The sequence below is a fragment of the Photorhabdus sp. RM322S genome, from assembly GCF_042879395.1.
Lineage (GTDB): Bacteria > Pseudomonadota > Gammaproteobacteria > Enterobacterales > Enterobacteriaceae > Photorhabdus > Photorhabdus khanii.
The window spans coordinates 1-50906 of sequence record NZ_JBHFKW010000036.1 but is presented as its reverse complement, the minus strand read 5'-3'; the positions used below and the strand labels follow the sequence as shown (position 1 = coordinate 50906).

The window sequence follows — 50906 nt, the reverse complement described above, 5'->3', positions numbered from 1 at the left end:
GAGGAGGGGCGGATTGTCGGTGCGTTGAGTTATGCCACCGCCCTGTTTGATCACTCGACGATAGAGCGGCAGGTGGGATATCTGCACGCGGTGTTGCAAGAGATGGTCGCTCATGCTCAACAGCGGATCGGGGAAATTGATATCCTGGCGCTGGCGGAGCGCAGGTTGTTATTGGAAACCTGGAACGCGACAGAAACAGTTTACCCTGACCAGTTATGCATCCATCAGTTGTTTGAACAACAGGTGGAGAAGACCCCAGAGGCGACAGCACTAATGACAGGAGATAAAACCCTGAGCTATACGGAATTGAATGCTCGTGCTAACGGGTTGGCTCGTCAGCTGATCGGACAAGGGATTGGTCTTGGTGATCATGTTGTGATCTTGTTCGAGCGATCGATAGAGCTGGTGGTGGCCCAATTGGCGATTCTCAAAGCGGGTGCCGTTTACGTGCCGATTGATCCCAGTGTGCCGGATGAGCGGAAAAACTGGCTGATAAGTGATTGTTCCGCCAGGTTGTTGCTCACCGATACACAGGCTGATATTCCGGCTGACCTGGCTGTTCCGCTGCTTCGTTTCTCTGATGAGGAGAATACGAGTAGAGAGGAAGAGTGTTTCAACCTTGACTTACCGCGTTTTAGTACCGAATCAGCGTATATCATGTATACCTCCGGCTCGACTGGAATGCCAAAAGGGGCGGTAGTGTCTCATCGTGCGGTGGTCCGGCTGGTCATCAATAATGGCTATGCTGAAATTGGACCGGATGATCAGGTTGCCTTTACGGCTAACCCGGCTTTCGATGCCAGCACGTTTGAAGTTTGGGCACCATTGCTCAATGGCGGTGCGCTAGTGGTTATCGACCGCGCTACGTTATTGACACCGCCGGAGTTAATACGGGTTTTACAGGCTCACCGCATCACGGTTCTGTGGCTGACTATCGGGTTGTTTAACCGGCTGGCGGTAGAGTTATCCCCAATTCTTCCGCAGATTAAGATCCTGATTTTCGGGGGAGATATTCCCGATTTACATGTGATTGCCCAAGTTCTGGATAATCGCCCGCCACAACAATTATTGCAGGCTTATGGTCCGAGTGAGGGAACCACCTTTACCACGATATATCCTATCAAGGCGTTAGCGCAGGGAGCGATCCGGGTTCCCATTGGCCGGCCAATCGCTAATACCCGTGTTTATCTGCTGGATGCGTATGGTCAGCCAGTACCGTTGGGGGTGGTCGGAGAAATTTATGTCGGGGGGGATGGGGTAGCCCTAGGTTATTTCAATCGTTCTGAGTTAACTGCTGAACGTTTCCTGGTGGATCCGTTTAGTGATAATCCGGATGCACGCATGTACCGTACCGGGGATTTGGCGCGTTATCTGCCGGACGGCAATCTGGAGTTTCTGGGCCGCAACGATCAACAGGTCAAAATCCGGGGCTTCCGCATTGAACCGGGGGAAATTGAGACGCATCTGGTAGATCACCCCGTGGTGCGTGAAGCGGCTGTGTTGGCGTTAGGTGATGGGGCGGATAAACGACTGGTAGCCTATGTGGTGGCACCTGAGGATGACGGGCTGGTGAATAGTTTACGTGTTCATCTGAGTAAAATTTTGCCTGATTATATGGTGCCGTCAGCCTTTGTGCGGCTGGAGGAGTTTCCATTGACCCCGAACGGTAAGCTGGATCGTCGTGCACTACCGGCCCCGGACAATGAAAACGTGGTCCGTCAGGTTTACCAGGTACCACAAGGAACAATGGAAATGACCTTGGCGGCGATTTGGCGTGAATTATTGGGGATTGAACAGGTCAGCCGGTATGATAATTTCTTTGCCCTGGGCGGCCATTCACTGCTCGCGGTGAGCATGATTGAACGCCTGCGTCACCAGGGGTTGACCCTGACAGCGCGTGATCTGTTCCAGTCTCCAATGCTGTCAGATTTAGCCCAAACATTGGGACAGCACCAGGCCGTGATAGTGCCGCCTAACGTCATTACATTAGCGACGACGACACTCACCCCAGAGATGTTGCCGCTGATCGATCTGACTCAGGCTGACATTGACCGCATCGTCAGACAGGTACCGGGCGGGGTGACCAATATTCAGGATATCTATGCCTTGTCACCATTGCAGGACGGTATTTTGTTCCACCACTTACTGGCAAACGAAGGGGATCCGTATCTGGTGGTCAGCCAGATGGCCTTTACTGAACGGACTCTGCTGGACCGTTATCTGGCGGCAGTGCAACAGGTGGTTGATCGTCACGATATTTTGCGTACCGCTTTTATCTGGCAAGAATTGTCTGTGCCGACTCAGGTCGTCTGGCGTCAGGCGCCTTTATCGGTCATTGAATTGACTCTGGACCCGGCTGATGGGCCGATTTGTGAACAACTGGCTCAACGTTTTAATCCTAGTTATTATCGTCTTGACCTGAATCAGGCACCATTGCTGCGGTTTGTGGTGGCGCAAGAAGCCGATGGCCGCTGGATTGTCCTGCAATTGCTGCATCACCTGATTGGTGACCATACTACGCTGGACGTGATGAACCGTGAGGTTCAGGCGTATCTTACCGAACAGGAGGACAGCCTGCCTTCCCCAGTTTCTTTCCGTAATTTGGTGGCTGAGGCCCGGTTGGGGGTCAGTCAGGAAGAACACACCCGCTTCTTTACCGATATGCTGGCGGCGGTGGATGAACCTACGCTGCCGTTCGGATTGACGGAGGTGCATAGTGATGGTTCACAGGTGATGGAATCCCACCGGATGTTGGTGCCTGAGCTGAATGATCGTCTGCGTGGTCAGGCCCGGCGTTTGGGGATCAGTTTGGCAGCGTTGTGTCATCTGGCCTGGGCCCAAGTATTGTCGCATACCAGCGATCAGGAGAAAGTGGTGTTTGGCACTGTGCTGTTTGGACGCATGGCGGCGGGAGAAGGGGCTGATAGTGGCATGGGGCTGTTTATCAATACCTTGCCGCTGCGGCTGGATATCAATGATACCCCGGTACGGGACAGCGTGCAGGCTGCCCATACCCGACTCGCCGGTCTATTGGAACATGAACATGCTTCACTGGCGCTGGCCCAGCGTTGCAGTAATGTGCAGGGGGAGATCCCCCTCTTTAGCAGCTTGTTGAATTATCGACATAATGCATTGTCAACAATGCTGGATGAACTGATCAGCGGGATTGAATTCCTTGATGCGCAGGAGAGAACCAATTATCCGTTAGTGTTGTCGGTGGAGGATTGTGGTGAATCCCTGGGATTAACCGCTCAAGTTGTCCAGCCGTTTGATGCGGATCGGATATGCGGTTATATGCAACAGGCGCTGGAGAGTTTGGTGGAGGCGCTTGAACAAGCGCCTGAAACGCCGGTACGGCAGTTGGAAACTCTGCCAGAATCGGAGCGTACATTGTTGTTAAAAACCTGGAACGCGACGGAAACCGCGTATCCTGATGCGTTATGTATCCATCAGTTGTTTGAACAACAAGTGGAGAAAACCCCGAATGCCACAGCATTAGTGCATGAAGATCAAATCCTCAGTTATGCGGAATTAAATACTCGTGCTAACCGGTTGGCCCATCAGCTAATTGCGCTGGGCGTAGAGCCGGATCAGCGAGTGGCGATTTGTGTGTCACGTTCACCCGCAATGGTGGTGGGGGTATTGGCAATACTAAAAGCCGGTGGAGCCTATGTGCCGTTGGATCCGGTCTATACCGGGGAGCGTCTGGCACATATTCTGACGGATGCCGCTCCGGTTATTTTGCTGGCGGATAAAGCCGGATGTGCTGCGTTGGGTGAGAAGGCACTGGCAGAATTCACCGTACTTGACCCAAATGCATTGCTCAACCAGCGGGACTACAACCCGCAAATACCTGAACTAACTTCACGACATCTGGCGTATGTCATTTATACCTCGGGTTCGACAGGGACACCGAAAGGCGTGATGCTGGAACATCGTGGTGTCTGCAACTACCTGCTATGGGCGCGGAGTGATTACTTAACTGAAAGACAATTCAATAGTATCGTTTCGTCATCGATAGCCTTTGATGCCACGGTCACCAGTCTTTACCTGCCTTTACTGTGTGGTGGCAAGATCCATTTGCTCCGTGACGGGCAGGAGCTGGTTGAATTGCTTCCCGCATTGTTGTCAATGGAATCGGGTGCTTTGGTTAAAATTACTCCCGGTCATCTTTCGGCAATGGGGCAGAAATTGAAAACCGTGGGACAAAAATGCCCCGCTCACTGCTTTATCGTGGGTGGAGAGACACTGCCCAGTTCCACTATTGCACTTTGGCAGACATTATCGCCTGGATCACGCATCATCAACGAGTACGGCCCAACTGAAACCGTCGTGGGTTGTACCGTGTTTGATATCAACTACCCGAGCTGTTTTGCCGATAACGTACCGATTGGTCGCCCAATATCCAATACCCAAATTTATATTCTCAATACCCACGGGGAACCTGTCCCAATGGGTGTCACGGGTGAACTTTACATTGGGGGAGTCGCTGTCGCTCGTGGTTACTTGAATCGGCCAGAATTGACCGCTGAACGTTTCCTGATGGATCCGTTTAGTGATCAACCGGGTGCTCGTATGTACCGTACCGGGGATTTAGCTCGCTACCTGCCGGATGGCAACTTGGAATTCCTGGGCCGCAACGACCAGCAGGTTAAAGTCCGCGGTTTCCGCATTGAACCGGGGGAAATTGAAGCCCGGCTGATAGAACACCCGGCGGTACGTGAATCGGTGGTGTTGGCGTTGGGAGAAGCGCAGGATAAGCGTCTGGTCGCTTATGTTGTGGTGCAAGCGGATGAGGGGCTGGCGAATAGCCTGCGTATCCATCTGAGTGCAACTTTACCTGACTATATGGTACCAACGGCCTTTGTGCGGCTGGATGCACTTCCGTTGACCCCGAACGGTAAGTTGGATCGTCGAATGCTGCCGGCGCTGGATAATGAAGCGTTTGCCCGTCAGGTTTATGAAGCGCCACAAGGGGAAACGGAAATTGCACTGGCAACTATTTGGCGTGAATTGCTGGGGGTTGAGCAGGTCAGCCGGCATGACAACTTCTTCGCGCTGGGGGGCCACTCACTGCTCGCCATGCGAATGACCAATCTTGCCGTAGGCCGGGGTTTGATTTGCCCATTGAATGACTTGTTCCAATTTCCGGTGCTGGCCGAATTGGCGGCGAAAATCACCTCAGATTTGCTGTCTCAGCCGCAATGTGCTGCCATATCAGTGCGACCTGCCGGAACAGGTCTGCCACTGTTCTTTGTTCCCAGTGGGATGGGGGATTACTCCTATGTCTTCGGGCTGGCTCAACATATCCGGTCAGGTTATCCGATTTATGCGCTGCCCTGGCCGTCCATCAGTGAAGAACCGATGTCGACGGTGGAAGAGCAGGCGGTCAGAATGATCAGCTTGATGAAAGCGGTTCAACCGACAGGCCCGTACCGGATAAGTGGTTACTCTTCCGGCGGTATATTGGCTTATGCTGTTGCCCGGCAGCTTTTGCATGCCGGTGAGACGGTGAACTTCCTGGGGCTGATTGATACGCCGGCTCCTCATTATTTCGGGGAGCAATCCGCACAACCTAAACATCAGTTCCTGGCTGAGCTGGCACGACAGTCAGGGGAGGAGTGCACAGAAGAGGTTGCGGAGTTGTACCGGCGAATTGATGAATTGAATTTGGTGCAGTTTATTGCAGCGGCACAGGAATTGGCGTTATACCCTGCCAGTCTGCGGCCTGATTTAATCGCAAAACGTTGGGAGCAGATAGAGCGTTATACGCAAATCGTCAGAGAGTATGAACCGCAAGCATTAGCGGTAACACTGCATCAGTTTTATGCGAGAGAGCCTTATTCTTCTGTGTCTTTTGTCACGGATGAAAAGCCAGAGTCGTTAGATATAGAACCGTCATTAGGCTGGGCGCAGGTCATGCCTGACTCTTCACTTCAGTTGATGGCTATTTCAGGTAATCATTTTAGTTTGTTGGAGGATAAGGAGCATAGAATGGCTTTAGCTCATGCTCTGAATAAGGCATTGGCAATACATTGTGATGGGGAGATGTTGTAATATTAATCATTATAGAATAATTTAATAGTGGTATGATAATCCGGTATATATTGTTTATACCGGATTTTTTGTATTAAAAATAAGGGAGTGGATAATGTTCATATAATTTATTTGCTCTTGGATTCGCATAGTAAGTGCAACATCATTACTCTGGAAATAAACGGTCGCGGTAGGAATAGCCGTTACCGGCTACCCCTACCGCGACCGTATCTCCGCCCAGTTCAGCCGCTTAACCAGTTGCGCTAAGGCCAGCGCTTCAATGTGGGTTAGCTGAATATCCTGTAAATGTTCAATCGCCATCGTCATCTCGTGCTCTCCCGTTAACCCACAAAACCGGTTATCAACGCCCGCCTATCTAAGCCACTGCCTTTTTGCCATTCGGATGTGGGTTAAAAGAATTTCAAATGCACAATGGCAGTAATATCTTAATCTTCATGAGTTATGATGAGGCTTATATCCACAATATCCATGTAACTGATTGATTTGTTTTAGATGAAAATCGCCTGCTTTGTCATATCGTTTTTCACGCTGAAACACTTTTAAGTTATTGAAATTTTGCCTATTTTGTTTTCTCCTTTTATACTTTATAATCCGGCTAAATTTTTTATTTAGAACAGTACTGGATAGAAATGAAAACGATAGAAGTTGATGAAGACCTTTACCGCTATATTGCCAGCCACACACAACATATCGGTGAAAGTGCATCTGATATTTTACGCCGGATGTTGAAATTTAACGCCGAGCAGCCAGTACAGAACGTCCAGCCTCTTAGCGCTGTGGAGAAAACATCAGTATCCCGTCCGCGTGATTCTGTTCGTGTAATACGTGAATTGTTACTTTCAGATGACTATTCTGAGAAGAAAAAATCAGTTGATCGCTTTATGTTGATCTTATCCACATTATACAGCTTGAACAGTGAAAGTTTTTCTCAGACAACCGATGCTATGCATGGTCGTACCCGTGTTTATTTTGCCGGCGATCAACAGACGTTGCTTGCCAATGGCAAACAAACCAAACCTCGTCATATTCCGGGCACACCTTTTTGGGTCATTACTAACACTAATACTGACCGTAAGCGCAATATGGTTGAGCAAATTATGCAGGATATGCAATTCTCGGCCAATCTTATTGAAAAGGTGTGTGGCACGATTTAAATGACTAAAGCTGCGCTGCAACAGTCGAGGCGGTGCAGCCATCCAGGAGAGATAAAGTGGCAAATCATCCGCGCGCGGGGCAGCTTGCCCGCCAAAGTGATCTGATAAATGTAGCGCAACTGACTTCACAGTATTACACCTTACATCCTCAGCCGGAAAACCCGGTGCATAAGGTTAAATTCGGTACATCCGGCCATCGTGGCAGCTCTCAGCGCAGTAGTTTTAATGAAGCGCATATTCTGGCAATTGCTCAGGCAGTTGTGGAAGCCCGTAAGCAGCGGGGAATAAATGGCCCTTGTTATGTGGGTAAAGATACTCATGCGTTGTCAGAAGCTGCTTTTATTTCTGTGTTGGAAGTGTTGACCGCCAATAATGTGCATGTGATTGTGCAGGAAAATAATGGATTTACGCCAACACCGGCGATTTCTCATGCCATCCTCTGTTATAACCGTCAGGGGAAGGCGCTGGCGGATGGGATCGTGATTACACCATCCCATAATCCGCCGGAAGATGGCGGCATTAAATATAATCCACCTGATGGCGGCCCCGCCGATACGGATCTGACCACGATTATCGAACGTCGTGCTAACGAGTTGCTTGAAGAAGGCCTGAAAAGCGTTAAGTGTCTGCCATTTGCTCAGGCATTGAGCAGTGAATATCTGCACCAGCAAGATTTAGTCGAGCCATATGTCGCTGCGCTGGGTGATGTGGTTGATATGGCTGCTATCCAGAAGGCAGGTTTGAAAATCGGTATTGATCCGTTGGGTGGCTCCGGCATTGCGTTTTGGCAGCGTATCGGTGAGTACTACAACCTGAATCTGACGTTAGTTAATGATCAGGTCGATCAGACGTTCCGTTTTATGCATCTGGATCATGATGGTGTCATTCGCATGGATTGCTCATCTCCTTGGGCAATGGCAGGTTTGCTGGCAATGCGAGATAAGTTTGATCTGGCTTTTGCCAACGATCCTGATTATGACCGCCACGGTATTGTCACACCAGCCGGTTTGATGAATCCAAACCACTATCTGGCAACCGCGATAGATTATTTGTTCCGTCATCGTCCACAATGGTCGGAAAGCGTTGCGGTAGGTAAAACGCTGGTTTCCAGTGCTATGATTGATCGGGTCGTTGCCGATCTTGGCCGTGAATTGGTGGAAGTGCCGGTCGGTTTTAAGTGGTTTGTTGATGGTTTGCATCAGGGCAAATTGGGCTTTGGCGGAGAGGAGAGTGCAGGGGCTTCTTTCCTGCGTTTCGATGGTATGCCGTGGTCCACGGATAAAGATGGGATTATCCTCTGTTTGCTGGCAGCAGAAATAACCGCCGTGACAGGGGAAAATCCACAGCAGCGTTACGATAAGTTAGCCGCCCGTTTTGGTACACCGAGTTACAGCCGCATTCAGGCACCCGCAAGCCATCAGCAGAAGGCGTTGTTAGCCAAGTTGTCACCAGAAATGGTGACAGCAGATAAGCTTGCCGGTGATCCCATCACTGCCCGGTTGACGAAAGCCGCCGGTAACGGCGCATCCATCGGCGGCCTGAAAGTGATGACAGAAAATGGTTGGTTTGCCGCCCGTCCATCAGGAACAGAGGAAGCCTATAAGATTTACTGTGAAAGTTTCCTTGGCCCTGAACATCGGGAGAAGATTGAACGGGAAGCACAGGATATTGTTAACCAGGTTTTTGCCGCCGTTTGATATTTGGTTCGATTGAATAATCCGCAATAGCTGTCACAGGTTATTGCGGATTTTTGTTTTTAATCGCTATAAAATAAAAATGAGTTTGGATGATAAGACAATTCTCTCTGTCTGAATATATCATTACTCTCATTAAGGAAACTAAAGAATAAACTCATTACTAATCTCAGTTTTAGTGAGTGAATATTTTGGGGCTGTGGAATGGTTTCCAGTTTTATCTCAGATGGCCTCATATAAATCTATAAATAATAATTATCCCCACCAGAGTTTAGCTATTAAACTAAAATGCAATTTTATTTATCTATTTCACGTTGAATATAATATTACAGATTATTTTTTGGTTAGATTAAGCTAAGTTTTCTCGTTAATTGATCAATATTTGAATAGATAAAGATTGAACTAAAAGGTTTTTATCTGAGATTAAAGACCCTTTTTATCCGTGTTTTCGCCTGTTAAAGTGCAAAGTACTTATGTCATTATGTTGCTCATTAACATCACAAGCATTTGCTCTGTGTTTAACGTGTAACAAAAGTGTCATATTTTGTTTGCAATTAACATCTGTTTTGATAATATATTAAAGATAAATTATACATCGTTGAATTTGCTTTATCGTGCAGATCATCCTAACTCTTGCTTCTACATTTGATTTTTGTAGCGGCAAGTGGGTTTTATGGACTTTCATAAATATTTTAAATACCTGGTTTAAAAGATATCAATATAAATAATATAAGAACATAACAATGAAAAATTTTTCTCTTAAGAGTTATACATCCATACCGGCATGTATATGGGGTCTGTTTCTGGGGACTTTTGTAACAAGATCAACATCAATGATGGTATGGCCTTTTATATCTATCATCTTGTATACCAAGTTCCATTTTACTGCATCGATGATTGGATTAGTTCTTTCTTTATCCATTGCGATTTCATCAATATTAAGTTTTTATGCAGGTTACTTCTCTGATAAAGTTGGCCGAGCCAGGATAATTATCATTGGATGTCTTATATCTTCATTGGCGTATTTGATATTATGGTTATCTGAGCATCAGTCTGGTTTTATTATCGGTACGTTATTAGCGAATATCTCCTGGGCGCTGGTTAATAACCCAATAAAAGCAGTTATCGGTGATATTATCGAAGAAAAGCAGGTAAGAGAGAATGCCATGTATTTAAGGTATTTATTTCTGAATGCGGGTGCTGTAGTCGGGCCTTATTTAGGGGTAAAGTTAAGCCTGGATATTAATTCTATCTCATTTTTGATTGTTTCGGTATCCTATGTGATTTTTATGATCCCGGTCTATTTATTTGGTAAGAAAATAAAAATAAACTTAACTAATGATGATGATTTTAAAGGCACGATAAAGATTTTATTGAATGATCGGGTGTTTTTAATGTTGGTCATCAATAATATTCTCATGATGTTTATTTTTGGTCATTTTGATTCAACTCTGCCGCAGTTGATTACTTCATTAGGGTTTAATGGATATGCTGAGTTTATCGCTTCGCTTATTATGCTGCATGCGCTAACTATTGTAGTTATGCAGTTACCGTTTTCCATGTTAACGCAACAAATGGAATTAGAAACGAAAATAAAAATAGGCACTGTATTACTCATTTTAGCTGAATTAATGTTCTTTATTTCATTTAAGTATTATGATGTTTATTTATTGTGGTATCTGGCTGCTTTTACCATGAGTATCAGTCAAACTATTTTGTTTCCATGTGTGAATGTTTTTATCGATCGTTTAGCGCCAAATGATTTACGTGGTGCATATTTTGGCGCAGCATCACTTTATAGTATCGGTTTTTGTATCTCTCCATTAGTGGGTGGTACTGTTATTCAGTTCTTTAATGGTGGCGTGTTATTTCAATTATTAGCGATATTAAGTGTGTTGGTGTTGGTAATTTTTTGCCGTATGTTTAAACTAAGGGATAAACATGAAATTAATATTAGAAGAAGTCTCGAATCTTAGACCAACTGAATTACATTGTCCTGCTCGTGTTGAGCAGTTAATAGAGAAAGTTAAACTTGAAGGTTTTTGGACTCAACCTATCTGGATTGATGAAGCAACGAATGTGGTGATTGATGGTCATCATAGACTCGAATTAGCCAAAACACTCAAGCTAAGTTGTATTCCTTGTCTGGCATTTGATTATCAGAAAGAGTTGTTGGTTTATTCACGTAATGAGAATAAAACAATTAGTCATGTTGATGTTATTAATGCGGGTCTGGATGGGAAACCATTGGGTTATAAACAGACTCGTCATGAGTTTGCCGGGAATGTTATTGAAACGCAAATTGCGTTAAAAATGTTAGGGTTTGTCAATGAATAAGCAGTTTTATGATGTTGTGATGTGTGGTGCAGGTCCTGCAAATATCTCTTTAATTCCAGATTTATTAAAAGATGAAGCTATAAAACATTGTCTGATTTTAGAAAAAACAGAGATGGTCGGTTCTGGTGCATTAAAGAAGTATAAAATTACTGCGAACTCTTTAGGTAGTGTATTTTTAGAGAAATTTGGCGGCGGTGATGATGAGTTGAGTCAATATATAAGATCAACCTCAGAGTGGGAATATTTTAGTGCCAATAAAGATAAACCGGTTGAATTGAGGGTTGTCGGTCAATATTTGGAGAGAATTGCACGCTTTATTCAGGAAAATAAATATGGTGATCGGTTTGGTGTATTGACCGGTGCGGAAGTAAAAAAGATTAAGCAGAATGAAAATGGCGACTATGATATAACTTATCATAAAGATAATGAAGACTATATTGTATCAACGCGAAAAGTCCTGTTTAATATAGGTGGAAACCCGAACGAATCCAGATTATTACATAATAGTCATAATATGACTTCAGGTGATTTTATTAAAGGTGTTTATGATGAGATCATCAATAAAGGTGATGTAAAAAGTATATCAATATTAGGTTCGTCACACAGTTCTGTTTCCTGTTTGATTCGGCTGATAGAACAATTAAAGTTTACTGGTAAGATAAATGTTCTGGTTAATAAAGATTTCAAGCTGTTTTTTGATTCACCTGCCAGTGCAGAATCTTACGGCTATGATTTCGTCCAGGAAGATATCTGCCCTTTAAGTGGCCGGGTTAATCGATATTCAGGTCTGAGATATGACTCTTTTGTATTTGCTCAGAAAATTAAAGCAAGAAAACATGAAAATATCTCTATTTTAAATATCTCAGAAATATCGAGTGATGAGGTTATTCAACGTATTAATTGTGACGATTTATTAATTCACTGTACAGGGTATCACTCCAAACTTGTTGAAATTATTGATAAAAATAATATTCCTATTGAGTTTAACAGTGATAAATATGGTTTGCTGACTAATGAAAAATTAAATCCTATATCAATGTCAGGTGAAACGCTCAATAATTTTCATACATTTGGTCTGGGATCTGGTGTAAAAACCGGTGGTGAAATTGGTGGCGAGGCAAGTTTCCACGGACGAATTGACGGGGTTTGGGTATATCAGCATGTGATATATGACGCTGTATTTAATTGATAGATAGCTCAATATCAATTTTACATTATTAACGAGCTGTATTTTAGGTTAATTCTTATTTAAGAATTCCGATAGCTTTCTAACATCTATTTAAAATAAATTATCAAAACTATGAATGAAAAAACAGTAATACTGCTTTGTGCAGGAAGAGGCAGCCGTTTATCTACCAGAACATCAAATAAACCAAAACCTTTGGTAGAAACCAATCAAACATCATTTATCGATAATGCACTGAAAAATATCGAATCTGTCGGTATTAGGAAAGTGATTATTGTGGTGGGTTATAAAAGTGATGTTTTAATGTCTCATATTAAACAAAAGACATATAACCTGGATATTGAATTTGTTAATAGTGAAAAATGGGAATCGACCAACAATCTCTATTCTTTATATCTTGCCAGAAATTGGATTAAGCAAGATACGCTGATCCTTGAAGGTGATATATTCTTCACCAAGAAATGTCTGGAAACGGTGATGTTAAAAGCAGGCGATCTCAATGTCCTGGTTTCTCCTCTTAGTGGGAATATGGAAGGGACTTATGCAAAAATAGATAAAGATAATATTATTGCATTAAATTCCACCAAGGATAGTGATTATCAGGTTGAAGATGGGCAATATAAGACAGTAAATATTTATCATATTTGCAGCGCTAATTTTGCGGAATATGTGAATAAAGAGTTAGAAAATTACGTTAATAATGGGTTAACCGGGCTATATTATGAAGATATATTTAAAAAATCTTTATTGGATAATATGGCTGAATTTAAAGCAAGTATTGTTGATCATTCTCAATGGTATGAAGTCGATAATACTTATGATCTTGCTATTTGTGATTTCATTTCAAGTAATAATAAGCTGGATCTTGTGCAGAATAGGCATGGTGGATATTGGCGTTATCCTATTATTGATTTTGCATTAATTTATAATTTCAACTTTCCACCTAAAAAATTGAAAGATGAAATGAAGAATAATTTTGATGAGATATTACTCAATTATCCTGGTGGAAATCGTTTAGTTGAATACGCCTTATCTGAATTTCTTGGCGTAGAAAAAACGAAATTATGTATTTCAAATGGTGCTGCTGAAATAATAAAACGGCTACCTGAAATTTATACAGGTAAAGTATTAGTCACTGTGCCATCATTTAATGAGTATGCTAATTGTTTTGGTAAAGACAGAACAATATTTAGCTATAGCAAAGAGAGCAGAGATTTTGAGATAGATATTGATGAATTATTAACGTTGGCGAAAGAAGAAAAGCCAAGTGTGGTGGTGATTGAGTCACCAAATAACCCGACAGGTAAACTGACGCCAATTAATAGTTTGTTATATTTGGCTGGCGAGTTATTGACATTAAATATAGACCTGATTGTTGATGAATCTTTCTTAGATTTCTCTAAAATGCGTGACGATACAATGTTAATGCATTTAGATAACTATAAAAATTTATCTGTTATTCGCAGTATGAGTAAAACCTTTGGTATTGGTGGTATTCGGATAGGATATATTGCAACCGCGAATCAAGCATTACTCGGTAAAGTGAGGTCAGTATTGCCTATTTGGAATATTAATGGTTTTGCTGAAGAATTTTTATTGCGGTTGCCGCAATATAGAGAGAGCTATAAATTAAGCTGTGAACAGGTGATTATTGATACGTTAAAATTACAGCAAGAATTGAATTCAATTGAAGGTATTACTGCCTATGAAACGGATTCTAATTTTGTTTACTGTAAATTCCATGTTTCCGATGCAAAAACGGTATCACAGTTACTTTTAGAGATTCATGGCGTGTATATAAAAGAGTGTTCCGGGAAAGGCAATGCCGATTCTGATCTATATTGCCGGGTATCTTGCCGGACACAAAGCGATAATGAAATTTTAATCCGCTCATTACGCATGGTAATGCAGGGGCTGATTAATATTAGTGATATTAGTACGATTAAGGAAGTTAACGAGGTCTGCGAATGAGTCATCCAAAAACAGTCGTGATTTGTGGTAAAGGAGAATTGGCAATTTTCATTTGTCAGTATTTCTTGAATCATAAAGATTATCAAATATTGCATGTTGTGGCAGATAAATTCGAACCGGTCAGTACTGAGCAGACATTAATGGATTTTTGTCATGAAAACAATATTTCTATTATTGAAGATAATAAAGTTGAGAATTTACCCGGTTATGAAAGTGGTAATTTCAATTGCGATTTGTGCTTTGTCGTATTTCATAAGCGGATATTGCCGTTAAAATTCATTAATTCTTGTAAAAGAATATTGAATATCCATTTGTCCCATTTGCCTAAATATCGCGGCGTCAGGCCAGTAAATTGGGCTTTGAAAAATGGTGAGTCATCTCATGGTGTGACGATCCATGAAATTAATGAAGGTATTGATGCGGGTCCAATTGTGAATCAGGTTTCATTTTCTATTTATCCAGAATTTGAAGAAGTTATTGATACTTATACCCGGGCTGTTAGCTATGCCAGACAATTATTCCTTGATACCATGCCAATGGTGGAAAAAATAACGCCAAGACCGCAAATGGATTCAGAGGCCAGTATTTATTATGAGAAAGATAATCATAATCTGGCAGAAAGGATGACATTTACCAAGAAAGCATCGCTTGAATTGCTGAATAAAGCGTAGATAATAATTGCTTTTAATGTACCGGGGAAGTTCATGTATAATCTTATTGCTACAGATCTTGATGGAACTCTGTTACTTCAAGGGGATACGGTAGGTAAATTTACCCGCCAAGTGTTGACTGATTTGTCAAATACGGGAAAACAGATCGTATTTGCCACTGGTAGACATCATGCTGATGTTAACGCCATTATTGGTGATTTTGATATACCTGTACATCTGATTACGTCTAATGGTGCCAGATTGACAAGTGCCTGTAAAAAGTTGGATATCAGACAATATCTGCCGGGTGATGTAGTAAAAAGATTAATTGAGGAAACGCAGGCAGATCACGATTTAGTGATTAATATGTATTGTGGTTCCCAATGGTTAACCAGTGAATTACACCATAGTTTCAGTGATTTTAATCAGAATGATAATTTTAATCCAACGATCAGACCGGCTGATGAAATGCCTTGTGATGCTGTTGAAAAAATCTTTTTCATTCATAAGCGCAGAGATCACGACGTGTTGGTTAAATTGGAACGCCATTTAATTGAGCTGTTTTCTGATAGTGTCAGTGTCGCTTTCTCGTTTCCTTGGTGTCTGGAAGTGATGGACTGTGGGGTTTCTAAGGGACAGGCGTTAATTCAGTTAGCTGGGTTTCTTGGGGTTCCAATCAATCAAACTATTGCATTTGGCGATGGTATGAATGATGTGGAAATGCTTTCAACCGCCGCTAAAGGGGTCATCATGGGAACGGCACAGGATAGGGTTAAACAAGCGCTGCCTCATGCGGATGTTATTGGTTCTTGCTGTGAAGAGTCTGTCGCTCATTATTTATCTGAACATGTCTATCAGGTGAATAATCTGTCCTAAACTTTGCCAAGAGCAGTTAATTGCCTGAGACATGAAGAGATTCGTGTTTCAGGTATTAAAGCATAAACCGATAACCAATGCCGGTTTCAGTGAGTAAATGTTTTGGTCTGGTAGGGTCAGTTTCCAATTTTTGTCGCAGATGCCCCATATAAATCCGTAAGTAATGGTTATGTTCAACATAATTAGGCCCCCAGACCTGATTGAGTAACTGGCGTTGTGTCAGCACCTTACCGCTATTTGCCAATAATTCACCCAGCAAACGAAACTCAATCGGCGTCAGATGCAACTCTTCATTACTTTTGGTTATCCGGCGGTTAACCAGATCGACAACCACATCAGAAAAATAGACGATAGATTCTTCCTGATGGGTTCTGGCAAAGTGGCGCAAGGCAACCCGTACTCTTGCTAACAATTCACTGATGCCAAATGGTTTACTCAGATAATCATCAGCGCCGGCATCCAGTGCGGCAACTTTATCAGCTTCTGCATCACGGGCAGAGAGAACAATAACGGGAATGGTGCTCCATTGGCGCAGATCACGGATCAAATTAATGCCGTCACCATCGGGCAGCCCCAAATCAAGAATAATCAAGTCAGGTTTACGGGTTCCTGCTTCAATCAAGCCTCGTTTCAGCGTCTCACTTTCAAATACGCGACAGCCTTCCCCTTCCAGCGCCAGCCGGACAAAGCGACGGATCTCTTTTTCATCTTCGATGATTAAGATGGTGTTATTGTTGGTAATGGTGACATCTCCTCAGTCATTTCTTCAATTTCAGGCGGCTTCTCTAACGGTAGAACAAAGTGAAAACTCGCTCCACCTTTTTCGTTATTGGCAGCCCAAATCTTTCCATTGTGAATTTCAATAATTGCGCGACAGATTGCCAGCCCAAGGCCTACTCCGGGAATGGCAGATTCTTTGCGGGCGCGGGAAAATTTATCGAAAATTAACTGTTCCTGCTCCGGTGGAATACCTTTACCTGTATCCCAGACTTCAATATGAACCTGATTTTTTTCTGTTGTCGCCTTAATGCCCAGTGGGGTTTGTTCATCGGTGTATTTGATCGCGTTTTCCAATAAATTGATAAATACCCGTTCCAGCAGGCTGGCATCACAATGCAAGAGTAAATCAGATGGCAGGGCAACGGTGACCGGATGGCGATTAAGCGCATATTCCAGTGAACGCAAGGTACTGCCGACGATCTCTTCCAATGATTGCCATTCCAGATTGAGTTGAATGCCCCCCGATTGAATACGCGCCATATCCAGCAAGTTATTGACCAGACGGGAAGTGCTGAGAATTTGCTGGCGGATTTGATTCACCTGCTTGGTATGTGGGGAACCTTCGGCAGATAAATCCAGCATCAGGATTTCTGCCTGACCGAAAAGGACTGTCAGAGGGGTGCGTAAATCGTGAGAGAGTGCCGCCAGAAGTGAGTTACGTAACTGTTCCCGCTCTGCATCCAGTTTCGCCGATTCTGCCCGGCGGGAGAGGTGCAATCTTTCCAACGCATTGGCAATCAGGCCGGTAAATGTTTGCAATAATCGCTGTTGCTCCGGGATGAGCAGTTGACGCAAATAGGATGGTTCAATCGCCAGCACCGCGAACGTTTGTGACGGTGTTGCGATAGGCAGTAACTGGTAAGGTACGCTCGGTAGGGTATCGGTTCCTGCGCCCGCCGGCAGATTTTTATCAAAACTCCATTTGGCAATGGCATCGTCAATCAGCATATGACCGCCATTGTTGGTGGTGAGTTGATGTAAATCGCCATTATTGTTCGGTAAAAACAGGCCAGTTTTAGCCTGAAAACCATTGGCAAGGAAATGGTAGCTGGTACGGGCAATATCTTCTTCATTCAATGCCCGGCTGAGTTCACGGGTCATTTCATAGAGATGGCGGGTGCGCTGTTCGCGGTAACGGGCAATTCGTGCTTGATATCTCATGCCGGCTGTCAGATTTCCGACCACGACCCCCACGATCAGCATGACCGTGAAAGTCAGCAGGTACTGCATATCCGTGACGGCAAGCGACCAGTGAGGCTGTACAAAGAAGATATCGAAACTGATGACGTTAATAAAAGCGGCGAATATTGATGGTCGGCGTCCATAAAACAGTGCAATGATGACGACGCCGAGCAGATAAAGCGTAACCAGATTGGCTTTATCGAGAGTCAGCAAGAATGTCCGGGAGAATAGGGTGATTAGCGTGCAGAGGGCGATTGCGATCAGGCAACCCTGAATCTGTATCCGCCATTTTTCAGTGACAGAACGGCTGTCTTGTTCTTTATCCCATTGGCTGCGATCTTCCAGCGCGACAATCACTAAATCCAAATCTGGCCCCAGTTTTCCTAACCGATCAGCAAAACCAAGGCGCCATTTCCAGTTAAGCAGCTTATGTTTGGATTCACAGCGGCGGCCTATCAAAATTTTGCCGAGGTTATGCTCTCTGGCATAACGTAATACCGCTTTTTCTTTGTTTGGATCGGCGAGGGTTGCGGTTTCCGCCCCCAATTCATGGGCTAATCTGAGTGCGGTTAAAATTGTGCGCCGTTTACCTTCCGGCAATTGGTGCAGTTTTGGGGTTTCAACATAGATTGCATGCCAGATACAGCCTAACCGGGCAGCCAGCCGGGCGGCGGTACGGACCAGTTTTTCATTGCCTGAGCTGTTGCCGATGCACAGCAGAAGATTATCACGGGTGTGCCAGACCGGTTCATGCCCTTGTGCGTCGCGGAAAGCACGCATTTGATCATCAACGCGATCAGCAGTACGGCGCAAAGCCAGTTCCCGCAGAGCAATCAGATTGCCTTTGCGGAAAAAATGTTCAATAGCACGTTCTGCTTGGCTGGGAATATAGACTTTACCTTCATTGAGCCGTTGGCGCAGATCATCAGGTGGCAGATCAACCAGAACAATTTCAGTTGCCTGATCAAAGATGTGGTCAGGGATGGTCTCCCTGACCTGGATGCCGGTGATGTCACCCACCACATCATTAAGGCTTTCCAGATGCTGAACGTTAATGGTCGTCAGCACATCGATTCCCGCTTGCAGTAATTCTTCAACATCCTGCCAGCGCTTGGGATGACGGCTGCCGTGAGGATTACTGAATGCCAGTTCATCCATCAGAATCATCGCCGGGTGGCGGGCAATGGCGGCATCAAGATCAAAAACGGTGATTCTGCGCTTGCGGTAGTGGATCGGTTTAAGTGGCAGTTGTGGCAGACCATCAACTAAAGTGGCCGTTCCCTGCCGCTCATGGGTTTCTACCACACCGATAATCACATCCAGCCCTTGAGCACGCAATCTTTGTGCTTCCTGCAACATGGCATAGGTTTTTCCCACGCCGGCACAGGCACCGAAAAATATTTTTAATTTACCGCGCTGTTTCTCATTAACCAGTGTCAGTAATTCATCAGGGTCAGGACGTTGGGGTTCGTGTTGATCCATCTTCCAGCCTTACTGTTTTTTCTTTTGCAAATTATCAAGGGCAAGATTGAGTTTTAACACATTAATCACCGGTTCACCGAGAAATTCCGATGGCGGGGTTTCAGTATTATTCCAGATTAATTGTTTTACCGCTTTAACGGGTAAACGGCGTGCGTCAGCCACTCTCTGTACCTGAAAATCAGCCGCTGCGGGTGAAATGTGAGGATCGAGGCCGCTAGCGGACGCGGTGACCAGATCAACCGGCACAGGCAGGTTTGGCTGGCGGTTAAATTGGCGCAAATGTTCAACTCTGCGTTTGATTTCATCATCCAATACCGGGTTAGAAACCGCCAAATCACTGCCACCGGATAACATCGTGTTATAAGGGTAGTCCATTGTCGCGGAAGGGCGCCCCTGAAAATAAATATCTTTAGTGAAGGGTTGACCAATCAGTTCAGAACCCACTATCTGACCGTTTTGTTCCACCATAGAGCCCTGGGACTGGTAAGGAAACATCAGTTCTGACAAACCTGTTGCCAGCAACGGGTAAGCCACACCAGTAATCAGAGTCAGGAATAGCAACAATACAACAGAAGAACGTAACCAAATCATTTTCGTCACCTTTATTTAAAGATCAGCAAAGTCAGCAACATATCTATCAGTTTGATGCCGATGAAAGGCGCTATCAGACCACCCAGACCATAAATCCACAGATTGCGGCGCAAAAGTGACAATGCGTTCATGGGTCGGTAGCTTACGCCTTTTAGAGCTAATGGGATCAGGAAGACAATAATCAGTGCATTGAAGATAACTGTCGATAAAACCGCCGAAGTTGGCGAATGCAGATGCATGATATTCAAGACATTTAACTGTGGATAGGTGACAGCAAATGCCGCCGGGATAATGGCGAAATATTTTGCGATATCATTGGCGATACTGAACGTGGTCAGAGAACCTCGTGTCATCAACATCTGTTTACCAATACGAACGACTTCAATCAGTTTGGTTGGGTTGGAGTCCAGATCCACCATATTGCCGGCTTCCTTGGCGGCCTGAGTGCCTGAATTCATGGCAACGGCAACATCAGCCTGAGCAAGCGCGGGCGCATCATTAGTACCGTCGCCGGTCATGGCAACCAGACGGCCTTCGGATTGATACTGGCGGATAAGCGCCAGTTTGGCTTCGGGTGTGGCTTCCGCCAGAAAATCATCGACGCCGGCTTCAGCCGCGATCGCAGCGGCAGTCAGGCGGTTATCGCCGGTAATCATCACGGTTTTGATGCCCATTCGGCGCATTTCATTGAATCGCTCTTTGATGCCGCCTTTTACGATATCTTTCAGCGCGACAACACCCAGTACCCGCTGATTTTCTGCGACAACCAGCGGTGTTCCCCCTTTACGTGCGACGGTCTGTACCAGGATCTCGACTGTTTCAGGGAACTTGCCGTGATTAACTTCAATATGACGACGGATGGCATCTACGGCACCTTTACGGATCATACGATTTTCCACATTCACGCCGCTCATTCTGGTCATGGCAGAGAAAGGCACAAAACTGGCATTCAGTGAGCGCAGATCACGTTCGCGCAGGTTGAAGCGCTGTTTTGCCAGAATGACAATGCTGCGGCCTTCCGGTGTTTCATCGGCCAGAGAAGAGAGCTGGGCGGCATCTGCCAGCTGTTGTTCTGTCACGCCGGGAACCGGCAGGAACTGAGATGCCTGGCGATTTCCCAGAGTGATAGTGCCGGTTTTATCCAGCAGCAGCACATCCACATCCCCCGCCGCTTCAACGGCCCGGCCGCTGGTGGCAATAACATTCGCAGCCAGCATTCGGCTCATGCCTGCGACACCGATCGCAGAAAGTAAACCGCCAATGGTGGTCGGAATAAGACAAACCAACAAGGCTATCAATACCGTGATGGTGATGGGTTGACCAGATTGGTTGGTTTCCACACTGAATATTGAGAATGGCAATAGGGTGACACACACCAGGAGGAAGATAATCGTCAGAGCTGTCAGCAGAATCGTCAGAGCGACCTCGTTTGGGGTTTTGCGCCGTTTAGCGCTTTCTACCATTGAAATCATGCGATCGAGAAACGTTTCACCGGGATTAACCGAACATTCGACTATCAGCCAATCAGACAGCACGCGTGTACCGCCGGTAACAGAGGAAAAATCACCGCCGGATTCGCGGATAACTGGGGCAGATTCTCCGGTGATGGCACTTTCATCAACGGAAGCGCCGCTTTCGATAACTTCACCATCACAAGGAATGGTTTCATTTGCTTCGATAATGACGATATCGCCTTTACGCAGGCTATCAGACGGGACCTTTTCCCGCGTTGCGTCATGGCTGGCTGAGGCAAGTTTGGTTGCCCAACTGGTTTTTCTTACTCCTTTAAGGCTGGCGGCTTGCGCTTTGCTTCTGCCTTCTGCCAGTGCTTCGGCAAAGTTAGCGAACAGCAAGGTAAACCATAGCCATAAGGCGATGTTGCCGGTAAACAGTGTGTTTCCCTTAAACTGACCGGTCAATATGGCAATCCATAGAATTGTGGTTAACCCACTGCCCAGGTAGACCACAAACATCACCGGATTACGCCATTGTGCGGCCGGATGGCATTTTTTTACTGAATCAATAAGAGCATTACGAATCAAAGAGGGTTCGAATAATGTCTGTTGTTTGTTTGTCATGGTGTTCCTCTCTCTATTCCTCATGTTGGCACTTACCGGGACATCAGCCAGATTTGTAAATGTTCAATTACCGGGCCAAGGATCAGTGCCGGAATAAACGTCAATGCACCAATTAACATAATGGTCAGGATTAATAAGCCGATAAACAGCGGGCCATTGGTGGGGAGTGTGCCGTTGCTGACAGGCTGGCGTTTTTTCACTACCAGAGAGCCGGCAATGGCAAGTACCGGCAGGATCACGCCAAAACGGCCCAAAAATAGGGTGACTGCCAGCAGTAGGTTGTAGAACACGCTGTTGGTATTGAGGCCCGCGAAAGCACTGCCATTATTGTTGGCGGCAGAGGAGAGGGCATAGAGCACTTCACTGAAACCATGAGCACCGGGGTTCAGAATACCGGCACGTCCACTGGTGGTGGATATGACAAGTGCCGTACCTAAAAGTACCAGTGTCGGGGTGACCAGAATCGCCAGTGCGACCATTTTCATCTCGAATACTTCGATTTTTTTGCCGAGATATTCAGGTGCCCGGCCTATCATTAAACCACCAATAAACACTGTCAGCAGAACGAACAGCAACATACCGTATAGGCCGGAACCCACGCCGCCGAATACGACTTCGCCAATTTGTATCAACCACATTGGGATCATGCCGCCAAGTGCGGTGAAGGAATCATGCATAGCATTGACTGCCCCGCAGGAGGCCGCGGTTGTCACTACCGCATAAATTGAGGTTGCAAGGATACCGAAGCGATTCTCTTTGCCTTCCAGATTGATATTACTGGCAGCACCTAGCAGACTGAAATGGGGATTGCCTTTGAGTTCGGCATACATTACTCCCACGGTGGCAGCGACAAAGATGATACACATCGCCCATAATAAAGCGTGTCCCTGACGGTTATCGCCAATGACCTGACCAAAGGCAAAACAGAGCGCACAGGGGATCAGCAGGATAGATAATATTTGAATAAAATTGCTGATAGCGGTTGGGTTTTCAAACGGATGAGCTGAACTGGCGCCAAAGAATCCACCGCCATTGGTTCCCAATAACTTAATGGCTTCCTGTGAGGCGACAGGCCCCATCGGGATCACATGCTGTTGGTCTTCAATGGTATGAGCTAATTGATAGGGTTCGAAATTCTGTATTACTCCCTGACTGACAAAAACCAGCGCGATAATCATAGACAGCGGTAGCAGCAGATAAAGTGTAATACGGGTGATATCAACCCAGGCGTTCCCCACGGTTTTTACACCATGACGGGAAAATGCGCGTATCAGCGCAAATGCCACAGCGATACCGGTCGCGGCGGAAAGAAAGTTTTGCACGGTTAAACCCGTCATCTGACTAAAATAGCTTAACGTGTTTTCCCCGCTGTAGGCTTGCCAGTCAGTATTGGTGATAAAGCTGACCGCTGTATTCAGCGCCAGGTCCCATTTTAGCCCGGGAAAATGTTCAGGATTTAGCGGAAGGACTCGTTGAGCGACCAGCAGGGTAAATAACAGTAATAATCCAGTCAGATTAAAAATAATGATCGCTAATGCGTATTGTTGCCAGCTCATTTCTTTCACTGTGCCGCCAGGCTTGTGTAAACCACAGCAACGCCAAAGGCCAGATTCTGTTTTAGTCAGCCAGAGCGGAATATCACCGTTGATCATATTGGCGATAACATTTCCAAGCGGTTTTGCCAGCAGCAGCAAAATCAGTAAGAAACTTGCGATCAGTAAAAAAGCGGATGATGCCATTTAAAAATCCTCCGCATGGAGTAACGCGTAAATCAGATAGACCAGTAACAGGGCTACTAATAACGCGCCGGAAATCAGAAATATGCTCACTGCTTATCTCTCCTGAGAATTTGGATAGATAAAGGTTAGGGAAGGTAGTGCAAAGAAGCTGATAAAAGAGTGAATGGATGTGTAAAAAAAGTGTAAAAATGACTACCGTATTTCCCTTTTTCAGGAGATACGGCACCGGGGAGCAGTCACGGAAGTATGGCAAACGAACGAACGGGAAAACCAGATGCTTTTTTAGGTTTGGCTACAATGTTGAAAATGACTGCACCCCGTACAGGTACTTGGTCCAAATTAGCCAAAAGTTCTATCTGATAAGTATCTTGTTTTAATACATAATCTTCACCCAACAACGCATTATTCTTTCTAAAATCTTTAGCGGAGTCGGTATCAAATGTTTCATGCCCAATGGCTTTAACATGACGCTCCTCAAATAAAAATTTGAGGGCATCCATTCCCCATCCGGGTATTTGGTTATTGCCACGATCATCTTTATTATCCATGGCTTGCTGAGATGACCAGCGTTTACTCCAGTCAGTTCTGAGCGCAACGAAAGTACCTGCCTCAATAATGCCATATTCTTCTTCAAATTTAAGAATGTCTTCTTTAGAAAGTGAAAAATTAGGATCCTGTTTTGCTCTTTCTGACTGATTAAGTACGATTAAAGGCAAAACCAATTCTTTTAATTCCAGCTCATCAAGACAACGGGCATTAGGAACAAAATGGCAGGGAGCATCAATGTGAGTCCCATATTGGCCGGGAAAAGAAAATTGTTGAGCAAAAAAACCATCTTTATAATCAAACAGGGTTTTAAACTCGGCGGGTTCAAACATAAAAAAATGGGGAGAATCTTTATCGAAGCTATGCGTTAAATCGACCCATTTTTTCGATTTCAGTAAAGTGAGTGCTTGTAAGATGTTATTTGACATAAAAACCTCATTTTTGATAATTGTAGATGTTTTTTTACCGACATGGTTTTTTCTATAATAAAAACAAAGCTATAGATTTTCATTAATTTAAAGAGTTAACTATTTCTTTAAATGTTGTATTTGAGTCTATTGCCTGATAGAAGCCATTTTCGACATGTATTGGCGTAATTATATTGGTGTTTTTCAATATTGGTTTATTATTAAAGAAAACAGATATTTTTTCCCCTACGTTTTTCTTAATAAAAAGATTAAAGGGTTTGCTGCAATGATCGCCATTTCTTACTTTAATGAATATGGAATAATAGTCACTCCCTTTTTTCGGGGTAATTTCTTCTATACATGATTGAGTCAAATGAAAAGTTCCGCTATTGGTTTTATAGTCAAGAAAAAAGGGTTGTTTTTTGGGGGCACAACCTGAAACGTTTATTACTAGCATTAATAAGATAAGAGTTAATTTTCTCATCTTTCCTCCTGTTATAGTCAAGCCATCAATATTTTGGAAAACTAACATGGGCAACGGCCCACATAATTTTCCCGTGCCCATATCGTCATTATCATTGAAAGTTTTTATATTGGCAATTCCTACTTCTATCGTCAGTGTCAAATGGGTGTTTTCAAATTTTTGCATGATTATTCGTAAGAATTTTCTTATCTTTTTCAATAAGAATTATCTATTGAGTCCAATCCATTTCCTGAACAAAGTAGAACCGATGATGACAGGAATAGGATCAAGGAGCGTGAAAAAATTGACGCCTACGTTATGGTCTCTTATTGACACGTGTTACTCATTTACGCAGGAATCCTTACGGTACCCCAGCCTCTTCACGTGTAGAATCGACGATAAATGCAGTTATCGCTAAACGGTATACTCCAAAGCAGCATTTATTACGTGTTGCCTGAATTCTACTTTTAACCTCCATGAGAAATGGGAGGATTACCCATACTCTGTCATAACTCGGTTGCTGAAGTTATGCACTTGTAGTTAAAGCCCCGCAAGGATAAGAAGATTTTGACGTCATGGGTGTGAAAGCAATTTCAATTCATCTAGTGTGATTACAGAGGGAGACTGACGGCACCGCCAAGCAGAACTCCATCCCATTGACATTAGCAAATACTTTTACCCACCTTAGAAAAGTGAGTAAAAGTACAAAAAATAGGAAGGAAAAGGTTATTGTAAGGAGAGGAGTTCTTCACGGCTAAGACCGGTGCTTTTCATAACCAGTTCAATACTGGCACCATTCTTTAAAAAGGCACGGGCAATATTAATTGAAGCTTGTTTTTCACCTTCCTGAATGCCTTGTTGAATACCTTGCTGAATACCTTGCTGAATACCTTGTTCCCGTAATCGCTGTGCAATATTCATTATATCCTCCTGATGGCTGCCTACCTGTTCAATCAGTTTCTGGAGTACCTGTTCAAAATGTGGAGAGTCCATTGTAACAAACAGGTAGTTAAGAATAGTAACAACATCGTTGTCACTATTATAATTGTACTTAAGGGCCTGTGCCAATAATGTGGTCACAGCTTCAACCCTGTCTCGCAAATTTTTATGTTTCATCGCCAGTTCCATCACGGCGATTTTGCGATGATTGACTAACTCATTATCATCAATCACGGTCACATCGACTAGTGGAAATGGATTGAAATACACCTCTTCCGCTAAGTGAGGTAATGAAAAGCATTGTGTCCAGCACTGCTGGAAAGGATAAGGGCTGCTATCACCGTGGTAAAACAAAACGGGCACAACCAGCGGGAGTTCCTTATTTCCTTGTTGAAGGTGTTGATTCATCGCCATAAAAGCATAATGCATCATGCGCCATGCCATCATTTTATCCGGCGTTGACTGATGTTCAACAAGTACATAAATATAACCGTCACCTTGTTGAGTTTTCACCGAATAGAGCACATCGGACATTCTTGAACGTAACTGACGGTCAATGAATGAAGAATTAGTCAGTGTTAACGTATTAAAATCACATAACCTCTTAATTTTCTCCGGCAAATGAATGTCAAAAAAGTCTCGGGCATTCTCTATCTGAGCCATAAACCCTTTGAATGTAGCATCATGGGGTGTAGGGGGCGCCTTTTTATTATTCATATTTTCTTATTAAGAAATAATTCCCATAATCAGTGTACAGCACAATAAAGTCTAGTATCAAGGTAGTTTGATAATTCATCTAATCAACTTATATAAATTATTAAGAGAGCATAAAAAAATCTTGGGGCACTCATGTCGCAACAGCCTCTGTCACATAGTGATTCGTTTCTTCACTGAATTTACCCCCGGATACCAATGCTCAAATTGCGCCTTTAAATCTTAATTAAATACCGCTGTTCGTGTCTGGAGTAAGTCATGTGCGCCTTGTTGACTCCACTGCATTTGCTGTTTTTTCACCATGCGTTTAGCGATGACTCCATTAATCGTCGATTCAACAAATGAAGAGGAAATCGGCTCACCATACCGGTACATTTCGCCATAATTTGGGATCATCATGCTGTTATTTCTAATATAGCTATACATTTCATCGAAATGTTTTAACAGCGCTTTATTGTTTTCATAATGCAATGTATCGTCATCACATATCCCGGCACAATAATCCAGATACTCCAATGCCTTATCAACATTTCCATGCCAGAGGGACCATTTTATGCTGGTTAAATAGCCTGATAACTCTGTACCGCGTTCAGGATCTCTTTTCAATACCCCTTTGACATATTGGTTTAGTACAGTCAGACGCATCATGATATGAAAACAATCAATTATATGAATAATAAAATAAAAACCCGCTAAAGAGGTCTCTCCTGATAGCCGGAATCGGTGCCATACCATAGGACTGACACCGCAAAGCGCCATTTTAACAATATAGGCTTTCATGATGATGAACTGCCTGATAAAAACCTTCTAAACTGCTTTTTATATCACCATCCGAACGGAATGCCCCACACAATTTTATGCTCTCTACGTTATAAGGTTCGACGTCCAATGGAACGAAAAACGACGCTAAGAAAATAACCCTATGTTTTAACCGAAGGCGCAAATAAACTTAAAAAATGTGTCACGTCCGCAAAACTAACCAGTATGGGGGGTATTTATGCTCTCTTTTTTGCTCTCATCGGCATTATTTTCCTTTCTCTTAACTAAGGGTAAGTAATACCCAGCTTCGGGGCGTATTAACTTCTCGCGTTCCCTGGAACACTCTTCTGCCCCTTACCGGCAAATTAGCTTCAATTGTTACTTAAATTATTTTAAACTATTTTTCGTTTATATAGTTTTTTTAATTGACGTCTTTCTAAATTTAGTATTATATATAAATAATTCAATAAGTTACGCATGGGTCAAGTTCAATGGCCGTTGGGGTGAAGAAACTGGCGATAGGCCGGTTTCTCCGTATGTATACGGGAATAAATTTCGTGCACACAACGTTTTTTGTCGATGGTTATAATTCTGCTTTCTTATCTTACCGACGAGTGCACCGCATCTCTATCCTGCGCCATCTGCGCGACCCGCAGTTAGAACGGAGCGTGCATTGCTCGCAGAACCGTATCGAGTCTTATCACCAGCTACGCGGCCATCTTATCTCGGCTGCTGAACAAGTTTGATAGTGCAACGATCTTGTTGTTAGCGAATGAATATTAATTAACAACAAGCTGCAACAGTCATTCCCTACATTGCCTAATGTTTTCAGTTTGCAAAGGTAGGCACGGACGCAATTATGGAAAAAAAATGAGTACTGAGTCACCCCATTCTTCCCCAGAGCTGGACACCGGCCTGATTTGCCTAGCCATGTTGGCCCGATTTCACAATATGGCTATATCGACTGAACAACTTTCACACGAATTTTCTACCACTAATCAAGGTGTTACCCAGCATGAGCTGCTGCTGGCTGCACGGAAGTCGGGGCTGAAAGCCAAGGCTGTGCGTACCACACTTGCCAGGCTTGAGCACACGCCATTGCCCGCTATTGCTATTGGCCGAGATGGGAAGTTTTTTATTTTAGCTAAGCTGGATCAGGAACAAGCTTTGATTCAGGATCCACGTTCGGCGCGCCCCGAAGTTATCAGCTTCGAGGGGCTTGAGCAGCGTTGGACTGGGCAGTTGGTGTTGGTGCGTTCCAGTAACGGTCTGTCCGGCGAATCCTCGCGTTTTGATTTCACTTGGTTCATTCCGGCCATCGTCAAATACCGCAAGTTGTTGGGTGAAGTTTTGTTGGGGTCTTTTGCTTTGCAGCTGTTTGCCTTGGTGACTCCGTTGTTCTTTCAGGTGGTCATGGACAAAGTACTGGTGCACCACGGCCTAACCACACTGGATGTTGTCGCAGCGGGGTTGCTGGGCATCATGCTGTTCGAGTCGGCCCTGAGCGGTCTTCGTAGTTACGTGTTTTCCCATACGACCAGCCGTATTGATGTGGAGTTGGGTTCGGGTCTGTTTCGGCATTTAATCAATTTACCGCTGGCTTACTTCCAGGCCAGGCGCGTCGGTGATTCTGTGGCTCGTGTACGAGAACTGGAAAACATTCGTAGTTTCCTCACTGGCAACGCCATTACGTTGATGATCGATGTCTTTTTTTCCTTGGTATTCATCGTGGTAATGCTTTTTTACAGTGGCTGGCTGACTCTCATTGTCCTGTTGTCTTTGCCACTCTATGCTCTGGTATCGGCGTTGGTTACCCCTCTCTTGCGTAAGCGATTACAGGATAGCTTCACACGCAACGCCGAGAACCAGGCATTCCTTGTCGAAACGGTAAATGGCATTGATACCCTAAAATCAATGGCGGTTGAACCGCAGGCCATCCGCAAGTGGGACAACCAGATGGCGGCTTATGTTGCTGCGAGTTTCAAAACACAGGCCCTGTCCACCCTCGCCAATGAGAGTGTATCGCTTATTGGCAAGTTAGTGACGGTCGCCACGCTCTGGCTCGGTGCGCGCCTCGTGATAGATGGGCAGCTGTCGGTGGGGGAACTGATCGCATTCAATATGCTGGCCGGCCGTGTCAGCGGCCCTATTATGCGTCTGGCGCAATTGTGGACCAGCTTCCAGCAAACCGGGGTTTCGGTGCAGCGTCTGGGAGACATCCTCAATTCCCGTACTGAATTGTCTCAGGCTACACGTAGCACGGTACCGCCGCTCAAGGGGCGGATAGAGTTTGATCAGGTGCATTTTCGTTATCGGACCGATGGCTCTGAGGTGCTGCGCGGAGTTAACCTGGTCATTGGCGCGGGAGAAATCATTGGTGTGGTGGGCCGCTCCGGTTCTGGCAAGAGCACCCTGACCCGCTTGTTGCAGCGGCTCTATGTTCCGGAGCGCGGACGGGTCATGGTCGATGGCATGGATCTGGCATTGGCTGATGTGTCCTCGCTGCGCCGGCAGATTGGCGTGGTGTTGCAGGACAATATGCTATTCAACCGCAGCATTCGCGAAAACATTGCCTTGAGTGATCCGGGTGCGCCGCTCGAAGTGGTCATGCACGCCGCCAGCATGGCTGGAGCCCATGAATTCATCCTTGAACTGCCTGAAGGTTACGACACCATGGTGGGTGAGCACGGCACGTCACTTTCGGGTGGTCAGCGGCAACGGGTGGCTATTGCCCGAGCTTTGATCGGCAATCCTCGCATTTTGATTTTCGACGAGGCGACCAGTGCGCTGGACTATGAGTCTGAACGGGTTGTGCAGCAGAACATGCAAAGCATTTGCAAGGGGCGAACGGTCATCATTATCGCTCATCGGTTGTCCGCTGTACGCGATGCGCATCGCATCCTCGTGATGGATCGCGGGCAGATCGTCGAACAGGGAACCCACGCCGAGTTATTGGTGCGTCAGGACGGCCATTATTCACGACTGTATCGAATGCAGCAGGGCTGAAAGGTTTCCATTTCTCGCAACGTGCGATAACACCGGCTAATAACGTAACCAGAGGCAGAAGTGATCAAGACAAACATACCCCGATTCAAGGAAAATAACGTCATATGAGCGCCACCCTTTCCTTATTGCAGCGCTATCGCCACGCGTGGAGTCAGTCTTGGCGTCAACGTAAAAGCATGGATGTGTCGCCGCGACTCGCTCATGAATTGCAGTTTTTACCGACGGCTTTGGAGTTGCAGGAAACACCTGTTCACCCAGCACCGAGAATTTTCATCTGGAGTATTATGGGTTTCGCCGTATTGGCGTTGCTCTGGGCCTGCATCGGCAAAATCGAGGTAGTGGCTATCGCCCCGGGAAAGGTGGTTCCCAATGGCAAGACCAAGTTGATTCAATCCAGCGAAACGGCGGTAGTCAGAGCGATCCACGTCAATGACGGTCAAGCGGTGAAAGTCGGCGAGTTGTTGGTCGAACTCGACCCGACGGCGGCGAGCGCCGACGTCAGCCGGATCCAGAGCGAGCTGCTGGCTGCGCGTATCGACAGTGCGCGGAGTGCCGCCATGCTCGACGCGATTAATCAGCAACAGCCGCCGGCATCATTGGTAGGGACGATTGCCAACGCCAACCCTGAGCAGGTGCTCAGTACCCAACGCTGGCTTCAAGGACAATACCAGGAATACCGCAGCAACCTGGAGTTGGTGGACGCAGAAATCCTCCAACGCAGCGCCGAAATCCAGTCGGCTCAGGCTCAGGTGGCTAGCTTGCGACAAACGATACCGATTGCTACACAATTGTCCGAGGATTACCAACGGTTATTGACGAAACAGTATGTATCGCGGCATGAATATCTGGAAAAAGAGCAGACGCGGCTGGATCTGCAACGCCAGTTAAGCGTACAGCTGGCCAGTGTCTTGCAGCACACCGCCGCCCAGGACGAGGCGCGACGTCGGCGTGAGGCTGTTGTTGCACAAAATCGCCGCGCCATGCTCGACCTGCAACAGGAAGCCAATCAAAAAGCAGCGATCCGGGTTCAGGAGCTGGCGAAGGCTCGTTACCAGGAAACCCTGACCAGCCTCAAAGCCCCAGTGGCCGGCACAGTTCAACAACTCGCTATCCATACCGTCGGTGGAGTGGTTACACCGGCTCAATCGCTGATGGTCATCGTCCCCGCAGACCAACAGGTAGAAGTGGAAGCTATGCTGGAAAACAAGGATGTAGGTTTCATCCACGTCGGCCAACCGGTCACCGTCAAGGTGGAAACCTTCACTTTTACCAAGTACGGTACCGTTGACGGCGAAGTGCTCAATGTGTCGAACGATGCCATCGAGGACGAAAAGCATGGACTCATCTATAGCAGCCGTATTCGCTTGAAGTCTGATCACGTGCTGGTCAATGGTCAGCGAGTCGCGCTGTCTCCGGGCATGTCGATCACGGCAGAAATAAAAACCGATCAACGTCGGGTGATCGATTACTTCTTGAGCCCATTGCAGCAGCATATGGATGAAAGTCTGAGAGAGCGGTAAGCGCGCTTTGCCATACTCACCGTTTTCCGCCTTTGAGATAAGTTACCGTTAATGGTCAAGGATGTTTTTTCGCAGTCTTACTTTGTTTGGAGTGACGTGATGAAAGTTTTACAGGTTAATGAAAGGTTTAAAAACTGGCGAAATATTATTATTTTTATGAGCTTCACCTTATTAATGGCATGCTCTAAGCATATTGATACTGTACGTAAACCGATTGATGTGTCGCATTCTGGGCAATCCGTCGAGATTAATTTTGAACTCAGCAAGAGACAGGCGGGAGATTATCAGTTTGCCCTGCTGTTTGCTACTGGGCGTAGTCTTGATGAAATACGAAGGCGGGATAAGTTGTTCGGAAATGTGGATAAGGATGGAGTTGCTGTCCCCGTTTCGCTTCGTCTGGTTAAGGACGGCAGGGTTTTTTTTGACGAGAAAATAAATGCGGTGAGGCTCGATGGGTGGGAGTCCTTCTATTACAAAGAGAGAGGTATAAATACCGCGGTGCGCGATATTAAAACACTTTCGTTACCCTCTGGACGTTACTCTGCGGTAATTACTACCCTGGAGGATGTACCTGATTTTAATGGCATTCAGAGTTTTGTAGAACTCACGTATTTTAATCCGAAGATTTAAAATGGTATCAGTATAAACAAAGAAAATATCAAAGTTTGGAGTGACGTAATGAAAGTATTACAGGTATATGAAAGGTTTAAAAGCTGGCGAAACATTATTATTTTTATGAGCTGCACCTTATTAATGGCGTGTTCTAAGTACATTGATATATACAAATCGATTGATGTATCGCATTCTGGTCAATCCGTCAAGATTGATTTTGAAATCAGCAAGGTTGGAGAGTATCAGGTTTCCCTGCTGTTTGCGACTGGGGATAGTCATGAGGAAAGAAAAAGGCGATTTAAGTTGTTCAATGCTCATGGTGATGGGGTTGCCATCCCCGTTTTGTTTCGTTTGGTTAAAGACGGCAAGGTTCTTTTTGACGAGGAAATAAACACGGTGGGATCTGGTTGGGAGCACACCATTTATTATAAAAAGAAAAAAATAAATACGGCGGTTCGCAATATTAACATATTTCAGTTCACCCCTGGACGTTACTCTGTGGTAATTACTACCTTGGAGGATGTGCCTGAATTTAATGGCATTGAGAGTTTTGTACAGCTCATGCGTTTTCCCCCGAATATCTAAAATGGTATCAGTATATACCCTATACACTTCAAGTTGCCATTCGCAAGATGGAGGCAGATTATTATCTCACCGAATGGTGGGGAGATAACAAATGCATATTGAAATACGACAAGTATAAACAAAGGCAATATCAAAATTTGGAGTGACGTGATGAAAACATTACAGGTACATGAGAGATTTAAAAATTGGCGAAATATTATTATTTTTATGAGCTGCACCTTATTAATGGCCTGCTCTAAGCCCATTGATATATACAAACCGATTGACGTGTCGAAGTCTGGTCAATCAGTAAAAATTGATTTTGAAATCAGTAAGGTTGGAGATTATCAGTTTGCTCTGCTGTTTGCTAAAGGGGATGATTATGATGATGAAATGAAAAGGCGGCTTGAATTATTCGGTAGTATTGATAAGGACGGAGTTATAACCCCCGTTTCGCTTCATTTGGTTAGAAACGGCGAGGTTTTTTTTGACAAAAAAATAAATGCAGGAGGACGTGGTTGGGGACAGTCTTTCGATTATGAAGGAAGAAGAATAAATATGGCTGTGCGAAACATTAAAATACTTGAGTTACCCCCCGGACGTTACTCTGCGGTAATTACCACACTGGAGGATGTCCCTGCCTTTAATGACATCGAGAGTTTTGTCGAATTCTCCTATTTTAATCCAAAGATTTAATTTATTCAGAAAAAAACAAAGAGAAATAACAAATAGAGGAAATAATAAGTATGGAAAAGAAATACACTGTAACGTATAAAGTTGCCCCGATGGGGGCTAAGTATGTTTATCAGGAAGATAAGAACGAACATCAAGCGGGAGATGTACATTCTTCATCCGGCGGTCATATGTGGTATGTTTTAAATGACGGGAGCGGAAATGAAATAAGTTACGGTTTCGAGTCAAGGTATGATGAACCGTGGGGCGAAGGGCGAGTAACAAATAATGATAATGCCGCCTACCAACAGATCTCTTATGAAGTTACCGTAGCCTTGACTGAAGCTCAGTATAACAAGTTAGCTGCATTTTCGGAAAATCCAAAGAAAGTAGGTGGATTTAGGGATAAAGAATACAGTCTGCACTCTAATAGTTGCGTAGATTTCGTGTTTTTCTCATTAACATCCATTGGATACAATACGCATGGTATGCAAGGAAATCAGTTTCCCGTAAATAACATTATTCCTTTGAGTAATATGTTAAAATATAATGGAGCTGAAATTATTCGTAACAATCTGGTTCGTGATGGTAAGTATTATGAGTATCATGAGGCAAGAGATGTTATTAAAACTTTATGGTTGACCCCAGATGAGAATAAGAGCGTCTCCCCACCATCGACAAACTTGATTAACATTGATATCAAGTCCTCTCCACAGCCCCAGAAACATATTCAGGGTGAAAACAAAGCGCAGCAGGATGTTGCCAACGGTTATATCCAAAATTCAGCGACCCATAAAATCTTCACTTCTTCGGGCATTCTTGACAAAACCGACTTTGTTTCAACACAGATGGCTAGCCTTGCCACCGGTGGCATTCGTCCCGGTGAAATGCAGCTCGACCCCAATGTTCGGCCCAACACTTATCTATCGGAGTTCTACAAGCCTTTCTACCAACCCGGGGACACTAGCAAGCTGGACTTTGGCCTGCGCAACGCCGTGACGTTGAACGGCTTATCGGCGATGACGACGTTCAACACCTATGTTGACCCGCTGTTATTGGATTTGAGTGGCAATGGTGTGCACATGACCGACATCCGTGATGGCGTACTGTTCGATATGGACAACAGTGGTACGCTCAAGCGTAGCGGTTGGGCAGATAGCAATACCGGAATACTGGTGATCGACGATGGTAGCGGTCAGATAAAAAATGCCAGTCAGATGTTCTCCGAGTACTACAGTGGTAAGGCCGGAATAAACGGAGCCGCTGGCGAAAAAAAATTCAAGGATGGTTTTGGCGCCTTAGCCAGTGAAGATGCCAACAAGGATGGAGTGATTGATGAACGTGATCCGATCTGGAGCCAGTTGCGGGTTTGGGTCGACAGCACCCACGATGCAAAAGTCGATGCGGGCGAACTCAAGACACTGGCGGAATTGGGTATTACCCAGATAAACGTCCGGGCTTCGAACAAAACAGAAGTGCGTGATGGGAATAAGGTCGTTGCCAGTGGGTCGTTTACTATTAATGGTAAAACTCAGGAAATGCTGGCCGTCGATTTTCTTGGTGATACCGTTAGCAACACCCTGAGCACTCAGGGAGCTGGCACGAAAGTGACTTCCACCACCAAAGGTATCACTACCACGGCTTATGCCAGTCAGAGTAACACAGATGAAACCCTAAATGCTGAGCAACTGGGAGTAAGCAATCTGTATGGTGGCAGTGGCAATGATACGTTGATTGCGGCAAAAACCGGTAGCTGGCTGGTCGGGGGCGCAGGGAGCAATACCTATGTTGGCGGTGCTGGCGATGACGTTTTTGTCATCAGCGCTTCTGACGATACGAAAAATATTCACGGCAATGGGGGGCACGATACGGCGATCATTGTCGGCAAAAAAGGTATGGAGCTGAACATGGCTCAAGCCGGTTTGACTATCGCCCAAGGCGGTAGCGGCAGTGATGTCATCAGAAGCGGTGGAGCCAATGGTGTCTTTATCAAAGGGGGCTCCGGCGATTCGGTTCTGGTCGGTGGAATGGGTAACGACGTCTTGGTCGGCGGCAGTGGGCACAACACCATCATTGGTGGCAGTGGTAAGTCGGTTATCTATGCCGGTCCTCAGGGTGACTCAATTTATGCTTCCGAAGGTGGAAGCATCATTCACGCCGGTGGCGGGGCCGATAAGATTTTCGGCGGCTTGGGTGACGACGTTATCGAAGTGGGTCACGGTAATGCAACGATTGATGGGGACGGCGGGGTCAACATAGTCAGCCTACACGGTAACCACGGCGATTATCGAATCACCCGCACCGACAGTGGGTATGAAGTGGCCGATAAGGTCGCTGGGCGTGACGGCACGGTGACGCTGAAAAATATCCAAAAACTCAATTTTTCAGATATTTCGGCTGTTGATTTACAAATACCCAATGCTATGCCTGTCGAGGATGTCCTCACCCACGACAAGGACGGCAAGGTTTTTGATCGTACTCAGCCTCATCTGATTTCCGCAGAGAGCCTGCTGACCAACGATCAACATCTTAACAGTCAGGGAGCTTTGCGCATTGCCAATGTTGGGGATGCGATAGGCGGCACGGTCAGCCTCACAGCCCAGGGCGATGTTTTGTTCACCCCGGACCCACATTACACGGGCCTGATCAGCTTCAAATACGGTGTCACCGATGCGGCCGGTAATCCTTCGGCATCGGTAGTAGACCTGAACAGCGGGCAGACAGCGCCGATGCGTGCTGCTGTCACGCTACTGACCCCGGAAGTTCCTCTCGATCCATTGGCTGCTCAGCAATGGTATCTGAGCGATGCCAACATTCTGCCGGTCTGGAAGGACTACACCGGCAAGGGGGTACGCATTGGTCAGTTCGAGCCGGGCGGTAAGTTTGCCACCGCGCCTGAAATATTTGATATCAATCACCCCGACCTTGCGGCGAATGTCGACAAAGCTTGGTTGCAGACTCAACAAACCAATGGCACCTTGCCGAACGTGGTCTCCAACCACGCGACAATGGTGGCGGGTGTGATGGTCGCGGCGAAAAATAATGCAGGGGGCGTAGGGGTTGCCCATGATGCTACGTTGGGCGGTTATTATCTGGCCAATGACGGTGCCGATCTGGCGGGACTGGGGCATATGGTCAGTTTTGACGTTGCCAACAATAGCTGGGGATTTACCAACGATTTCGCACTCAGCAGCTTTCAGGACGGCTCTATAAATACTGCCGCGTCGCTGAGTATGAATGCGCAGTACGCGGCGGCCAATGGTCGTGGCGGATTGGGTACCGTCATCGTGGCGGCAGGCGGTAATAATCGTGCAGAAGGTGGCAATGCCCAAGGGTCGCTGACCAATAACAACCGCTTTTCGGTGGAAGTCGGTGCGATCAACGCACAGGGCGATTTGTCAACTTTGCAGATTGGTTCCTCACCGTTCTCCAACCCGGGAGCCAGCCTGCTGGTTTCGGCACCGGGCAGCAATGTTGTGTCTACCAGCCATATGCTGAAAACCGAACGTGGCTCAACTTTCGGCAATGACTACACCAGCATGCAAGGCACCAGCTTTGCCGCTCCGATAGTCTCCGGTGTTATTGCGCTGATGCTTGAGGCCAACCCGAACCTGGGCTATCGGGATGTGCAGCAGATCCTTGCCTTATCCGCTCGCAAGATCAACGATCCATCCACCGAATGGCGCGACAATAAAAGCCACAGCTGGAATGGCGGCGGTATGCATACCAGCAACGATTACGGTTTTGGTCAAGTCGATGCGCGAGCCGCTGTGCGCTTGGCCGAGGCTTGGATGACTCAAAGTACCGCTGCCAACGAGTACGTCTATAGCGCATCCAGCGGCCCTCTGGGGAAAACCTTGGCCGCGGGTGAGACGCTGACGTCGTCCATCGCCATGAATGCTGGTCTGAATGTCGAGCATGTCGAGATCGATTTTGACGCCCAGGTTGGCCGTCTTGGCGATCTGACGCTCAAACTGATCTCTCCCGATGGCACTCAGAGCATATTGCTCAATCGTCAGGGTAAGGTTCCGGACGGCATGCCGGGCGCAAGTGCGACCGATTTGGGTAGCAGCCAGTCGGGGACGTTCAAGTACAGCTTTATGTCGACCCATGATTTTGGTGAACGCTCGGTTGGCAACTGGACCCTACAGGTGACCGATTCGAGTTCCGGCTTGCCGGTCACGTTAAACGCCTGGTCGCTACGTTTGTACGGCAGCAAGAGCACCCCAGATGACACTTACTTTTACACCGACGAATATATCCAATCGGTGGTCGGGCAGGCCAACCGCGCGGTGCTGGATGACGCGGTCAATGGCGTGGCGGGTGGGCGTAATACCCTCAATGCGGCGGCTGTTTCGCGGGATACCTCAGTTAACTTGCTGACCGGTGTTGCCAGCATTGGCGGCACAGCGTTGACGATAAAGGATCCGTCGAGCATTCAGAACATCATCACTGGTGATGGCAACGATACGCTGGTCGCTGGTAATGCTGATGCATTGCTTGATGGCGGGCGTGGAAACAACACACTGGCAGGCGGTGCGGGTAAGGACTTCTTTGTGATCCATCGCCGTGAGACAGGCAGCGATATCATCAGCAACTTCGAGGCCGCTCGTGGCGAAATCATCGATCTGGTCGGATTTGGTGGAAAAACATTTGCCGATCTACTGCTGACGCAGCAGGGGGCGGATGTTAAGGTCGATCTGGGTAAGGGGCAAAGTATTGTCCTGAAAAATCAGACAATAGCCGGGATCGGTGCGGCGAACTTCAAGTTTCAGGACACCTTTATCGCCCCGATGGCTTACACGAGTAGCGACACCTCAACGCTCCAGCCACAAGAAGGCTTGGGAACCGTGATCCTTAAGGGCGGCGGCAAGGGTGTTATGCTCACTAGCGATGCTCAGGGTCAGATGAAATTTAGCTTGAATGGGACTATCTATAGTCATGACAGTGCGGCGTCAGACGTTTTTGTGGTGGCAGCCCAACCGGGCGTCAAGGACTACAAGAATGCATTACGTGGGTTCCGTCACGGCATTGATAAAATTGATTTGCGTCAAACCGGAATCACTGATTTCAGCCAACTAACCATCGCTAAGAGTAATCGTGGCACGATCAACGGTCTGTCACAAATTCATGGCGTTGACGTTACCTTTAATGGGGCCAGCGGTACTGATTCAAACGTGAAGCTGCTGTATCTCGATACCTTGGATACTTCGCAGGTCGATGCTGCCGATTTCCTCTTTGCGGATCCTTCGCCGGATTTGGTGCCAACGGTCGGGCCAGTGGTGACGCAATCTCCCGATAAACCGACGGTTACTGTACCGGGCTTATTGACACCCATTATCGACCCCCTTGGTGTTGACAAGCCTTTACCGCTTCCCTCTATCGACCTGAAGCCGCTTATTGACTGGGAACCGATTAAAATTCCTTCTATTGATATTGACCGGGAGATGATTAGACTTCCCCCTGTTAAGCTGGAGCCAATTAGCTTTCCCGTTCATGACCTAAGGCGCCTTCGTGACTGGATGTCACCTATTGACCGGGAGCCAATTATCATTCCTCCTGTTGAGCTGCACCCAACGCTTAACGTTCCGAAAATTGAGCCAGCAGTGGAACCTACACCGGTGACCACTGACCTTAATTCTATTACGGTCCAAAAAACTTTTGGCAAGGTTACTTTGGGGGACGAGAGCAAGACTATCAATGTGGAAGCTATAAGTGGCAAAGTGGTTGCCGGCAACGGTGATAATAAGGTGAATGTGACGGGACAGGGAGCCTATATCACGCTAGGTAATGGTAACAACGTCATTGTCGGCAATGTCGGCAGTCTAACAGTCGGACATGGCAATAATCGTATTACCGACACCGGCACTGGAGCTTTAGCTCAGGTGAAAGTAGGGGATGGTAATAACTATATCGTGACCAGTAGTACCATGTCGCGAGTGGAAGCCGGGGATGGTAATAACCATATCATGACCAGTGGTACTATGTCGGAGGTGAAAGTAGGGGATGGTAATAACAATATTGTGACCAGTGGTACTATGTCGACGGTAGAAGTCGGGCATGGGGATAACGATTTGGAATTTAGAGGTGAGGTGGGGCGGTTGGTGTTTGGAAAGGATATCAGCCCTGATCGTCTGTGGTTCCAGCATGAAGGACAGGATCTGCAAATTTCGGTCATTGGCAGCAAGCAGGAGGTAACGCTGCATAATTGGTATGCCAGTCACACCGAACGACCAAAAAGCATCATGGCCGGTGACGGTCATCGGTTGATGGACAGTGATGTCGAACACCTTGTTCAGGCGATGGCTGCATTTGCGCCGCCAGCGCCTGCGACCGCAATGCTCGGCGATGTCGAGCAACAGCGGCTGCAACCTGTGCTGGCAGCCAACTGGCACTGATCGCTAACAAGACCCGCGATGGTTATCGCGGGTTTTCATAAATAGGGCCAGTGGGGAACAGCCCCGTGTTATTGACCAAGGCACATGTCATCACAAAGTTACTTTTTCGACAAAGTAACTCTCTGAGATCCAGCCGGCCAGTTTGCCTGACTGATGTTCCAGCTATTGTATAAAAGCGCTGACGCACTGAACCAGTAACGTAAGTAGCTTTTTGTTATCCCATTATTAATTCCATTCTCATTAATTGTTAACTAAATGTTGTTGTTTGCTTGTAATATTACATTTTTATCATATTTAATGTAATAAAATTACATGATATGGAAAATAGAGTGATGATAACTGCTTAAAAGTGGTCGGATAAGTAGTAAATTTTCATTTTGTGCGGTAAAATTTTAAACAATTTACAGATGGATTATTTTGGGGATTCTGCTGTCCGGCAGGATCTTTTTTAGGAGGGTCTAATATGTCTGCATATCGTAAATATCCTCGGTACCAGATTCTTTTACGTCGTATTGGTGCTGTAACTGTAGGTGTGTTGGCGCTACCAGTTATGTTGTTTCGTTGTGATCGTGCCCGTTTTTACAGTTATTTGTACCGTGTATGGGTAAAAACCAGCGATAAGCCTGTATGGTTAGAGCAATCCGAGCTGGTTGCTCAAGTCAGAACTAACTGATGTTTGGCGGAGAATCTGGTTTTCCGCTGTTAATAGAGAGTTAAATAGTTAAACGCCTTGCCTGTTTATTCTGGCAAGGCGTTTTGCTTTATACCGGAATCGGAAAAATCACAAAGCTCAATTGCTATGGCTGGTGCAGATGGGTATGTTACTCCCACACAACCAAATACAGGACGAATATGATGCATAATATTGAGCTGGAAAATGTGATTAACCAAAAGCTGAATGTTGGTGAGTTTCAGGATTATGCGCCCAACGGTTTACAAGTTGAAGGGCGTGCTCATATTCAGCGGATCGTTACCGGTGTTACAGCTTGTCAGGCGTTATTGGATGAAGCGGTTCGCCATCAGGCTGATGCGATTATCGTTCATCATGGCTATTTTTGGAAAAATGAACCGGCGGTGGTTCGTGGCATGAAACATCGCCGTCTGAAAACGTTGCTCTGCAATGACATTAATTTATATGGCTACCATTTACCGCTGGATGCCCATCCATCATTGGGAAATAACGCGCAACTGGCCCAGAAGATTGGGGCGAAAGTTGTCGGGCTGATTGAGCCATTCGTGCCGTATGGGGAATTTGATCAGCCAATAACGCCGGTTGAGTTAGCTTCACGCATTGAACAGGCGCTGGGCCGTAAGGCACTGCATGTGGGTGATAATGCACCCGCAGAAATTCGCACTCTTGCCTGGTGTACCGGCGGTGGGCAGAGCTTTATTCAACCGGCGGCTGAATTTGGTGTTGATGCGTTTATTACCGGTGAAGTTTCAGAGCAGACTGTGCATATCGCCCGCGAAATGGGGCTGCATTTCTATGCGGCGGGCCATCATGCCACTGAGCGTTATGGTGTTAAGGCACTGGGGGAGTGGTTGGCTAATAATTATGGGCTGGATGTGACTTTTATTGATATTCCCAATCCGGCTTAAGCAAATTTTTCTGACACGGAAATAAACGAAGCCCACCAGAGTGGGCTTCAAAGCTTTTGACAAACTTTTCATATTTTCATAATTAACGTTGTTCTATCCGCTTTATAGAATTGTGAGTTTTGATCCTAATGATCCGGCTACACACGCAAGCGGTGGCTACGTTTGATAATTTAGAGAGCAGGATAGCGTGTATCCGCTCTTGAAAAACGAGCATACACAAGGAAGATGGCGAGATCAATTTTTACGATGATTTCAGTCGTGCTGGTATAACCTCAATTCCCACTAAGTCATTTCCCTAATTAAATAAAAGTTCTAACTATCAAGTTAAAGCTTCAGGTTGTTGACCAACCCATTTAAAAACATCCCCAAAGACATAAGCAGAATGCTACACACCTGCCAGGCTAGGGACGTAATATTATTAATAAACTTAAAGAACTGATGTTGATGTATAAAATTATCTCCATTCTTATTGCCACTTTATAGCATTTAATACATTTCATTCCCCATTGTCAGGATTAAACAACCAGATCTTGATCACATTTTGCGCTATCCATTCAGACAGGCAATTAATACAACATTAGAATAGTTTAATAATGTCACTATAAAATTATTAACTATTATCTATGAGAAAATTATCCATTCATCACCGAAGCCTGACAGGGCTTATTTTGCTGGCAATCTCCACACTGGCACAGGCTTCAATCCCTGTCAGCCCGGCGGATCAAGAAACCATCACGCAACAACAAAAAGCCGTGTTGCAGCAAGCCCAACAGCAACGGGAAGCGCTGCGCAACAACATCACTTTATCTCCACCATCCGAGCCAACACCCGGTGCACAAGGATCTGTTTGCCATACCATCCACCAAATTGAGTTTAAAGGTGCTGAAAGCCTGTCAAGATCAGTCAAACAGAACTTGATTCACCCTTATTTATCTCATTGTTTAACTTTGCAGGACATTAATGGGCTGATGCGTAAAGTATCGAATGCCTATATCGAACGGGGTTATGTCACTTCCCATGCCAGTCTCAAAGCACAAGATTTATCCTCCGGAACCCTCACTATTGCCGTGAATGAAGGTAAAATTGAGTCAATCAGCCTTGATGATGAAACACCCCTCTCACTCAAAATGGCCTTTCCGGGCATGATTGGAAAAACACTCAATCTGCGGGATATTGAACAAGGTATGGAACGCCTGAACCGCCTGCCCTCCCAACAGGTAACCATTGATATTCAGCCGGGAAAGCAACCGGGCTATTCTGTGGTTACCTTAAAACGAACCTCGACGCGTTTACCAATCAGTGTCAATTTAGGTGCAGATAACAGTGGTCAAAAAAGTACCGGCACCGGGCAAATCAATGCCAGTGTGAACCTGGATAATCCATTACATCTTGCTGACCAGTGGTCATTGTCTGCTGACCATAACAGTGATTTGCGCAATAGCCACCAAAACCGCAGTCTTTCTGCCAATGTGACGGTTCCTTATGGTTATTGGTTGTTCAGTTATCAATATGCGTGGAACGACTCTTTTCAAAACATCCCGGTCGATTTACAAGCTTATCGCTACGAAGGCGATAGCCAGACTCACCGATTGGCAATAAACCGGGCGTTATACCGTGATGGCGAACAGAAACTGGCTCTGGATATGGGATTGACGCACCGCCAGACGACCAATTTGCTGGCAGGAGAGAAATTATCCATCAGCAGCCCGACGTTAAGCTCTATCAACATTGGCATTCACTACAGTTCCGTACTGGCGGGTGGCTATATCACATTTAACCCGGCAATAAGCCACGGTTTACCGGTGCTCGGTGCGACACAAGATGATCCCCATTTCCCGGATGCGCCACGGAGTCAATTCCGCAAATTTAGCCTGAGTGCCAGCTATTTTATGCCGGTTACAGATTCCATTTATTACCTCTCATCCATTTACAGCCAAACCACGCCGGACAACCTTTACGCCAGCGAACGCCTTTCACTGGGTGGACAATATTCCGTTCGGGGATTTAAAGAACAATATCTCACCGGCAATCGCGGTGGATATTGGCGCAATGAGCTGAACTGGCGGATTTCAGAGCTTCCTGTACTGGGTGAACTCGCCTTAACCGGGGCGCTGGATACGGGGTGGTTACGGGGAAAAACCGGGCAAATTGATGGCGGTAATGTCACTGGAACCGCACTTAGCCTCTCACTAACGCACCGCCGATTCAATCAGGCGATAACTGTTGGCAAGCCACTCACTCACCCTGACCACCTGAAACCGGATCACTGGGTGGTTTACTGGTCTGCATCACTGATTTTGTAACGATACAAGACATAACCCATTGAAACAAAAAATTTCCATTGCAATAAAATAAGGACTGATACATGAGTCAACGTAGCACCCCTGTGGCTAGGGTCACGAGTTATCTTTTAATTTATCTTACCGCGGTCTATCCCCTTCATCCCGCTATTGCGGCTGGGATAACGCCAGATAATCACCACACACAGGTACAACATCAGGGTAATGTCCCGGTGGTGAATATCGCTACCCCGAATAGCGCGGGAATATCCCATAACACCTATCAAGAGTTTAACGTTGCCACTCAAGGTGCCGTGCTCAATAACGCCACACAGGCGGCGCAATCACAGCTGGCCGGGCAACTGAACGCCAACCCTAACCTGACAGGCAACGCAGCGGAACTGATTATCAATGAAGTCACCGGCAACGGACGCTCTGAGCTGCAAGGCCAGTTGGAGATTGTCGGCAATAAAGCCAATGTGATGATTGCCAACCCCAACGGCATTACCTGTGATGGCTGTGGTTTTATCAATACCGCCAGCGCAACCCTGACCACCGGGAAACCTCAGTTTGACAAACAGGGTGCGCTGGAAGCCCTGGAAGTTAAACAAGGCCAGATCACCCTTGGCGGCAAAGGGCTGGAGGGTAAAGTGACGGATTATGTCGATATCATCAGCCGGGCCACGGAGTTAAATGGAAAAATTCAGGCCAATAATCTCTCTCTGACGCAGGGCACCAACCGCATCAGTTTAAAAGACGGCACAGTTAAATCCATTGCCGGAGAAGGTGCTAAACCGCAATTAGCTATTGATACCAAAGCGCTGGGCGGTATGTATGCCAATAAAATCCGGCTGGTCGCCACTGAAGATGGCGTTGGGGTTAATCTGAAAGATGTGGTTAGCGACCAGCGTGATATCACCTTAAACGCCAACGGCAAAATTGAATTAGGAAATACCCACGCTAAAACCGACTTAAATATTATGGGCAAAGAAACTTATATTGCGCCGAATATTAACGTGCAAGCGGGCCGGGATATTACCCTGGCAAACACCACCCTGGAGAATAAAGGCAGCGTGACCGCCGGTCGGGATATGCGGGTATTCGGTGACACTGTGTGTAATACCGGTGATAAAGCCTTACTGCAAGCCAGCAATAATCTGTGGATACAGAAAGATGCGCAGGGGAATAAAGGTCAGTTAGTCGAGAATAGATCGGCAACGATAAAAACCGTGAAAGAGGATTTGGTTATCCGCACGAATAAATTGAATAACGTGCGCGATGTTTTCACCCCCCAGTGGCATGAAAAAACACCGGATTCACATTCCTTCACCGCGAATGTGCTTGGGAACGGTTGGAAAGATGATCCTAATCTGTTGATCATCATCGAGCCCTATCTGAACAATCCGCCGGCGGGAAAATGGTTCGGCCACGTCAACATTAAAGAAAATCCCCAGGTAAATGACAGGCAAAAAACATTAACCGTCACCGGGGCCAGCCCGGAAGCCCAAATACTGGCGGGTAATCACCTGTATCTCAACGGCGATCAGATTGTGAATGCCCAGAGTAAAATCGCGGCGAATAAAAATCTTATTATGACGGGAAACCATTATCTCAATAGCAGTGTTTCCCTCGGCAACCTGCATGGGTTTACCTCATATGCTTTCCCCGAAATAAATGAGCATTTCAGATGGAAAGATGGCATTGGTCACTCGATAGACGAGGCCAAAAAGCAATTTCCCGACATGGAACTTGAGCCGATTTATGTCGACCTGATTAAACAGGGCGAAAGTACCGCTTTTTATCCGTCCGGGGCGGTAATGGGCACGGTTTCTGCCGGGGAAAATTTTATCGCGGACTTCAACGATGACATCAAATTTGACACCCCATCTCCCATCGGAGAGACCTCGCTTAAGGAGCGTGGATATAACGGCGTCAACACCGTGGTCTCCGCTAATAACATCGTGCTGCACGCCAAGAATATCTGGGGTGAAAGCGGTTTTCAGGCAAAACAGGATTTTTCCGCCATAGCAGAAAATAATCTCCATCTTCAACATGCTGACCTCCAGGCCGGTCAGGCGCTTTCCCTGTTGGCCGTTAATCACCTAAATGCCACACAAACTGCGCTGGGCGGCAAAGACATCAACCTGATTGCCCGTCAGGGCGATATTCGATTCAGTGAACCGGATATTCACTATTACGACAGTGACGGCAAACCGCACGTTTCCCAACTGAATGCCGGTGAAAAAGTGACGTTACAGGCGGGTAAGAATATTCACCTGGAAAACGTGGCGGTCGCCAAAAACACCCAACTGGGCCTGTATGCCGGTCAGGATATTCAGCTGGTACGCAATGAAAGCCGGCTCACCCACGCGCCCCTCGGCAAGCCGCCCGCCGATTATGAATCCCGGCTGAAACAGGTGGGAAGTTGGGAAAGTAGCGGGGACATGGTGGTTTCTGCGGGTCACACCCTGCAAATTCAGGGGCTCACCTTCAATGCCGGTCAATCAATCAGTCTGCATAGTGGGCAAGATATCGATTTATCCCCCCGCGCGCTGAATAAAGACGATGATAACGCCTTTAAAACACAACGCCGCCCGGAAATGCGTGCACAACTGCTGGCCGGTCACCATCTCACGTTAAATGCCGCCCGGGATATCCACTTGCAGGGTGCCAATCTCCGGGCCAACAATCAGGCCACCATTCTGGCCGGCCGGAATATGACCCTGGGAGCCTTGCCGTATTCCGCCCTCACCCATCCATCAGATGAACATCAGGATGAACGCCATCAGGGGGCAGACCTTCGGGGAGAAAAAGGGCTGACGCTGACCGCTAATGGCACCCTGACCACCCAAGGGAGCACGCTGAACTCAGCCGGTCACATCATGCTCACCAGCGGGGGCAATATGCGCGTTGAATCGGTGCGTAACCATACGAGCGGAGAGGGAACCGAACGCTACACCCAGCAAGGCACCGAGATAAACAGTGGTGGCAATCTGACTATGCTCTCCGGTGGGAATATTCTGTTTCAGGCGACAAAACTGATGGCGAAAGGCGCGATGGACATTGCGGCGCAAGGGGGATTCCTGTACGCCCAGGCCATGGAAGAAACCTATCGATGGGAAGAAAAACAGAAAAGCTGTAAAAAAGTCCTGGGCATTCAGTCCTGCACGTTTTTTGGCTCTAAAACGGAAACCCGGAGAAAAGAGAGCGCCACGAATAAAGTCACCGAATTTACCGCCGACGGTAATATTAATCTGCTGGCAAAAGATGATGTAACGCTGGAAGCCGCAAAGGTTAACACGCAGAAAAATGCCGGTATCACCAGCCGGACAGGTCAGGTGAATTTCAAGGCGGTGAAGAATACCCGATTTGAACAGACCCTGACCGAGTCCACAGGCTTTTTTATTACCCACAGTGATAAAGGCTACATTGAAAATACCTGGGTGCTGCCGGCGATCCATTTCGGTGGAAAACTCACCGTAGAGGCCGCCAACGGGATCAACGCGGATATCAAAGCCCAAAATGATCAGTCATTACAAAATGCCGTGTCAGTTTTCGGTAATACCCCGGAAACCGCCTGGCTGAAAGGACTGAGTGAACGTCAGGATGTGCAATGGAACTTAGTCAAAGATGCGTATGACCGCTGGGATTATAAGAGCCAGCACCTGAATCCGGTGGTTTCGGCGGTTATCGCGATTGCTGTCGCCACCGTGACGGCAGGCGCAGGCATAACGGCTTCGGTGGCCGGATCAGCCGCAGGCACGGCAGGTTCAGCGGCGACGGCAGCGGGGGCAACCGCCAGTACCGCCGCTACCGTGGGCTCAATGGCTTACGGTGCGACAGCTTCCGGCATGGCGTCTCTGGCCTCTCAGGCAGCGGTCGCTCTGGTGGATAATCAGGGTGACTTGTCCAAAACTTTAAAAGCGATGGGAAGCAGCGATACCGTTAAATCCACTTTCACGTCCATGGCAATGGGTGGCGCATTAGCGGGCTTTGACACGGTGATGGGATGGGATAACGCGGCGAATGGTGCAAAACTGGATCCGTTAAAGGCAAAATTACCTTCCCTGAGCAACGGCGACTGGAGCAAAGTCGCTCAGCGGGTCGCGGGCCAATCCATCATCAGTTCCAGCCTAGGAACAACGATGAATGGCGGCAGCTTTAAAGACAATTTCACCACGGCTTTGCTGTCTAATATTGGCAGCCAGATTAACGCCGAAGGGGCCAATCTGATTGGCAATAACGGCCAGGTTCTGGGTGTGCCGGGTAAAGCAATTAGCCATGCGGCTGTCTCCGCTCTGGCGGCCGAGATCGGTGGCGGTAATGCAAAAGGGGCCGCGGCAGGTGCATTAGCAGCGGAACTGGCAGCAATCACGCTGGATAAAACCTTCAGCGACCCGATGAACATTCAAACCGGTGGCAAGATTATCGGTGGTGTTGCAGGCGCGATTGCGACTAATAGCGCAGAAGGCGCTAACAGTGGTGCTCATGCCGGTGAAATCGTGATCCTCTTCAATCACCTGCATTCCATGAGTGTTTACAATCTGACCAGAGAACTTCAAGAGGCAAATAAGCAAGGAGCCTCTACCGAAGCCATCTGGAACAAATACGGAGAACTGAGCGCTGCGCAACGGGCAGAAATGTTGTCTAACTGTGCCGGAAACGGCGGATTATGTACACTGACCTATCAGGCCGAAATGGACGGTGGGATAAAAACAGCCGATGCCGTTAGTGGCCTGAGATGGATGTTTGGCTTATCAGAGGCAGATGCCCATCATCTCAGCCAGTTTGTGACGACAGAAAACCAGAACGATTTAGGGCTGTTGTATAACGCTCTGCCCGCCTGGGAAAAAGGTGCACTGATAGCCAAAGAAGCGGTAGAATCTGCCGGTATTGGTGGTGCTATCGGTGGTAAGGTTTCAGTTGCGTCGATTGTTGGGAAACATCGAGGAAGTGCAATACCGGTACCGGAGCCAATAGTCGCTTCTAATGGGCTAACTTACAAATCAAATCCTAAACATACTCCCGGAGGTGATGGAAATCGCAAAAATGCAGGAATAGAACCTAAAGACTCTCTAATTCTTTTTGAAAACTCTATACCAAGCTCAAAAAACTATAACAATAAAGAGGTTCGGTTCTCAGTAGACAAGAACGGTAACGTTCACCGATTCGAAGGAACTAACGGAGAATATCATTGGAATGGCAGCTCCGGAGATATTAACAATTCCTTAACAAGCAAACAGGTGCCAAGTGATATTCAGAAAAAACTAGGAGTGAAACTAAAGTGATTTATGGTGATCCATTTTACTTTTCTCTTCAATTTGACATTGTTGAGTCATGGAACTCTCCAGATAGCTTTTGGAAAAATGGCGTATTTTCTTTCTATCTAGAAGGAAATAAATTATTTGACCTTGTTGATGTTTTCGAATTAAGAACAACAATTGGCTTTTACTCAAATATGAAAATAGATGAGTTGGCATGTAATGATATTCCCTTTGATCCTATTACCTTATACAGAAATGCAGAAAGTTATTTTACAGGAGAAGGAGAAGATCTTATTGATAGCTTGTTTGATATGACTTGTACTGCAATGGGGGATAATGGCTATTATATTTACTTTATGAAAACAAGCCAAAATGATCGCCTGATTTGGAGTGTTGATGATGGGAATACAATAAAAGAGACTTTATTACCTGCCGGTACAGTTCATTCTGTAATTCAAGAAATGTCACAATGTCCGTTAACCAAAATATTTACTAGTGGTTAGCGTCAAAATTACAGTGGTGAAATAATGAACAAGCATCCTGACCAAGGGTTGAATGCCGGAGCTAAATTTAATGGTGATTTTTATTCAATACAAACCCATTCAGGCAACGGCTTATTAGGGGTAGATCCCTTAGGAAGCAATCATTTATTACAGCCAATTGTATCTGATCAAGAGTTGGGAAAGGCTGTGCTTGATGCTTTGTCAAAAAGCAGAGTAATTCCACTTGATGAATGTGGGGATTATTTTGATTATGATGCAAATGACAAACAGTATAAAGATTGGATCACAGAGATGGTGGGATCTTATAGTTACCGCTCAAAACGTCAGTTATTTAAAAAGATGAATAACTGTGATATCTGTTTGTTAGATGGAGTCATAACTATTATACCCTATGGTCATGAAAAACTTGAGCTTTGGACAGGAAAAGGCATTGTTGAATCTGATTATGTCGTGATCCCAGCAGACAGTTCTCCAGAGGAAGTTGGTGCAGCATTACGATTGGCTTTTTCACGTTGCAGAAGTTATGTTTAATGATAAAACAACAGTTTGTTTTTCACTGATTAGCTATGAGCTTTGATTTATAGAGTTAATTAAGGTGGATACGTAATCATTATTATGTATCCGCTAATTATCTCAAAAGGCTTAAAACGTTATTCAATGAGCTTTACCGCTAAAATCACGGTGGTGAAATAATGAGTGTGGATTTTAAATCGCTTTCCATAATACCGATACATCTATGTATTTTTCTTTTTCTGGACAATAAAATACTTTATATAAAAAATTCATTTAACCATAAGTTAAATTTTTTAAAAGGATATTAATTATATTTAATCGAAATCCATTAACCATTAAAAGAGTGTTAAAAAATCAGCAAAAAAAGAATA

General features: G+C 46.0%; 29 protein-coding genes and 3 pseudogenes. 21 read left to right on the top strand and 11 right to left on the bottom strand.

All coding sequences use genetic code 11. The annotated features are described in order from the left end of the window. Positions 1–24 precede the first annotated feature (24 nt). The 9 genes and pseudogenes from ACGF63_RS18260 to ACGF63_RS18220 all read left to right on the top strand — a co-directional run. A pseudogene (locus tag ACGF63_RS18260) lies at positions 25–6057 on the top strand (amino acid adenylation domain-containing protein); the annotation flags it as partial. Between the two features lie 629 nt (positions 6058–6686). Further along, positions 6687–7211 (top strand): replication initiation negative regulator SeqA, encoded by a 525-nt coding sequence (seqA, locus tag ACGF63_RS18255; RefSeq protein WP_152963579.1) that lies wholly within the window; start codon positions 6687–6689, stop codon positions 7209–7211. 56 nt (positions 7212–7267) lie between these two features. Continuing rightward, positions 7268–8908: a phosphoglucomutase (alpha-D-glucose-1,6-bisphosphate-dependent) gene (gene pgm / locus ACGF63_RS18250; protein WP_162524214.1), complete on the top strand. Its 1641-nt coding sequence runs from the start codon at positions 7268–7270 to the stop codon at positions 8906–8908. A gap of 740 nt (positions 8909–9648) precedes the next feature. After that, positions 9649–10881 carry an MFS transporter gene (locus ACGF63_RS18245; RefSeq protein ID WP_152963578.1) on the top strand — a complete coding sequence of 411 codons (1233 nt, stop codon included), beginning with the start codon at positions 9649–9651 and terminating at the stop codon, positions 10879–10881. Beyond that, on the top strand, positions 10847–11242 hold the full coding sequence (locus ACGF63_RS18240) for a ParB N-terminal domain-containing protein (protein WP_036850583.1): 396 nt from the start codon (positions 10847–10849) through the stop codon (positions 11240–11242). Before ACGF63_RS18245 ends, ACGF63_RS18240 begins: the two co-directional genes overlap by 35 nt. Further along, on the top strand, positions 11235–12431 hold the full coding sequence (locus ACGF63_RS18235) for a SidA/IucD/PvdA family monooxygenase (protein ID WP_152963577.1): 1197 nt from the start codon (positions 11235–11237) through the stop codon (positions 12429–12431). Before ACGF63_RS18240 ends, ACGF63_RS18235 begins: the two co-directional genes overlap by 8 nt. Before the next feature lie 111 nt (positions 12432–12542). Next, positions 12543–14399, top strand: coding sequence for an aminotransferase class I/II-fold pyridoxal phosphate-dependent enzyme (locus ACGF63_RS18230; RefSeq protein ID WP_152963576.1), 1857 nt, complete (start codon positions 12543–12545; stop codon positions 14397–14399). Continuing rightward, positions 14396–15070 carry a formyltransferase family protein gene (locus ACGF63_RS18225; RefSeq protein ID WP_152963575.1) on the top strand — a complete coding sequence of 225 codons (675 nt, stop codon included), beginning with the start codon at positions 14396–14398 and terminating at the stop codon, positions 15068–15070. The genes ACGF63_RS18230 and ACGF63_RS18225 overlap by 4 nt, the downstream gene beginning before the upstream one ends. Before the next feature lie 33 nt (positions 15071–15103). Beyond that, positions 15104–15925: a Cof-type HAD-IIB family hydrolase gene (locus ACGF63_RS18220; protein WP_036850595.1), complete on the top strand. Its 822-nt coding sequence runs from the start codon at positions 15104–15106 to the stop codon at positions 15923–15925. Between the two features lie 55 nt (positions 15926–15980). On the opposite strand, the gene kdpE is transcribed toward ACGF63_RS18220, so the two are convergent. The 10 genes and pseudogenes from kdpE to ACGF63_RS18170 all read right to left on the bottom strand — a co-directional run. Beyond that, positions 15981–16667: a two-component system response regulator KdpE gene (kdpE, locus tag ACGF63_RS18215; RefSeq protein WP_036850598.1), complete on the bottom strand. Its 687-nt coding sequence runs from the start codon at positions 16665–16667 to the stop codon at positions 15981–15983. Continuing rightward, positions 16643–19369, bottom strand: a complete 2727-nt coding sequence (kdpD, locus tag ACGF63_RS18210; RefSeq protein WP_152963574.1) for a two-component system sensor histidine kinase KdpD — start codon at positions 19367–19369, stop codon at positions 16643–16645. Before kdpD ends, kdpE begins: the two co-directional genes overlap by 25 nt. A 9-nt stretch (positions 19370–19378) precedes the next feature. Further along, positions 19379–19960: a potassium-transporting ATPase subunit KdpC gene (gene kdpC, locus ACGF63_RS18205; protein ID WP_152963573.1), complete on the bottom strand. Its 582-nt coding sequence runs from the start codon at positions 19958–19960 to the stop codon at positions 19379–19381. A gap of 11 nt (positions 19961–19971) precedes the next feature. Beyond that, on the bottom strand, positions 19972–22038 hold the full coding sequence (gene kdpB / locus ACGF63_RS18200; protein WP_387632562.1) for a potassium-transporting ATPase subunit KdpB: 2067 nt from the start codon (positions 22036–22038) through the stop codon (positions 19972–19974). A 32-nt stretch (positions 22039–22070) separates the two neighbouring features. After that, complete coding sequence (kdpA, locus tag ACGF63_RS18195) at positions 22071–23777, bottom strand: potassium-transporting ATPase subunit KdpA (protein WP_152963571.1); 1707 nt, start codon at positions 23775–23777, stop codon at positions 22071–22073. After that, entirely contained in the window at positions 23778–23867 is a 90-nt protein-coding gene (gene kdpF / locus ACGF63_RS18190) for a K(+)-transporting ATPase subunit F (RefSeq protein WP_036850612.1), read from the bottom strand. Between the two features lie 146 nt (positions 23868–24013). Then, positions 24014–24751, bottom strand: a complete 738-nt coding sequence (locus ACGF63_RS18185) for a cyclase family protein (protein ID WP_036850614.1) — start codon at positions 24749–24751, stop codon at positions 24014–24016. An 82-nt stretch (positions 24752–24833) separates the two neighbouring features. Then, positions 24834–25379 carry a hypothetical protein gene (locus tag ACGF63_RS18180; RefSeq protein ID WP_239002539.1) on the bottom strand — a complete coding sequence of 182 codons (546 nt, stop codon included), beginning with the start codon at positions 25377–25379 and terminating at the stop codon, positions 24834–24836. A 540-nt stretch (positions 25380–25919) separates the two neighbouring features. Then, positions 25920–26849 carry an Rpn family recombination-promoting nuclease/putative transposase gene (locus ACGF63_RS18175; protein ID WP_132356113.1) on the bottom strand — a complete coding sequence of 310 codons (930 nt, stop codon included), beginning with the start codon at positions 26847–26849 and terminating at the stop codon, positions 25920–25922. Positions 26850–26979: 130 nt separating this feature from the next. Then, positions 26980–27518: pseudogene (locus ACGF63_RS18170) on the bottom strand (ISKra4 family transposase); the annotation flags it as partial. Between the two features lie 957 nt (positions 27519–28475). On the opposite strand from ACGF63_RS18170, the gene ACGF63_RS18165 reads away from it, so the two are divergent. The 6 genes from ACGF63_RS18165 (at position 28476) to ACGF63_RS18140 (ending at position 40377) form a co-directional block, all read left to right on the top strand. Next, the gene (locus ACGF63_RS18165; RefSeq protein ID WP_132356137.1) at positions 28476–30611 is read left to right on the top strand and encodes a type I secretion system permease/ATPase; all 2136 of its coding nucleotides are present in this window, start codon (positions 28476–28478) and stop codon (positions 30609–30611) included. A gap of 104 nt (positions 30612–30715) precedes the next feature. Continuing rightward, entirely contained in the window at positions 30716–32131 is a 1416-nt protein-coding gene (locus ACGF63_RS18160; RefSeq protein WP_387632558.1) for an HlyD family type I secretion periplasmic adaptor subunit, read from the top strand. Positions 32132–32230: 99 nt separating this feature from the next. After that, a complete protein-coding gene (locus tag ACGF63_RS18155) occupies positions 32231–32761 on the top strand; it encodes a DUF5625 family protein (RefSeq protein WP_387632556.1) in 531 nt (176 codons plus the stop codon). Between the two features lie 48 nt (positions 32762–32809). Then, on the top strand, positions 32810–33328 hold the full coding sequence (locus ACGF63_RS18150; RefSeq protein ID WP_387632555.1) for a DUF5625 family protein: 519 nt from the start codon (positions 32810–32812) through the stop codon (positions 33326–33328). A gap of 150 nt (positions 33329–33478) precedes the next feature. Next, complete coding sequence (locus tag ACGF63_RS18145) at positions 33479–34003, top strand: DUF5625 family protein (RefSeq protein ID WP_387632552.1); 525 nt, start codon at positions 33479–33481, stop codon at positions 34001–34003. Between the two features lie 50 nt (positions 34004–34053). Then, positions 34054–40377: a S8 family serine peptidase gene (locus tag ACGF63_RS18140; protein ID WP_387632549.1), complete on the top strand. Its 6324-nt coding sequence runs from the start codon at positions 34054–34056 to the stop codon at positions 40375–40377. Between the two features lie 22 nt (positions 40378–40399). Here ACGF63_RS18140 and ACGF63_RS18135 read toward each other — a convergent pair. Beyond that, positions 40400–40593: pseudogene (locus ACGF63_RS18135) on the bottom strand (hypothetical protein); the annotation flags it as partial. A 247-nt stretch (positions 40594–40840) separates the two neighbouring features. On the opposite strand from ACGF63_RS18135, the gene ACGF63_RS18130 reads away from it, so the two are divergent. The 6 genes from ACGF63_RS18130 (at position 40841) to ACGF63_RS18105 (ending at position 50553) form a co-directional block, all read left to right on the top strand. After that, complete coding sequence (locus ACGF63_RS18130; protein WP_152963679.1) at positions 40841–41050, top strand: YbfA family protein; 210 nt, start codon at positions 40841–40843, stop codon at positions 41048–41050. A gap of 182 nt (positions 41051–41232) precedes the next feature. Beyond that, positions 41233–41976 (top strand): type 2 GTP cyclohydrolase I, encoded by a 744-nt coding sequence (locus ACGF63_RS18125; RefSeq protein WP_162524227.1) that lies wholly within the window; start codon positions 41233–41235, stop codon positions 41974–41976. A gap of 623 nt (positions 41977–42599) precedes the next feature. After that, entirely contained in the window at positions 42600–44279 is a 1680-nt protein-coding gene (locus tag ACGF63_RS18120) for a ShlB/FhaC/HecB family hemolysin secretion/activation protein (RefSeq protein WP_387632547.1), read from the top strand. 62 nt (positions 44280–44341) lie between these two features. After that, a complete protein-coding gene (locus ACGF63_RS18115; RefSeq protein WP_387632544.1) occupies positions 44342–49543 on the top strand; it encodes a DUF637 domain-containing protein in 5202 nt (1733 codons plus the stop codon). Continuing rightward, positions 49540–50022, top strand: coding sequence for an immunity 42 family protein (locus tag ACGF63_RS18110; protein WP_132356436.1), 483 nt, complete (start codon positions 49540–49542; stop codon positions 50020–50022). Before ACGF63_RS18115 ends, ACGF63_RS18110 begins: the two co-directional genes overlap by 4 nt. 24 nt (positions 50023–50046) lie before the next feature. Beyond that, on the top strand, positions 50047–50553 hold the full coding sequence (locus tag ACGF63_RS18105; protein WP_132356435.1) for a contact-dependent growth inhibition system immunity protein: 507 nt from the start codon (positions 50047–50049) through the stop codon (positions 50551–50553). The last annotated feature ends 353 nt before the right edge of the window (positions 50554–50906 follow it).

What these genes read in the sequence shown, in the direction of transcription:
- seqA (WP_152963579.1), top strand. Translation starts at nt 6,687, where the DNA reads ATGAAAACGATAGAAGTTGATGAAGACCTTTACCGCTATATTGCCAGC.
- ACGF63_RS18245 (WP_152963578.1), top strand. Translation starts at nt 9,649, where the DNA reads ATGAAAAATTTTTCTCTTAAGAGTTATACATCCATACCGGCATGTATA.
- ACGF63_RS18240 (WP_036850583.1), top strand. Translation starts at nt 10,847, where the DNA reads ATGAAATTAATATTAGAAGAAGTCTCGAATCTTAGACCAACTGAATTA.
- ACGF63_RS18235 (WP_152963577.1), top strand. Translation starts at nt 11,235, where the DNA reads ATGAATAAGCAGTTTTATGATGTTGTGATGTGTGGTGCAGGTCCTGCA.
- ACGF63_RS18230 (WP_152963576.1), top strand. Translation starts at nt 12,543, where the DNA reads ATGAATGAAAAAACAGTAATACTGCTTTGTGCAGGAAGAGGCAGCCGT.
- ACGF63_RS18225 (WP_152963575.1), top strand. Translation starts at nt 14,396, where the DNA reads ATGAGTCATCCAAAAACAGTCGTGATTTGTGGTAAAGGAGAATTGGCA.
- ACGF63_RS18220 (WP_036850595.1), top strand. Translation starts at nt 15,104, where the DNA reads ATGTATAATCTTATTGCTACAGATCTTGATGGAACTCTGTTACTTCAA.
- kdpD (WP_152963574.1), bottom strand. Translation starts at nt 19,369, where the DNA reads ATGGATCAACACGAACCCCAACGTCCTGACCCTGATGAATTACTGACA.
- kdpC (WP_152963573.1), bottom strand. Translation starts at nt 19,960, where the DNA reads ATGATTTGGTTACGTTCTTCTGTTGTATTGTTGCTATTCCTGACTCTG.
- kdpB (WP_387632562.1), bottom strand. Translation starts at nt 22,038, where the DNA reads ATGACAAACAAACAACAGACATTATTCGAACCCTCTTTGATTCGTAAT.
- kdpA (WP_152963571.1), bottom strand. Translation starts at nt 23,777, where the DNA reads ATGGCATCATCCGCTTTTTTACTGATCGCAAGTTTCTTACTGATTTTG.
- ACGF63_RS18185 (WP_036850614.1), bottom strand. Translation starts at nt 24,751, where the DNA reads ATGTCAAATAACATCTTACAAGCACTCACTTTACTGAAATCGAAAAAA.
- ACGF63_RS18180 (WP_239002539.1), bottom strand. Translation starts at nt 25,379, where the DNA reads ATGCAAAAATTTGAAAACACCCATTTGACACTGACGATAGAAGTAGGA.
- ACGF63_RS18175 (WP_132356113.1), bottom strand. Translation starts at nt 26,849, where the DNA reads ATGAATAATAAAAAGGCGCCCCCTACACCCCATGATGCTACATTCAAA.
- ACGF63_RS18165 (WP_132356137.1), top strand. Translation starts at nt 28,476, where the DNA reads ATGAGTACTGAGTCACCCCATTCTTCCCCAGAGCTGGACACCGGCCTG.
- ACGF63_RS18160 (WP_387632558.1), top strand. Translation starts at nt 30,716, where the DNA reads ATGAGCGCCACCCTTTCCTTATTGCAGCGCTATCGCCACGCGTGGAGT.
- ACGF63_RS18155 (WP_387632556.1), top strand. Translation starts at nt 32,231, where the DNA reads ATGAAAGTTTTACAGGTTAATGAAAGGTTTAAAAACTGGCGAAATATT.
- ACGF63_RS18150 (WP_387632555.1), top strand. Translation starts at nt 32,810, where the DNA reads ATGAAAGTATTACAGGTATATGAAAGGTTTAAAAGCTGGCGAAACATT.
- ACGF63_RS18145 (WP_387632552.1), top strand. Translation starts at nt 33,479, where the DNA reads ATGAAAACATTACAGGTACATGAGAGATTTAAAAATTGGCGAAATATT.
- ACGF63_RS18140 (WP_387632549.1), top strand. Translation starts at nt 34,054, where the DNA reads ATGGAAAAGAAATACACTGTAACGTATAAAGTTGCCCCGATGGGGGCT.
- ACGF63_RS18130 (WP_152963679.1), top strand. Translation starts at nt 40,841, where the DNA reads ATGTCTGCATATCGTAAATATCCTCGGTACCAGATTCTTTTACGTCGT.
- ACGF63_RS18125 (WP_162524227.1), top strand. Translation starts at nt 41,233, where the DNA reads ATGCATAATATTGAGCTGGAAAATGTGATTAACCAAAAGCTGAATGTT.
- ACGF63_RS18120 (WP_387632547.1), top strand. Translation starts at nt 42,600, where the DNA reads ATGAGAAAATTATCCATTCATCACCGAAGCCTGACAGGGCTTATTTTG.
- ACGF63_RS18115 (WP_387632544.1), top strand. Translation starts at nt 44,342, where the DNA reads ATGAGTCAACGTAGCACCCCTGTGGCTAGGGTCACGAGTTATCTTTTA.
- ACGF63_RS18105 (WP_132356435.1), top strand. Translation starts at nt 50,047, where the DNA reads ATGAACAAGCATCCTGACCAAGGGTTGAATGCCGGAGCTAAATTTAAT.